The organism is Halolactibacillus miurensis (assembly GCF_900116255.1).
GTDB classification, from domain to species: domain Bacteria; phylum Bacillota; class Bacilli; order Bacillales; family Amphibacillaceae; genus Halolactibacillus; species Halolactibacillus miurensis.
Window position 1 is genome coordinate 1 of the sequence record NZ_FPAI01000024.1, and the last position, 45,967, is coordinate 45,967.

The 45,967-nt window shown below is 39.4% G+C and carries 45 protein-coding genes, 1 pseudogene and 1 riboswitch; of the genes and pseudogenes, 35 read left to right on the forward strand and 11 right to left on the reverse strand.

The window, feature by feature from the left end; all coding sequences use genetic code 11:
- Nucleotides 1–345: hypothetical protein (locus tag BM390_RS12185; protein WP_089855122.1), on the forward strand; the 345-nt coding region annotated here is incomplete at its 5' end.
- Between the two features lie 132 nt (nucleotides 346–477).
- On the opposite strand, the gene BM390_RS12190 is transcribed toward BM390_RS12185, so the two are convergent.
- Nucleotides 478–816 carry a YolD-like family protein gene (locus tag BM390_RS12190; RefSeq protein ID WP_062323246.1) on the reverse strand — a complete coding sequence of 113 codons (339 nt, stop codon included), beginning with the start codon at nucleotides 814–816 and terminating at the stop codon, nucleotides 478–480.
- Complete coding sequence (locus tag BM390_RS12195) at nucleotides 806–1,156, reverse strand: YhjD family protein (RefSeq protein ID WP_062323244.1); 351 nt, start codon at nucleotides 1,154–1,156, stop codon at nucleotides 806–808. The genes BM390_RS12190 and BM390_RS12195 overlap by 11 nt, the downstream gene beginning before the upstream one ends.
- Before the next feature lie 293 nt (nucleotides 1,157–1,449).
- Here BM390_RS12195 and BM390_RS12200 point away from each other — a divergent pair, with 293 nt between their 5' ends.
- The 4 genes from BM390_RS12200 to BM390_RS12215 all read left to right on the forward strand — a co-directional run bounded on the left by BM390_RS12200 (nucleotide 1,450) and on the right by BM390_RS12215 (nucleotide 5,358).
- On the forward strand, nucleotides 1,450–2,406 hold the full coding sequence (locus BM390_RS12200) for a hypothetical protein (RefSeq protein ID WP_062323241.1): 957 nt from the start codon (nucleotides 1,450–1,452) through the stop codon (nucleotides 2,404–2,406).
- Between the two features lie 339 nt (nucleotides 2,407–2,745).
- A riboswitch (ZMP/ZTP riboswitch) is annotated at nucleotides 2,746–2,826 on the forward strand.
- Nucleotides 2,827–2,903: 77 nt separating this feature from the next.
- Nucleotides 2,904–4,088, forward strand: a complete 1,185-nt coding sequence (locus BM390_RS12205) for a 3-phosphoglycerate dehydrogenase family protein (protein WP_089855126.1) — start codon at nucleotides 2,904–2,906, stop codon at nucleotides 4,086–4,088.
- A gap of 134 nt (nucleotides 4,089–4,222) precedes the next feature.
- A complete protein-coding gene (locus BM390_RS12210; protein WP_062323239.1) occupies nucleotides 4,223–4,678 on the forward strand; it encodes a VOC family protein in 456 nt (151 codons plus the stop codon).
- Nucleotides 4,678–5,358: an SDR family oxidoreductase gene (locus BM390_RS12215; RefSeq protein ID WP_062323237.1), complete on the forward strand. Its 681-nt coding sequence runs from the start codon at nucleotides 4,678–4,680 to the stop codon at nucleotides 5,356–5,358. Before BM390_RS12210 ends, BM390_RS12215 begins: the two co-directional genes overlap by 1 nt.
- Before the next feature lie 54 nt (nucleotides 5,359–5,412).
- Here BM390_RS12215 and BM390_RS12220 read toward each other — a convergent pair whose 3' ends face one another.
- The 4 genes from BM390_RS12220 to BM390_RS12235 all read right to left on the reverse strand — a co-directional run bounded on the left by BM390_RS12220 (nucleotide 5,413) and on the right by BM390_RS12235 (nucleotide 9,774).
- Nucleotides 5,413–6,552, reverse strand: a complete 1,140-nt coding sequence (locus BM390_RS12220; RefSeq protein WP_089855130.1) for a YecA family protein — start codon at nucleotides 6,550–6,552, stop codon at nucleotides 5,413–5,415.
- Between the two features lie 238 nt (nucleotides 6,553–6,790).
- Nucleotides 6,791–7,375, reverse strand: coding sequence for a class I SAM-dependent methyltransferase (locus tag BM390_RS12225; RefSeq protein ID WP_082394567.1), 585 nt, complete (start codon nucleotides 7,373–7,375; stop codon nucleotides 6,791–6,793).
- A 130-nt stretch (nucleotides 7,376–7,505) separates the two neighbouring features.
- On the reverse strand, nucleotides 7,506–8,792 hold the full coding sequence (locus tag BM390_RS12230) for a glycoside hydrolase family 27 protein (protein WP_089855170.1): 1,287 nt from the start codon (nucleotides 8,790–8,792) through the stop codon (nucleotides 7,506–7,508).
- Between the two features lie 115 nt (nucleotides 8,793–8,907).
- Nucleotides 8,908–9,774 (reverse strand): AraC family transcriptional regulator, encoded by an 867-nt coding sequence (locus BM390_RS12235; protein ID WP_062323229.1) that lies wholly within the window; start codon nucleotides 9,772–9,774, stop codon nucleotides 8,908–8,910.
- A gap of 197 nt (nucleotides 9,775–9,971) precedes the next feature.
- On the opposite strand from BM390_RS12235, the gene BM390_RS12240 reads away from it, so the two are divergent.
- From BM390_RS12240 to BM390_RS12275, 8 genes are all read left to right on the forward strand, one after another.
- Entirely contained in the window at nucleotides 9,972–13,703 is a 3,732-nt protein-coding gene (locus BM390_RS12240; protein ID WP_062323227.1) for an alpha-L-arabinofuranosidase family protein, read from the forward strand.
- 213 nt (nucleotides 13,704–13,916) lie between these two features.
- The gene (locus BM390_RS12245) at nucleotides 13,917–14,246 is read left to right on the forward strand and encodes a DUF3784 domain-containing protein (RefSeq protein WP_089855133.1); all 330 of its coding nucleotides are present in this window, start codon (nucleotides 13,917–13,919) and stop codon (nucleotides 14,244–14,246) included.
- Between the two features lie 11 nt (nucleotides 14,247–14,257).
- Complete coding sequence (locus BM390_RS12250) at nucleotides 14,258–14,734, forward strand: NUDIX hydrolase (RefSeq protein WP_062323223.1); 477 nt, start codon at nucleotides 14,258–14,260, stop codon at nucleotides 14,732–14,734.
- A gap of 108 nt (nucleotides 14,735–14,842) precedes the next feature.
- The gene (locus tag BM390_RS12255; protein ID WP_089855136.1) at nucleotides 14,843–15,889 is read left to right on the forward strand and encodes a C45 family autoproteolytic acyltransferase/hydrolase; all 1,047 of its coding nucleotides are present in this window, start codon (nucleotides 14,843–14,845) and stop codon (nucleotides 15,887–15,889) included.
- A 103-nt stretch (nucleotides 15,890–15,992) separates the two neighbouring features.
- Nucleotides 15,993–16,340, forward strand: a complete 348-nt coding sequence (locus BM390_RS12260) for a DUF4234 domain-containing protein (RefSeq protein WP_062323219.1) — start codon at nucleotides 15,993–15,995, stop codon at nucleotides 16,338–16,340.
- Between the two features lie 18 nt (nucleotides 16,341–16,358).
- Nucleotides 16,359–16,748, forward strand: coding sequence for a DUF2752 domain-containing protein (locus BM390_RS12265; protein ID WP_062323217.1), 390 nt, complete (start codon nucleotides 16,359–16,361; stop codon nucleotides 16,746–16,748).
- A 64-nt stretch (nucleotides 16,749–16,812) separates the two neighbouring features.
- Complete coding sequence (locus BM390_RS12270) at nucleotides 16,813–17,619, forward strand: metallophosphoesterase (protein WP_089855138.1); 807 nt, start codon at nucleotides 16,813–16,815, stop codon at nucleotides 17,617–17,619.
- Nucleotides 17,620–17,814: 195 nt separating this feature from the next.
- Nucleotides 17,815–20,523 carry a ribonucleotide reductase barrel domain-containing protein gene (locus BM390_RS12275; protein WP_089855140.1) on the forward strand — a complete coding sequence of 903 codons (2,709 nt, stop codon included), beginning with the start codon at nucleotides 17,815–17,817 and terminating at the stop codon, nucleotides 20,521–20,523.
- Nucleotides 20,524–20,702: 179 nt separating this feature from the next.
- Here the strand turns inward: BM390_RS12275 and BM390_RS12280 are convergent, their stop codons facing one another.
- Nucleotides 20,703–21,059 carry a hypothetical protein gene (locus tag BM390_RS12280; protein WP_062323208.1) on the reverse strand — a complete coding sequence of 119 codons (357 nt, stop codon included), beginning with the start codon at nucleotides 21,057–21,059 and terminating at the stop codon, nucleotides 20,703–20,705.
- A gap of 166 nt (nucleotides 21,060–21,225) precedes the next feature.
- On the opposite strand from BM390_RS12280, the gene BM390_RS12285 reads away from it, so the two are divergent.
- Nucleotides 21,226–22,989, forward strand: a complete 1,764-nt coding sequence (locus BM390_RS12285) for a glycoside hydrolase family 3 protein (RefSeq protein WP_062323205.1) — start codon at nucleotides 21,226–21,228, stop codon at nucleotides 22,987–22,989.
- A 97-nt stretch (nucleotides 22,990–23,086) separates the two neighbouring features.
- Here the strand turns inward: BM390_RS12285 and BM390_RS12290 are convergent, their stop codons facing one another.
- A complete protein-coding gene (locus BM390_RS12290; RefSeq protein WP_089855143.1) occupies nucleotides 23,087–23,815 on the reverse strand; it encodes a GTP pyrophosphokinase in 729 nt (242 codons plus the stop codon).
- A gap of 195 nt (nucleotides 23,816–24,010) precedes the next feature.
- Between BM390_RS12290 and BM390_RS15550 the strand changes: the two genes are divergently transcribed.
- On the forward strand, nucleotides 24,011–25,717 hold the full coding sequence (locus tag BM390_RS15550; RefSeq protein ID WP_177220725.1) for an IS200/IS605 family accessory protein TnpB-related protein: 1,707 nt from the start codon (nucleotides 24,011–24,013) through the stop codon (nucleotides 25,715–25,717).
- Nucleotides 25,718–25,858: 141 nt separating this feature from the next.
- Nucleotides 25,859–26,329, forward strand: a complete 471-nt coding sequence (locus BM390_RS12300) for a cupin domain-containing protein (RefSeq protein ID WP_062323430.1) — start codon at nucleotides 25,859–25,861, stop codon at nucleotides 26,327–26,329.
- 72 nt (nucleotides 26,330–26,401) lie between these two features.
- Here the strand turns inward: BM390_RS12300 and BM390_RS12305 are convergent, their stop codons facing one another.
- Nucleotides 26,402–27,445: an NAD(P)/FAD-dependent oxidoreductase gene (locus BM390_RS12305; RefSeq protein WP_089855147.1), complete on the reverse strand. Its 1,044-nt coding sequence runs from the start codon at nucleotides 27,443–27,445 to the stop codon at nucleotides 26,402–26,404.
- A 292-nt stretch (nucleotides 27,446–27,737) separates the two neighbouring features.
- On the opposite strand from BM390_RS12305, the gene BM390_RS12310 reads away from it, so the two are divergent.
- Nucleotides 27,738–28,829, forward strand: coding sequence for a GGDEF domain-containing protein (locus tag BM390_RS12310; RefSeq protein ID WP_062323425.1), 1,092 nt, complete (start codon nucleotides 27,738–27,740; stop codon nucleotides 28,827–28,829).
- A gap of 104 nt (nucleotides 28,830–28,933) precedes the next feature.
- Entirely contained in the window at nucleotides 28,934–30,316 is a 1,383-nt protein-coding gene (rlmD, locus tag BM390_RS12315; RefSeq protein WP_062323424.1) for a 23S rRNA (uracil(1939)-C(5))-methyltransferase RlmD, read from the forward strand.
- 212 nt (nucleotides 30,317–30,528) lie between these two features.
- Here the strand turns inward: rlmD and BM390_RS12320 are convergent, their stop codons facing one another.
- Nucleotides 30,529–31,875 (reverse strand): hydroxysqualene dehydroxylase, encoded by a 1,347-nt coding sequence (locus BM390_RS12320; RefSeq protein ID WP_089855150.1) that lies wholly within the window; start codon nucleotides 31,873–31,875, stop codon nucleotides 30,529–30,531.
- A gap of 601 nt (nucleotides 31,876–32,476) precedes the next feature.
- On the opposite strand from BM390_RS12320, the gene BM390_RS12325 reads away from it, so the two are divergent.
- The 17 genes from BM390_RS12325 to BM390_RS12395 all read left to right on the forward strand — a co-directional run bounded on the left by BM390_RS12325 (nucleotide 32,477) and on the right by BM390_RS12395 (nucleotide 45,730).
- Nucleotides 32,477–33,016, forward strand: a complete 540-nt coding sequence (locus tag BM390_RS12325) for a hypothetical protein (RefSeq protein WP_143103183.1) — start codon at nucleotides 32,477–32,479, stop codon at nucleotides 33,014–33,016.
- Nucleotides 33,017–33,104: 88 nt separating this feature from the next.
- Nucleotides 33,105–33,509: a GFA family protein gene (locus BM390_RS12330; protein ID WP_062323417.1), complete on the forward strand. Its 405-nt coding sequence runs from the start codon at nucleotides 33,105–33,107 to the stop codon at nucleotides 33,507–33,509.
- A 368-nt stretch (nucleotides 33,510–33,877) separates the two neighbouring features.
- The gene (locus tag BM390_RS12335) at nucleotides 33,878–35,911 is read left to right on the forward strand and encodes a right-handed parallel beta-helix repeat-containing protein (protein WP_089855152.1); all 2,034 of its coding nucleotides are present in this window, start codon (nucleotides 33,878–33,880) and stop codon (nucleotides 35,909–35,911) included.
- A gap of 384 nt (nucleotides 35,912–36,295) precedes the next feature.
- Nucleotides 36,296–36,610, forward strand: a complete 315-nt coding sequence (locus BM390_RS12340) for a hypothetical protein (RefSeq protein ID WP_062323410.1) — start codon at nucleotides 36,296–36,298, stop codon at nucleotides 36,608–36,610.
- Between the two features lie 11 nt (nucleotides 36,611–36,621).
- Entirely contained in the window at nucleotides 36,622–37,812 is a 1,191-nt protein-coding gene (locus tag BM390_RS12345) for a hypothetical protein (protein WP_089855155.1), read from the forward strand.
- Nucleotides 37,813–37,835: 23 nt separating this feature from the next.
- The gene (locus BM390_RS12350; protein ID WP_089855158.1) at nucleotides 37,836–38,849 is read left to right on the forward strand and encodes an IS1096 element passenger TnpR family protein; all 1,014 of its coding nucleotides are present in this window, start codon (nucleotides 37,836–37,838) and stop codon (nucleotides 38,847–38,849) included.
- 122 nt (nucleotides 38,850–38,971) lie between these two features.
- On the forward strand, nucleotides 38,972–39,439 hold the full coding sequence (locus tag BM390_RS12355; protein ID WP_062323401.1) for a hypothetical protein: 468 nt from the start codon (nucleotides 38,972–38,974) through the stop codon (nucleotides 39,437–39,439).
- A 229-nt stretch (nucleotides 39,440–39,668) separates the two neighbouring features.
- Nucleotides 39,669–39,908, forward strand: a complete 240-nt coding sequence (locus BM390_RS12360) for a DUF6429 family protein (RefSeq protein ID WP_443093349.1) — start codon at nucleotides 39,669–39,671, stop codon at nucleotides 39,906–39,908.
- A gap of 14 nt (nucleotides 39,909–39,922) precedes the next feature.
- Complete coding sequence (locus BM390_RS15760) at nucleotides 39,923–40,048, forward strand: hypothetical protein (protein ID WP_255349975.1); 126 nt, start codon at nucleotides 39,923–39,925, stop codon at nucleotides 40,046–40,048.
- A 107-nt stretch (nucleotides 40,049–40,155) separates the two neighbouring features.
- Entirely contained in the window at nucleotides 40,156–40,740 is a 585-nt protein-coding gene (locus tag BM390_RS12365) for a hypothetical protein (RefSeq protein ID WP_062323399.1), read from the forward strand.
- Between the two features lie 116 nt (nucleotides 40,741–40,856).
- Complete coding sequence (locus BM390_RS12370) at nucleotides 40,857–41,609, forward strand: DUF2087 domain-containing protein (protein WP_062323398.1); 753 nt, start codon at nucleotides 40,857–40,859, stop codon at nucleotides 41,607–41,609.
- Nucleotides 41,610–41,617: 8 nt separating this feature from the next.
- The gene (locus BM390_RS12375; protein WP_062323397.1) at nucleotides 41,618–41,818 is read left to right on the forward strand and encodes a YwbE family protein; all 201 of its coding nucleotides are present in this window, start codon (nucleotides 41,618–41,620) and stop codon (nucleotides 41,816–41,818) included.
- Nucleotides 41,819–42,045: 227 nt separating this feature from the next.
- On the forward strand, nucleotides 42,046–43,398 hold the full coding sequence (locus BM390_RS12380; RefSeq protein ID WP_218161162.1) for a YjiH family protein: 1,353 nt from the start codon (nucleotides 42,046–42,048) through the stop codon (nucleotides 43,396–43,398).
- A gap of 152 nt (nucleotides 43,399–43,550) precedes the next feature.
- Nucleotides 43,551–44,159, forward strand: coding sequence for a TetR/AcrR family transcriptional regulator (locus tag BM390_RS12385; RefSeq protein ID WP_062323396.1), 609 nt, complete (start codon nucleotides 43,551–43,553; stop codon nucleotides 44,157–44,159).
- A 2-nt stretch (nucleotides 44,160–44,161) separates the two neighbouring features.
- Nucleotides 44,162–45,004 (forward strand): DUF6920 family protein, encoded by an 843-nt coding sequence (locus tag BM390_RS12390; RefSeq protein ID WP_089855164.1) that lies wholly within the window; start codon nucleotides 44,162–44,164, stop codon nucleotides 45,002–45,004.
- A gap of 132 nt (nucleotides 45,005–45,136) precedes the next feature.
- Complete coding sequence (locus BM390_RS15555) at nucleotides 45,137–45,280, forward strand: hypothetical protein (protein WP_156321428.1); 144 nt, start codon at nucleotides 45,137–45,139, stop codon at nucleotides 45,278–45,280.
- A 150-nt stretch (nucleotides 45,281–45,430) separates the two neighbouring features.
- The gene (locus BM390_RS12395; RefSeq protein WP_089855167.1) at nucleotides 45,431–45,730 is read left to right on the forward strand and encodes a hypothetical protein; all 300 of its coding nucleotides are present in this window, start codon (nucleotides 45,431–45,433) and stop codon (nucleotides 45,728–45,730) included.
- A 58-nt stretch (nucleotides 45,731–45,788) separates the two neighbouring features.
- Here BM390_RS12395 and BM390_RS15315 read toward each other — a convergent pair.
- Nucleotides 45,789–45,967, reverse strand: a pseudogene (locus BM390_RS15315) (IS5/IS1182 family transposase); the annotation flags it as partial.

The window sequence follows — 45,967 nt, forward strand, 5'->3', positions numbered from 1 at the left end:
TATACCAGTCAAATTGGCAAGATGAAATATATGAAACGGCTCGGTGTGTCCATTCACATGGCAGCCGCTTATGTCATTGCCCGTCGGGCAATGGGTTTTAAAGAAAAACTCCCACCGATGTTGTATTCACTTGTTCCAGAGCAGAAACAAGGTCTACACCATTGGGCGCAATGGGCGTATATGACGCGTACCCTGTCTTTTGTTAGAACCCATGCGTTCTATCAGACAGAACGATTCGACCAAAGCAAGTTGTGTTCCTGGGACACACTATTTCCCCAACATGCTTTAACAGATGTTGAGAAAATAGGTTTGCGGCGGTTGGAAAGTAGAAAAACCTATGCTTAGTTGAACGAGCATGGGTCGCCTTTAGGGTGTCCTTATGGAATCCCCTTCCTCAAACATTCGTGAGAATGTTAGGTGGGGGTAGTTCAATCATAAAAATAGCGCGTAAAGTTAATGTGAGATATCCTAACGCTTTTACAGGAGGCGAATATCAATCATATCGCTTAACGGAATATGATCAAACCCTTTTGATGTAGCAATTTCTAGTGTATTCGAATTGATTAAGCGTGTGTTTTCTCCTGATATTGTGAGATGCTGTTTGTTTTTATAATAAGTCAAAGTGACAAGCCCTTTTGTTTTAATAGCGATTGAAAGAGACTGGTTAATCTGAGTTAATTGATCTTCCGATAAGAGTGGACGCTCTTTCGGCGGTGGGGTTAAGTCGTGTTCTCTAATGCGGGCTTTATGTTCCGGTAATATCATCCGGCTTGATTCCCAAATTAAATTACTGCCTTCTGATAACTTATTGATCATCTTGGTCATCTCCTTTGAATAAGTAATAGCATAAATAACGTTCAGTTAATGCTTTTAATTCTGCTGGTGTAAAGTGAAGCATCTTTTTCTCTGTTGTTGAATCAATTTGATACGTCACCTTCTCTGGTGTTTGCTGGATCTTTTTAACTGTCATTTTCTCTTCTTGATACATTACTCTTTTCGTTGCTAATAGATCGGTTTGAATAGTAGATGACAAATTAGTTAGCCCTTCTTCGTATAAATAGTCAAATTTAAAGTGAGATAAAAATGGTGCATTCTTCTTACAAACAATGAGAAGTAAAGGTAAAATAATGGCATCTAAAATGAGTTGGTCTCGCATAGTAAGGGCCCCTTATAGTGAAAAATACAAACAAGAACTTTTGTTCTTATTTTAGCGTAAATGATTAAAAAAGACAAGAATAAATGTTCGTAAAGTGTATATAGTTAGATGCTTATATAAGAATAAATCGGATATTATAATACATTTGACCCGTATAGGAAAGAGAAAACATCAAAAAAAAATAAATTTTTGTTCAACAATTCACATTTTATTCACAGACTTTTTCTATATTTATGTTAATATAGTATGTGAAGCAAGTCACAATACATAGATTATGAGGAGGAGAAAGAATTATGAAAAAATTGATGACTTTATTAATGATGTTAATGATGGCAACACTACTTGTTGCTTGTGGTGGCGATGACGCTGCAGAGGACAATGGGGATGACAACGGCGCAGAGGACAATGGCTCTGACGCTACAAGTGCACCAACAAAATCTGATATTACAGATGAAGCTTCTTTATTAGAAGCAGTTGAAAATGGTGGATGGATCGTGATCTTCACAGAAGACATGGAAACATCTGAAGAGTTAGTTCTTGCACCAGGTGAACAAGACGGAGAACCTGCACGTAAGTTAGCGCTTTACACACAAGATGAAGACCGTAATATTACAGCTCAATTCACTTTAACAACACCAAAATTAACTGTTCAAGGTGAGAACACACGTATTCAAGGTGGTACTTTAAAAGGTGATGTTTACGTAGAGGCAAACGGCTTCTCAATTCCTGATGGTACAATCGATGGTAACCTTTACTTTGCTTCAGAAGAGTATGAAGCATCTGCTGATCTTTCAGGTGGTACAGTAACTGGTTCAGTAGAAGTTGAAGGTGCAGACGTAACAACAGCACCAACACAATCAAACATTACAGACGAAGCTTCTTTACTTGATGCTGTTGAAAATGGTGGATGGATCGTGATCTTCACAGAAGATATGGAAACATCTGAAGAGTTAGTACTTGCACCAGGCGAGCAAGAAGGCGAAGCTAAGCGTAAATTAGCTCTTTATACTCAAGATGAAGACCGCGTGATTACTGAGCGTTATACTTTAACAGCACCAAAATTAACTGTTCAAGGTGAAAACTCACGTATTCAAGGTGGTACATTCAAAGGTGATGTTTACGTAGAAGCAAATGGCTTCACATTACCAGAAGGTACAATTGACGGTAACCTTTACTTTGCGTCAGAAGAATACCAAGAATCAGCTGATCTTTCAGAAGGTACAGTTACTGGTTCAGTAGAAGTTCAATAATTTAAGACTTACTTCAAAAAAGGTTCATAAGCGAACGTTACCAAAAAACGCACAGAATAAAATCTGTGCGTTTTTTTGGTATAAAGAATGATATTAAATGTTAAAAAAGCTATGATGATTTCTCGTTAAATATGGAGAGGAAGAAAATAAAAATGCGACACGGACGTTAAAATCCATACATAAAAACATAAAAATAGCGATAGGCACAGTTATGATATACCGAACGTTTTTATACGTTTTGGTTTGTAATATTAATATTTAGAAAATTTGCACTTGATTATTGGAAAGTGATTTGTTATATTTAATGTGTTCTCAAGTTTTCAAAATAGATGTAATAATCAAGTAATACGTAACTGGCGTACACAGAAACTACTGTGAGGGAGCGTATTATACATAAAGCCGTTCGCCTGGGTGAGAGGTAAAGGGGGAGAAATCTTCCTTGCCTTTTTCTATATTCATATTGTGAATATAATCACACATTATTAGGAGGTAAGAAGATGAGTAAACAAACTGTTATTAAACCATTAAACGCGATTTCTGAGAAGGGGCTCAATTTATTTACGGAGGATTACCTTATTGATGAAAACGCTAGTCAACCCGATGCGATAATTTTAAGAAGCTTTAACATGCATGATATGGAGTTGCCATCATCGTTAAGAGCGATTGGACGTGCCGGTGCTGGTGTGAATAATATTCCTTTAGATGTCTGCACAGACAAAGGAATTCCGGTATTTAACACACCGGGTGCGAATGCGAATGCAGTAAAAGAACTTGTCATTACTTCGCTGATCGCGTCATCTCGTCAAATGTTTGACGGTGTCGCATGGGCAAAGACATTAATCGGTAAGGGCGATGACGTACCAAAGCTTGTAGAGGAAGGCAAAAAACAATTTGTCGGTAAAGAAATTCAAGGGAAAACGCTTGGTGTCATTGGTCTCGGTGCCATTGGTGCAAGAGTCGCCAATGATGCGCTTGAGTTAGGTATGGACGTCATTGGTTATGACCCGTTTATCTCTGTTGATATGGCTTGGAAGTTATCTCGCGCTGTCAAACGGGTGCATAACATCGATGAATTATTCAAAGAAGTGGATTACATTAGTATCCACGTCCCGCTCATTCCAGAAACAAAGGGTTTATTAAATAAAGCAGCATTTGATAAAATGAAAGACAATGTGTATATTCTGAATTTCTCACGCGGTGGGTTAATTGATGATGATGATATTGCCGTTGCGTTAGAGGAAGGGACTGTTGGTAAGTATATTACAGATTTCCCGAATGCGAAAACATTAGAAATGAAAAATACGATCTCTATTCCGCACTTAGGTGCCTCTTCTGAAGAATCAGAAGAAAATTGTGCGATGATGGCCGCAGAAGAATTAATGGAGTATTTAGAAACAGGTAATATTAGAAACTCTGTCAACTTCCCTGATGCCGCACTTCCGTACCAAGGTCATCCACGGGTAACAGCTTTCCATAAAAACGTGCCGAAGATGGTAAGTAAGATTACGTCAGAAGTATCTGATGTCAACTTAAACATCGTTGATATGACTAATAGAAGTTATAAAGATCACGCCTATACGATTATTGATTTAGAAGGCGATATTGCTGAAAGTGATTTTGGCGCACTTGTTAAGCGTCTTGAAGGCATTGAAGGCATGGTAACAACGCGTGTCATTAAATAATCAAATATAATAGTAAACATGAAAGAAGTAGAGCGCTCGATGCTTTACTTCTTTTCATTTTCTCTAAAGTTTTTTTGTTTAAGTTAGGGTGTATAAGGGGAAATGTACCGTAATAATGAAAATGAGGTGATGGCGTGAGTGGATTGGACACAACATGTGTGACGCAAATTGGTATTTTAGTCAACGATATTGAGAAAGTGAGACAGGCATATAGTGAGATTTTTCAAATAGAAGAGCCTGAAATCATTGAAACGGGTCCAATAGAAGAGGCAGAGACGAACTATCGAGGGAAACCATCAGAAGCAAGATCAAAGTTATGTTTCTTTAATTTCGGTCAAGTTCAGATTGAACTCATCCAACCTGATCAACACCCGAGTACGTGGCGTGAATACTTAGATGAGCACGGCGAAGGGGTGCATCATATTGCGTTTGTGATTAACGGGATGAAAGAAAAAGTCATGTATCTCGAAGGAAAAGGCATTCCACTTGTTCAAGAAGGGGAGTATGATGGTGGACGGTATAGTTATATGGATAGTACGGATAATTTAAAAGTTTTGTTAGAGCTGTTAGAAAATGATGAGGTGTCGTAATGCGTGTTGTTATTACAGGAGCGAATAGGGGGCTTGGATTTGCTTTTGTTGAAGCTTGTCTTAAGCGTGGTTATGATGTATATGCCTGTTATCGCAAAGACCCAGGAAGTCTATCGACGCTTCATTCTCAAAAACTGATGCGTATCCAAGTCGATGTGACAGATGAGTCCTCGCTTAACGCGTTTCAAAAGAAAATCCAAGACTATAACGAAACCATTGATGTATTAATCAATAATGCGGGTGTCTTAAATGGGCGTGATGCGCGTGTCGAGGCCGTTGAAGTAAATGACATGTTAACGGCGTTTCAAGTTAATGCCCTTGGACCTTTACTCACGGTGAAGCATTTACTAAAACATATGGAAGAAAGCAACGTGAAGCGGATCATCAATATTAGTTCTAATGCGGCAAGTCTAAATCATGCGTATGCTCCGGATTATCCTTACGGGATGACAAAGGTCGCCTTGAATATGTTCACCGAAAAATTAAGAAAAGAAGTTGAGGGACGTGGCTATCGCGTCTACAGTGTGCATCCGGGTTGGATGCGGACGGATATGGGCGGGGCATCAGCGGATATTTCCGCAATAGAGGCGGCGGAAGCGATCATACAGCACTTTATTGAAGCAGCGCCGGAGGGGGCGCATACGTTTTACGATTATCAAGGTCAACCAATGGTTCACTAAAATAAAAAGCATCTGACGCGATGTCAGATGCTTTTTATTTTAGTGAAAAAAACATTACTTACCGCAACACTTTTTATACTTTTTCCCACTCCCACAGGGGCACGGATCATTACGACCAATTTTCTTTGCCGGTTCAGATGTTTGTACCGTTTCTTTTTTGCGTTTATTCCCTTTTAATGCCCACGTATGAATCGAATCTTGCGAGGCTTGTAAGAGGGCAAGCAACATCTTTTTATCATCATCTGATGCTACGGGAAGATGTTGACTTAAGTAAAGAAAACTTGGGTCAATATCAATAAAACTATTTAACAGAATGAGACAATCATCCATGTAACGGTTCATCGTTTGATCATCGAGTAAATAGCGTTCTTTTAAATGTTTCACCAGTTGAATTAATTCATCGGTTAAGTCCATAAAATCTTCTGTGCCCGCTTGAATTAATTGATCATCAGTAAAGCTATAATGTTTTTGGTAGATAGATTTTTGTTGTTGTTCTTTAAGTATATCTAAATCAACGACGCGACTATCCATTAAATCTTGATCATTTTCATTCATATAGTCGTAGTAATTTTTCGCATCTTTAATAACCGCATCCACCCGGACGAGGTTAAAACTAACGATGGGGCTAACGAGTTCAAAGACCGTTGATTTTGGCATATAGCCATAATAATAAAGTAAGCCTTGAGTCAGTCTAATGACCGCATCATTAATATCTGCCTGGATCTGCCATTCAGTTTGGTCATAGGTAAGGAAATATTCACGCACATCATCAGGCATAACTAACATATCATCTTCTTTATCTTTTACCGCAAAAGTAAGACCAGTATAGGTAAAGAACGCAAGCTTATGGGCGGTGAATGAATCAAGATAAATCTTGTCACCTGCCAGTATTTTTTTTAACCAATTCAATCGTTCATTATCCATTGTTAAGATAAAGCGATCGATCGCCGTTGATTGTTCTTGGACGAGACGCTTTATTAAAGGTTGTTTCGTTAGTTTTGATACACCTTCGATACCGCTAAAGCGTCTAATCTCATCTAAATCTTTCTTTGTGAGTTGAGTTAAAAAAGCAGCTTGTGTGGAAGACGATGGTCTATCTTTCAACAATTTTTTATATGTGAATGTGATGTGTTCTTGTGTATTTTCACGTTGGCTATGTAATTGTGTGAAAAAATCTTGTAAAGCAACGGACACGGTTATTACCTCTTTTCTATAATTAAAGCTGTTAACGGAGACGTCTTGTAGGATAAAGACAACACTTAAGAATATACACAATAGACCACTACTGTGTCAAATATCATTTGTGAGTCGTCATTATTAAAATAATTAAGAAAGAACGCTCATAACTTCAGTTATAGGGTTTGGCATGTGTATAAACGAAAAAACAGACCGACAGAGTGGTTGTGGTGCGTGGTGCACGCTCGCCCTTTGTCTATCCATATTCTGCAACAATTACCGTGATGATTTTCTTGAAATAATACGTTTTTTGAATAACGGTGAAATGTTGGTCAATGAGTTTGTCTGTTGGTCGGTTTAAATGACAGCCGTCGGCTAGCTGTTTCCACATCGGTGTCAACTTATCTTGTATGGTTTGTACAAAAGGTGATGCCGCCCTAATATGTTCGATGAAATATAGCTTACCGCCTGGTTTTAATACGCGTTTAAGTTCGTTAAACGCTTGATCTGGTTGATCGATCGAACAAAAGACTAATGTAGACACAACGGTATCAAATGTATGATCCGGCACTGGAATAGATTCAGCCCCAGCAGCTTCTATATGAATGTAATCAGGCACCGGTTTTTGTTTTGCTTTCTCGCGCATAGCCTTATCAGGCTCAATCGCATAAACGTCTGTTGTTTCCGGGTTAAAAAAGGGAAAGTTCACCCCGGTACCACTTCCGATATCTAAGACGTAGCCGGAGGCGTGTTTTAACAAAGTACGTCTTTTTTGTGTTAAAAATAGTTTTTCAAGTGGATACATCACTGTATCATAAACGCTTGCCATAATTTTACCCATGTTAATCACACCCTTATCATTGATGCCATTAATCATAACGGTTAGCGGTAGGGATGTAAATACTTCTGCTTCATAGGCAAACGACAAAAAGAGAATGACACAGAGTCATTCTCTTAAAAAAAACAATCATTTATCTTGAAAGCTTGAGTAAAATCGAGGCGTGAGGTCGGATGTCAAAAGACAAAGGTTGATTTAATGTCTTTTTTTCATCAGTAAAAACCACATAACAGTCACCTGCGGGTTTTATATCATCTGGTAACGCATTCAAATCAAATGTAAGCGTGCGAGAAGTGTCATTTAAGTTAAACAGTGCGACATAAAGATAATCTTCAGTCTCAGAATACCAAATCACCTCATCGTCATGACGAGATAATTGGCGCTGGTTTTTCCCTGTACGATGAACGTTAAGTAAATCTTTGTTTGTCAGTAAGTCTAAAGTAAAAGTATCGTTATCACGGCATTCACCGCCAAACATGAAGGGAGATCGAAACATCGACCATAACGTCATTAAGGTGATTTGTTCATCTTCTGTAAAGCGCGTGTACCGATCGCTTGCCCCGCCGTCAACAGACCGAATCCCGATACGACCAAGCGGCAACATATCAGCATCTGGCCAGTGCCCCGGCCCGACATTTTTACTCCATTTATGACACCGAGTAAACATATCTTTGAGTAGCGGCCATACATCCCAAAAGTCATCGGTCATGCGCCACATATTCGCATGATCCTCTAAATCGGCCGCCTCGTCTAAATGACTCGGACCAGGAGAGAGTGAGAGGACCATGTCCCGTCCGGTTTGGTCGATGGCCTGGCGGATCATTTTAATCTCATCCATGTGGCTGCCGTGATAAAGCTTAGAATCAGCAATATCATCAACTTTGATAAAATCAACGCCCCAGCTCGCGTATAAATCAAACAAAGAGTTGTAGTAGCATTGACCGGCGTCAATATCTGAGCGGACGCCATACATATCTGTATTCCACGGACAAATACTGTTGGTTTTGGCAATGTCACGTGCCGTTAATGGTGTCCCTTTAATTGGCATATTCTGATGAACAGCTTGTCTAGGGATCCCGCGCATAATATGAATACCAAATTTAAGACCAAGGGCGTGGATCTCATCGGCTAATGGTTTAAAACCTTGATTATCTTTTGCGCTTGGAAACCGGTTAAGGGCAGGTGTTAGCCGTGAATACTGATCCATTGTTAAATCTGCAAATGGACGATAGACAGAGGAGACCGCGCCTGATTCATACCACTGAATATCAACAACAACATACTCATACCCAGCTTCTTTCATATGTTCGGCTATATATTTAGCATTCCCTCTTACTTCTTCTTCTGTCACAGTGGCGCCGTAACAGTCCCAACTATTCCATCCCATCGGTGGTGTAGGGGCGAGCGTGTGGTGTGGTATTTTCATGTTTTATCCTACCTTTCTTCATTTGATCATGATTATTTGATTACTTTCACTTTAGCTGATGTAGGTGTTTTAAACAATTGTAAAAAAATCTGAGAAGGGTAATATCTTGCTACAAGATTGTCCACGTTCGCTCAAAGAAGCGTTGTTTATCTTTACGGTACAAAGACGGTGTTGTCCCGAACTGTTTTTTAAATACTTTGGAAAAATAATTCCCGTTTTGATAACCAGTGGCACGGGCAATAGTATGAATAGTCTCATTCGTGTTAGCTAACCGCTCACAAGCATGGTGCAAGCGTATATCCGTTAAAAAGTCAATCGGTGTCGTGCCAGTCATTTGTTTGAATAACCGACTAAAATGATAGATAGATAGTCCAGAGACCTCACTAATAGACGTCACATCGAGATCTTCGTTAAAGTGCGCGGTCATAAATGCAATGGCTTGTTCAATCGCGGGCGGGAATGTGTGATGTGATAAATCAGAAAGATAAGCTTGTAGATTCATCAAAAAATGATAACTTTCTTTCGATGCTTGAAACAAAGAAGTGAATTGATCGTTTTTTGCTAGTGACAACATCATTTTCAACTGATGAATGACCGCACTGTCTTCTGGCATTTTAAAGACAGGGGACGCTATAGATGAGCGTTGAGTATATTGTGTCGCAAAGTCCCCGGCTAGTGTGAGATAGAAAAAATGCCAATGATCAGAATCAGCTGGCAAATAGTAACGATGTTCACTTGGAATATTAACAAGAAAAGCTTCATTTTTATTCAAGGTCATCTCCTTGCCACCGGTAGAAAAAATGCCAGAACCGCTCAGAGTATATTGAAAGAGTAATGTGTTGGTATCAGGTCGGTCTGTCCCTAACCAGTCATAATGAGCGGTATGACATTCTTCTCCGATCGCGTATAAATGGATGGGTACTTGATTTGATTGCTTAAATCGAAAACCAAACGTATCGATAAGATCACTTCGCAAAAGTTATTTGGATGAGTTTTAACATCTACATTCTAACACATTCGTATAAGTTTCTAAATATTTTCACTTAAATTAGCTTTATTATGACAGCGTTAAGCTTATTTTCAAGCGTTTTTAAATAAAACCCTTGAATAATAGTTAGAAGACACTATAATAGTTATAAGTACAAGTTGTGAAAATAAAGGAGCGAATGAATCATGAAACGACATGTCACCCCTCTCTTAACGGAATGTTTATTAGCACACTACCCATTTGATGAGGATGAGTATATTGGTAAAGACATAAGTGGAAAACAGCACGATCTTGCGCCACTTGGTTTACAGTTACCTGAGATTAAAACAATCCACAATCGTAAAGGTGTCTATTTTCCGGGTGGTAACCATGGTACATCTTATTTGAAATTACCTCATCACCTTTTAACTGGTATCAATGACGAAACAGGTTTAACGGTATCGACATGGGTCTACTTAGAACGTGGTGAAAATATGTGGGAGCGTATTTTTGATTTTGGTCATGGGCCGGCAGGTCCTTATTTATTTATGACGAGACATTTTAGAAGTGTCTGTTTTAATGGACAAGACCTTGTCGCAGATGCGAGTCATACCTTCCCAGAAAACGAATGGCTACATGTCGCGCTCTCCATCCATCCTACAAGACGAGGAAAAGAATCAAGCGCCGGTCCGGTTGTCTATGTCAATGGTGAATGCGTCGCTGATGGCTTGATCTCTCAAACGTCTAGTGGCACATATAAAGCACTAAGAGAATGGTTTGACACGCTAGAACAGACGAATATGTATACCGAGAACTTTATTGGAAAATCACAATTTTTTGCCGATAGAGACTTTCACGGCGCCATCAGTGATTTTAGACTATATGATAAAGCCTTAAGTCACGATGAAGTATTAGATGTGTTATGTGAGTCGCTGAGTGATGAAAAGATTGTGGCGTTAGCGACTGACCATTATTTGAAGAGTCCGCACCCGATTGTTCAAACGGACCTTGATTTACCCACGAGCTTAATGGGAGACAAAGTGTCTGTTGAATGGTTATCTTCCGACAGTGATGTCCTCAGTCATGCGGGGACGATTGTTGAAGCGAAAAAACCAACAGCCGTAACATTAACCGCTAAGGTTACTCGTGGTGATGTTACAGACGAAAAAACATATCCTGTCACAATCTTGCCAAAGTCAAAACCAACTCATGAACTTGTGATTGATGCTAATCAAAAAGGTCTCGATATAGCGCCGCACATGTATGGGTTATTTTATGAAGATATCAATAATGCAGCCGATGGGGGGATTTATGCCGAATATGTCCAGAATCGGTCTTTTGAGTCATTTGTCTTTGACACGTATGACCATCAGTCAGGATCATGTGGTTGTTCAACAGGACGGAACCATGCACCCCTTCATATGTGGTTCGGCGATCTTGATCAGGTAAAAGTAGAAACGGTTGGAGGTTTAAATGCGTACTTTGGTATTGAAGATAATGAAGTTAATCAGCATTACGTGACGATAGAAAAAGGCGCAACGTTAATTAATAGAGGGTTTACCGACAACAATCAAGCCCCACGGATGGCATTTAAACAAGGGCATCATTATGATTTTACCGTCTGGGCTAAAGCGAATGAAACAGCCGAACTCGACATTCAACTAAGAGACAGTCAAGGTGTACTTGTGAGTGAAACGGAGACGCTAACGGTGATCGATGGTGGTCAGTGGAGAAAGTATCAAATGACACTCACAGCCAATCAAACATGTTTTGGTGAATTAGCCTTAACAGCACAAGACTCTCTGTCATTAGATTTTATTTCACTTATCCCGCGTGATGTCTGGGGTCAAAGTGAAGAAGAAGGCTCATCATCCGCGCACCAAAACTATTTAGCTAATCCTAATTATCGTTTAAGAAAAGATTTGGTTCTTGCGTTAAAAGACTTAAACCCAGCCTTTTTACGGTTCCCAGGAGGCTGTATTAGTGAAGGGTCATATATTTGGGATAACGTTTACGAATGGAAAGATTCTATCGGACCAGTTGAAACGCGTAAAGAAAACTTTAATGTCTGGGGCTATATGATGACGATGGGACTCGGTTATATGGAGTATTTCCAACTCGCCGAAGACTTAAATGCGACACCGCTTCCTGTCATGGCTTGTGGTGTGTTATGCCAAGCGCGGTCTGATTATGTCAATCCTGCCGGTGGTAAGTTAAGAGATCACTTTGTGAAAAGCTTTACCGACTTAATTGATTTTGCGCTAAGTACCGATGTAGAAACAAACCCGTGGGCAAAAATTCGCCGTGATATGGGGCACCCTGCGCCATTTGATCTTCGCTACTTAGGGATTGGGAACGAAAACTGGGGCACCGAGTTATATGCGAATTTTGCTTACTTTAAAACAAAAATCGATGACTATATGGACGCACACTACCCAGAGCACACCTTAACGATTGTTTCAACCGTTGGTGCCCAAGCAGATGATGAGGCATTCCAAGAAGGTTGGAAGTACTTAAGTGGTAAGATGGAAACAAATCAAGACGTGACGTTTACTGATGGAGAGAAGGATGTCACGGAGACAGTGGATTGGTATCAAGATCAACCACACTTTATGGACACGATCGCTGACGAACATTATTATCGTTCGAATGATTACCTTCTGAATAACGTGGACCGGTATGATTACTATGAGCGCCGTTATGATAAAACAGGTGAATTAAATGAAGCGGAGACATCTAAAGTCTTTGTCGGAGAGTTTGCGTCAACGGATAAAAATACATTAATGGGCGCCATCAGTGAAGCGGCGACAATGACCGGTTATGAAAATAACGCCGATGTCGTCCGGTTAGTGGCCTATGCACCATTATTTAATAAAGTACTCACCGATCAAACGTATCGCTGGACACCCGATTTAATCTGGTTTGATGATGCTTCGGTTTGGTTTACACCTAATTATTATGTCCAGCAATTGTTCGGTCATTCCGTTGGAAAAGAGGTCTTACCGACGCAATTAAAAGCGTATGAAGAAGATTCGTTAACCACTCGTCGACCAAAGGGTGGCATCAGTTTATCGACAAGTGAAGCAACAATCTTATTAAAATCAGTTACAGTAAAGAAACTTGATTCAGATGAGGTCCTACTGCATCAAGATTTTACTGCACCACTCGACGAACGGTTTTCGCTCATACCTGGAAGTGAAGACTTTACTAAGACAACAGATGGCATCATCTTCGAAGGACGCACGTCAGGACGTAACGGTCTGTATCTGTTAGCGCCTGATTGGACTGATTATGAGGTGACATGTGTGGCGCAAAAAATAGCGGGTGAGACAGGTCTCTTTGTCGGTGTAGGTTTAAAGTCAATTGCACCAGAAGATAAGACTGTGATTGAGTACGCGATTTTACCAGATGGGCGCTATGACGGGATAAAAGTCTTTAAACACGGGAAAGAAGGTTATACACTTGGAGATTATTCCTCAAGTATTTTAGCAGGTAACCTTCGACGTGGTTATGAAGGCGCATTTAAACAAGGTGTTGATTATACCATCCATGTCGTCTTTAGTGACCAAAATCGACAACTGCGGTGTCAATATTTTAATGAAGAAGAAGCAAGTGAAACACTCACATATAAATTAGAAGCGTATCAAAAAGACCTCTTTACGTCGGTGACGAGTGATGAAAGCGCGGTCTATGTGAAGCTTGTGAACGCAGAAGGTTACGATAAATCCGTCACCTTAACGTTTAAAGCGCTGGATGTTGCAGATAATGTCGAGGTAGTGACAATCACGGGTGATGAAGCGGACCTTCATGTCCCTAATATTAATACGAAAAACAATGAAGTGATTTCACCGGTAACGGATACAATAAACATGACTGAAGACAACTGTGTCACTGTTCCAAAGTATAGTGTGGTACTTGTTAAACTCGTGCGAAAGTAAAATATAAGGTGTTGTCTTTTCCTTCATTTAATTAAATAGTGATAGTAGATTTGGGGGAGAATCTGGTGATTTTCCCCCTTATTATATTCATTCTTTTTAGTTCAGACGTCTCCTTTTTGTTGTGTGTCAGTTAAACACGCCTTATTTTTTTCTAAGAGGCATTCATACCTTCTGATATAATGAATGTAGGAATTGATTCGGGAGGGATTAATAATGGGAGAGATGATTGTCATCATCCTTATTGGTATGTGTTCTTTTGGTTGTTTTGTGATAAGTGTTTTACAATTTATCCAAAAGGGATGGCTGTTTAATAATGCCTATATATATGCTTCTCAAGAAGAGAAGGGGACAATGGATAAGACGCCTTATTATAGACAGTCAGCTGTTGTATTTGCCTTATTAACAGTCATGTTTTTTTGCGTTTTTATGGGTGTCGTGTTTAAAAAAGAATGGTTATTCGTCTTGGAAGGCATCTTTCTTGTGGTTACTGTCATATATGTTGTTCTATCATCTATTACAATAGCAAAACAAAAAAAGACATAAGGAGGACGAAAATGGATATTTCATTTGAGGTGGCTGATAAGAAATTCAATTACAGGGTGTGCGCTATGATGATCCATGACGGAAAAATCTTAGCGATGAAAGATGACCGCTCACCGTATTATTATCTACCGGGAGGACGAGTGAAAATAAGTGAGACATTAGAAAGCGCCGTCGTCAGAGAAGTGGAAGAAGAATGTCAGGTGACGCCCAAAATGATTCGTCCGCTATGGTTAAATCAAGCGTTCTTTCAAGAAGATGTGGATCACTTAACATATCATGAAATCTGTCTCTATTACTTGGTCGATATTTCTCACGCGAACTTAATGACCAAAGGCGAACAATTTTCATTACAGGAAGGTAACAGCCAGCATCAATTTCGCTGGTTGTCCTTTGAAGAGTTAAAAGAGGCATATTTCTATCCGCTGTTCTTAAAAGAAGCGATTTATGATTTACCGAAAGTTCTCACCATCAGAACAGAACGAGAATGACACAATGAACCTGTAAGGTGGGAAAAAGATGTTCGTCACTGTTTTGAGAGCAAATAATGAGCATCTCAGTTTAACATCTGATAAGATAAGTGGACAGGAGGGACGCTTATGCATCAAGTATCAATGGATATTGTCAGGTTTAAAGGTGACCATTATCAGTTTGGTTACAAACAAGGTCAAGTACTAAAAGGGAGTTACTTAATCGAGTCCCGCCGAAAGCAATTTAATGAGCGAAAAAAGACACATTTCCTTACCAATCAAGACGAGGCGATTGAATTATTAAGACTTAGGCATGCGCCACTGATTGATGAAATATACGGGTTAAGAGATGCCTTACATATCTCAACAGAAGAAGCTATCCGTCATTTTGCGGGGTATTATATCGAGGTTAATAAAAGTGGCTGTTCCATTATGAATGGATCGAATATATTTGTTCGAAATTATGACTCTCACCCGGATAGTTATGAAGGGCGGTTTGTCATGTATCAGCCGACTGATGGCGGCTATCGTTCGATGGGACCATCGATGCAAGTAACGGGACGAACAGATGGCATCAATGAAAAAGGGCTCGTTGTTGGTTATAACTTCACAAATAGACGCTATTCAGGAGACGGGTTCATTTGTAATATGATTGCCCGCATTCTGCTGGAAACAGCGAGGGATGTTGATGAGGCTGTGAAGATATTAAAAGAGCTACCTCACCGGCGAAGTTTTTCATATGTCTTGATGGATTCAACCGGTAAATCTGTAGTTGTCGAAGCAACGCCAAGACAAGTCGTCACACGAGAAGCACGTATGTGTACGAATCACTTTGACATCTTAAAGGAAGATAATCGCTATCAATTTGATGAATCACGTGAACGATTAGATAAAGTGAAACATCACTGGCACAACAATCTGTCGGTGAAGCAAGCCTATGAGGCGTTTAATGCTGAGGAGGCTGACATCTTTTCAACCGATTATCAACATAGTTCAGGTACCTTGCATACGATTGTGTACCGACCACAGGACTTATGTGCCTATATTGGCGTGGGTCGGCAGAAACGACCGGTTCGATTAGATTTAGATGATATTAATGAGACCCGCGGCGTCTATGTGAAACGAATCAAAGGAACCATTCAGTGGCCACGCCCATATCTAAATGAGCGGGCATGATAAAATTGTCACAATCTTTCGTTTACACCTTATTTTTCTAATCTGTCTATGGTAAAATCATCTTGTATCATGTGAGATCTAAAAGGGAAATGAGGTGAAATAAATGATTAAACAACGAAGTGTCGCGATGGTCATTATTTTGACGTTAATCACGTGCGGTCTTTACAACTTGTACTGGATGTTTGCTATTACAGAAGAGTTAAGTTACACAACGAATGATCCTAACTTTTCAGGCGCAAAAGCACTTATTTTCTTATTTTTAACGTGTGGGATTTATGCTTTCTTTTGGTACTACATCGTCGGACAAAAAATGGCGGAAATGCAACGTCAGCATAATATGCTCGTTAAGGATAATGGTGTGTTATATATCGTGTTAGCCATCTTTGGTTTACCAATTATTGCGGATGCGATTATCCAGGCAGAAATGAATAAGTTTGTTGGTGTCGTATAAGAAAGGAAGGGACAACGGATGAGACATTATCTTAAGAAACTTGATAAACGTATCCTAATAGGATTAGGTGTTGTAGGTGCAGGTGTTTTTTATTTAAAAGTGTTAGCACCGACATTTCATATACATATACCTTGTCCATTTAAACACGTCACGGGCTTTGATTGTCCAGGATGTGGGATGACACGCCTCACCCTCAGTCTTTTAGAAGGCGATGTGTATCAAGCTTTTCGTTATAATAGTCTCCTATTCGTTCTTATCCCGTTTTTTATACTCTATTACACCTTATTATCAAAAGGAAAGAAAAAGTCAAGTGACTATGTCTTGTACGGCATGTTAGTTATGACGATTGTCTTTGGTGTGCTACGTAATACACCGATGTTTAGCTTTCTTGCGCCAACAACGATTTAACATGTGACCGCCTAAACAATCGTTTTAGGTGGTTTCATTATTTTAAAACAAAGAAGGTCAGTATATGGCATCTTATTTCTTTTTAATCATTTTCGTTCTAACCCTTATCCTTATTGGGTACCGTGATACGTTTAGCGTTAAACGCCAGTTTGTCTCGGTAACATTACCTCATCTCACGTCACCTCTTAGAATGTGTCAATTAACAGATCTTCATGGGCACATGTTTAAAGGCTCTTACGCCTTATTAATCAAACGCATCACAGAAGATGCTCCTGATATGATTGTCTTAACTGGTGATATGATTGACCGAAAGACAACATCTTTCAATCACGTCCTTCATTTAATCAAACAACTCGCAACACTTGCGCCTGTTTACTTTGTCATGGGTAATCATGAGGTCAGTCATCCAAGGCAAAGCGTATTTCTTCATGCATTAACCGACTTAGGTGTAAATGTCTTACGAAATGAATCGATCATAGCCTATCACCAAACTGATGCGATTCGCTTGGTCGGTGTTGGTGACGCTTCATCGTATGATGCCGACTTATCACGTTCCTTTTCAGGTGTTGGTGCGACTGAAGCGGTCATTTTGTTATCGCATACCCCTGATATCGTCGACCAATTATCAACCGAACCAGTGAGGCTTATTTTAAGTGGTCATACTCATGGTGGGCAAATCCGGTTGCCCTTTATTGGCGCTGTGATTGCACCTGGACACGGTTTGTTTCCAAAACGCACGAAAGGGTTGTATCCGTTACCGAATAAGCGTCAACTATATATTGATAGCGGCCTAGGCATGAGTCGAATCCCTGTTAGGTTTTGGAATCAAAGTCAATACAGTCTCATCGATATGTGGTCAGAAGAACAATGAAAAAAGACGGATTGTCAAGTGATAAATTTCGTTGAAATTTTTCGTTTTGTGCTAGTTGTTGGTCTGTCGCTCTTTATGGTCTTTAAATATTTTTTGATAGACAGAGGTAAGACTTTTTACCCTCTACAATCAATATCTATGTTGTTATAATATTAGAGGTGTCTATATATAGTATATATTTCAGGAGGCGATACTGTGTCAGAATTATTAACAGAGATTTACGGTGAGTTAAACAAAACTCCTTTCCAAGTGTTATTACAACTTGATCGTTATACGGTAAAAGAAATGGATGTATCAAAATTAAATATTGGGGATGTTGTGGTGGCGATTTATGATGAATCGATTCCGGAATACCCACAAAAAGATTTTGGTCGCGTCATCGAGATGGACAATCAGACGGTAACATTTATTGGTGAAGTATCAAACCAAACACTAACGGTACCACGTCGACATGTGTTGATTCCACTTGATTATAAATGGTCAGATTCCGTTGAGCGCTATGTTTTAGGTGCGATGTCCATTGAGGAAACGTATAAACATCAAGATTTAGATACATTTAAAGACCGTATGTATGATAGTTTATATAAAGAAAAAATTGTCCCAGGTGGACGTGTCCAGGCATCAATGGGGATTTATGAGAAATATGGCAAGCAATTTGATTTAACGGCTTATAATTGTTATGTCTTACCGAATCCGAAGGATTCACGTAAAGGGATTATCAACGGCTCGCTTTCTGAAATGACTGAGATTATGTCACGCGGTGGCGGTGTCGGTATTGCCTTATCAACCCTTAGACCACGGAATGCCCGTGTATATGGTGTGAATGGGATTTCTTCAGGTTCTGTTAGTTGGGGTGGTTTGCTTAGCTATGCGACGGGCCTTATTGAACAAGGTGGCAGTCGCAAGGGCGCCTTAATGTTACAATTACACATCTCGCACCCGGATATTTTTGATTTTATTACGATCAAACGTGAAAGTGGTAAAATCACTAACGCCAATCTGTCTGTACAAATTACAAAAGAATTTATGGAAGCAGTAGAGAACGATGCTGATTGGCATCTCATCTTCCCAGATACACGCCATGCAGCTTATGATAACGATTGGGCTGACAAGTATCAAGATATTCATGATTGGTTAGAGGCAGGTTTACCCGTTGAAATTTATCAAACAGTGAAAGCACGAGAACTTTATGATTTAATTATTGAATCCGCACATGCTTCAGCTGAACCAGGTGTCATGGTTTATGATCATATGAATGATGGCTATATGCCAAGTACGCAACAATTGATTCCTTTAGAAGGGACAGGGCTGTACAAATTAGATCCAGAATCACTGAAGAAAAAACATGAAGCAACACCGTGGAACAATACGTACTATTACCAGAAAAACGTGTCATCCAATCCATGTGGGGAACAACCACTTTGTGGAAATGGTATTTGTAACTTGATTCACATTAATCTAGCGGAATTCTTTAAGAAAGAAACAAACGATGTTGATTGGGATGATTTAAAACAAGCGGTAGCCGATGCGATTCGTTATGCGGATGATGTGATTGATTATACCGTTTATTTCCGCGAGGAAAATGAACGCGTGCAAAAAGAACAACGCCGGATTGGGATGGGTACGTTAGGTCTCCATGACTTATTGATTGATTTAGAACTACGTTACGGTTCAGATGAATCGATTGCATTTATTGATCGGCTCTATGCGTTTATTAAAAACAGCGCGTATGAAGCTAGTGCGAAATTAGCCGAAGTCCGTGGACGATTCCCGAAATATGACGAGAAAATCCTAGAAGCACGCGTGCCGAAAAGCTTAGATGATGACGTAAAAGCATTAATTAAAAAACACGGCTTACGCAACTCACACCTACTCACACAAGCACCAACCGGTACAACCGGAACGAAAACAGGTAGTGAAGGTTACAGTCGCTCTACAGGGGTGGAGCCTTTCTTCTCAATTAAATGGGAACGTGAAAGCCGTCTCGGTAAAACGATCGATTATTTAGGTAAAGCTAAAGATTACCTTGAGCGTACGGGTGAAAAAGTCCTACCTGACTACTTCGTCTCAGCGATGTGTGTCGAAAAAGATGGGACACCAAAAATTACGCCGAAAAATCACGTGGATGTCCAAGCGGCGATTCAAAAACATAATGACTCAGCGATTAGTAAAACGTGTAATGTTCCTAACCACTTTACTGTGGAGCAAACGAAAGAACTCTATAGCTACGGAATAGAAAAAGGGGTTGTCGGGTTAACGATTTACCGCGACGGTAGCCGTGATACACAAGTGTTACGCAGTGTCAGTGACGAAGAAGAACAAGTAGAAGAAGTGACAGCATCACCAGCACAAGCGATTACGTTTGAAGACGATGACCGCGAATTCACGTCAGCTAAGTTCTATAAGCGTCCGACACGATTAGTTGGTGAAACGATTAAATCAGCGACACCATTTGGTAAAATGTATGTCACTGTTAATCGTCATCCTCAAACAGACTTAATTGAAGAAGTCTTCCTTAACTTAGGTAAAACAGGCGCAGACATTTCAGCAATTGCGGACGGTTTAGCGATTGCTTTAACGGGATTATTAAGTCCGCGTATCGCGAACTTAACCCAACAAGAGAAAGTTAATTGGATTATTAAGAAGTTTAACGGCATTAAAGGCCAAAGTGCGGTTGGTTTCGGTAAAAATCAAATTGAATCCTTACCAGATGCCCTGGCAAAAGTCTTGATGCAGTTAGGTGAAGATAATGAAGCAGCGGTTGACGTACCCGAATCAATGGGTAAATTCTCGAGTGGTTCCGTTGATATTTGTCCAAGCTGTGGCCAGTCCACATTTGTTAAACAAGATGGTTGTACGACTTGTCTGACTGACTTAGGTGGTTGTGGTTATTCTAAGTGTTAATAAGTCATATAGCGAAGAAACAAAGACAGTATAGTTATGTGTCCTCAGCAAGTTCAACAGTCTAGGCTGACAAGGACGCTTTTTGATTAAGAATAATGGATACATGAAGAAAAGAAGGATGATGGCTATTTAGCATAGCCATCATCCTTTTTATGCTTTTAATATTTAAACAACAGGAGTTAAATATTGTCCTGACGTTGCGGTAACGGATCATGTGTTTCATTACCAATTATTTTAATATGAAGATTAAAAACAATGGCTTGACCAATGTTGTAGTTTTGCGGTTCGACATGTATACCGGAAATGCCCGTTGTTTTTGTTTGTGAGACGATATCTTTTAATGTATGCAAAGAAGACAGGGTGAAAGTTGATGGTTCAATAACTGTTTTGCCTACCTGTTTGATTGAAATTTTTAAATTGTCTTTTGATTTTACTAATGCTTGTTGCTTGTCTTGATTGATTAAAACGTCGGTTATTTGTGTTAATAACAGACTTGCACCAACGCTCAAGGCAAGTGCTTGGGTAAGTTTTTTCATAATCAGAACACATCCTTTATTGAGATAGGTTCATTATATCGAACGAATCGTAAGGTGTCATTGTTTGTACGAATATGTTTTTATAGAAAAGGCTTTCTTTTTTCATTTCCTACATGTATACTAGTATATAAATGAAGTGTATTAAACAATACGGAAGGGGATTATTATGCGCGTAGATTTAACAAAAAAACCTTACAATTTAGATGAAGCAAGCATTGCTTGGGTGAAAGATACGATCAATAGTATGACAATTGAAGAGAAGATTGGCCAATTATTCATTAATATGGGCTCAGAGCGGACTGAAGAGTACTTAACTGGAGTACTGAATAATTATCATATTGCGGGCGTCAGATACAACCCAGGAACAGCTGAGGAAGTCTATGACCAAAATAAAATCTTACAAGAAAATAGTAAGATTCCATTACTGATTGCGGCAAATACAGAAGCTGGTGGTAATGGGGCTTGTAAAGACGGGACCTATGTTGGGCATGAAGTCAAGATTGCAGCAACAAATGATGAACGCTATGCCTATGAAATGGGCCGTATATCAGGTGTTGAAGCGGCAGCGATTGGCTGTAACTGGAGTTTTGCGCCGATTGTTGACTTAAACCGTAACTGGCGTAACCCGATTATTTCAACCCGTACGTGGAGCGGTGATGTTGATTTAACCATTAAGATGTCGCTTGCCTACATGAAAGGGATCACAGAAAGCGGGATTGCTCCAGCTGCCAAGCACTTCCCAGGGGACGGTCTAGATGAGCGTGACCAACACTTATCATTTAGTGTAAATTATTATTCTAAAGAAGATTGGGACGAAACGTTTGGCAAAGTGTATGGTTCATTATTCGATGCCGGCTTACCATCTATTATGGCTGGTCACATTTCATTACCTGAATATGTGAAACACTTTAACCCAGATGCGGCGGTTCAAGAACAGATTTTACCAGCGACATTAAATAAATATATTTTAACGGATCTTTTACGTGATGAAATGGGCTTTAATGGCCTTGTTGTGACGGATGCTAGCCACATGGTGGCAATGACGGCATCAATGAAGCGTCAAGACATGTTGCCAACAGCGATTGCTGCTGGATCTGATTTATTCTTATTCTTCAATGATCCAGATGAAGATTTCCAGTGGATGTTAGAAGGCTATCAAAACGGTGTCATCACGGATGAACGCCTAGAAGAAGCACTCACACGTATTCTTGGTACAAAAGCAGCATTAGGTCTACACAAGAAAGAAAAAACAGCCTTATTGCCAGATAAAGAAACAGCAATGGCCACCATTGGTCTTGCGGAAAACAAAAAAATTGCTGAGGAAGTGGCTGATAAAGCGATTACGTTAGTAAAAGACCAACAGGACATCTTCCCGTTAAATGTAAACAAATCAAAACGTGTGTTACTTGTAAATGTCGAAGGACATAAAGGTGGCTTTGGGGCACTTATTGGAGCTGAACAAGTGCGTCCCGTTGATACATTAAAAGAGATTCTTGAACAAGAAGGATTTGAGGTATCTATTTGGGAATCAACTGAAGAACGGATTAACAAGTTACCAGAAGAAGAACGTGCACAAGCTATTGCGAATGTCTATGCACAAAAGCGTCCAATTAAAGAACTCGTAGAACAATATGATGTGATTATTAATGTGGCGTCTGTTCAACCAAACACGGATCAACGCATTCAGTGGCCAGCATCAAAAGGGACACCAGATATTCCTTTCTATGTTCATGAGATTCCAACGATTTTTGTATCGGTACAGGCACCGAATCATTTAGCTGATGTGCCACAAGTTCAGACATTTATTAATACGTATGATTCAAAGCCATTTACACTTCAAGCACTTGTTGAGAAGATGATGGGACGTTCAGCATTCACAGGTATCTCACCAGTCGATGCTTTCTGTGGATTTCTTGATACACGTTATTAAATCGCAGTTATCTGACGAATTAAATAAATAGGTACACATTTGATTAAGGCCCTTTGTCCATTTGAGACAAAGGGCCTTTACGCACGATAGCATCATATTACAAGTCATCATCATTTAAGAGTGTATTAAGGAACTGAATTGGTAATTGAAAGCGTTCATTATCTAAGCTCAATTCATCAAGTGGATCTTCTTCATCATATTCCGCTTTAATCGCCGCCATTTCCTGATGTAGTTTCTCCATTTTTTGATCAAGTTTATGGGCCGCTTCTGCTGCTTCTGTTAGCTCGATATTTAAATGTTGGAGCACTTGTTTATTAAATTTATAGTAGATTTTGTGTTCTAGGCTAGCCCAGAAGTCCATGGCGATTGTACGGATTTGCACTTCAACACACACATTCTCTGTTCTGTCTGACATAAAGATTGGAATGGATAAGATTAAATGAAGACTACGGTACCCATTAGGCTTCGGTGATTGGATATAGTCTTTTTCACTTAATAAGGTGATGTGATCCTGTTGTTTTAACATGTCGCGGATGATGTAAATATCGGATTCAAATGAACACGTGATCCGAATGCCAGCGATATCACGAATGTGTTCTTTAATAGCCACCGGACTAGGTTTAATTCCTTTTTTCTCGACTTTTTTTAGAATGCTTTTGAGTGATTTGACCCGGTGCGACACATGTTCAATCTGATTATATTCATGGATATAGGTGAACTCTTGTTTTAAAATGTTCACTTTGGTCATCATTTCATTGATGGCAAATTTGTACTGCATGAGAAAACGCATCAGTTCTTGTTTTTTTAGTTTTAAATCAGCTGTCATAAGAAATCTCCTTGTGATTGTTATACTGTTATATTATCGCTTCAGGGCGAGAAGACACCTTCCTCAAGTGCGTCAGCACTAGGTGGGTGATGAATCGCTTGTTTTCAATATTTTTGAAGTGACAAACATATATTCCATGTGGTATAATTAAAACATTAGCAATGATCGTCACAAAACAAAGAGAGGGTGGGTATCATGGGCATGAAGGCCATTTTTTCAAATCGCTTATATAAGCATAAGATTGACCCTGATTTTGTTATGTCTATGGATCACACCCTCCGGGTGTTTAATCAAGCTAAACATTTTCGCTATCAAGCAGAGGTCCGGGAGCTTAGGGGCGTGAAAACGAAAAGTTCCGTCTCCATCCATCAACAGTTGAAACAACGTTACGGATTAAATGATTATTATGCGACCAGTGCTGTTCAACAAGGACGGGCGCTTCTATCCGCGCAAAGAGAATTGAAGAAGGTGTACATACGTAATAAAAAAGAACAAATCAACGCCGTTAAAAGAAAAATAAAAGCGACGAAGGCGCGCTTGACGACACTTCAAAAGATAAAAGGCTCTTTTATCAAAGGAACACTTATGTTCAATAAAACGTCACGTGAACAACAAAAAGGGGCCTTTTTTGTTGTGACATATAAGTATTCCACACGCTTATTTTACTGTGCTTATGATTTTGAACATCAATACCTTGATGTTCAAATCAAACACCTAAAGTCTCGCTTGGGCCAGTTGAACTTTAAGAAAGATCGATATGAAAAACAATTGCTTAAATTGACAAACAAAGTGACGGGTGTGTGTTTCGGGAGTAAGAAACTCGCGCGCGGCCGGTTAACACAAACGTCTTATCACGCTCATCCTGAGCGTTGGCAGAAAGATTGGGTAGCGGCGCGTTACGGTAAGATGACCATTTCGGGACGGAAAGACGCCAAATCAGGTAACTTTGTCTTTCATTATCACCCAGAGACGCATACCCTTACCTTTAAGGCGATCGACCAATGCGTCATTCGTCTCGCTGACGTTGTTTTTTCTTATGGTCAAGATCATGTCAATCGTGCCATTCAGACACAAATGAACCTGAAAGATAAGAAAAAGTATGGGAAGCCGATAGCATGGTCACTTGAGGATCATGGTGACTACTACATCGTTAAATGCTTAATTGATGTACCGCCTGCACCCTACCTGAATACCTCAACATCAACGGGTATGATTGGGGTTGATCTGAATGTGAATCATATCGCTGTCGCCAATGTCAATGCCATAGGTCAATGTGTGGATGCCTTTACCCTCCCGTTTAACTTAGAGGGTAAAACCAGTGGACAGCAGGCGAAAATAATAGAAGCAGAGGTTATTGCCCTGGTTGACTATGCTGTTAAACAGCATAAACCACTCGCCATCGAAAAATTGGATACGACGCGGTCCAAAGTGTCGCGTCCCTATGGAAACAAAAAAGCTAATCGACGAATGAGTCAGTTTGCTTATCAAAAGATGATTCTAGCAATCAAGTCAAGAGCTGAAAAAATGGGGGTTGCTGTCTACGTTGTTAACCCTGCTTATACCAGTCAAATTGGCAAGATGAAATATATGAAGCGACTCGGTGTGTCCATTCACATGGCAGCCGCTTATGTCATTGCCCGACGGGCAATGGGATTTAAAGAAAAACTCCCACCGATATTGTATTCACTTGTTCCAGAGCAGAAACAAGGTCTACATCATTGGGCGCAATGGGCGTATATGACGCGTACCCTGTCTTTTGTTAGAACACATGCGTTCTACCAGACAGAACGATTCGACCAAAGCAAGTTGTGTTCCTGGGACACACTATTTCCCCAACATGCTTTAACAGATGTTGAGAAAATAGGTTTACGACGGTTGGAGAGTAGAAAAACCTATGCTTAGTTGAATGAGCATGGGTCGCCTTTAGGGTGTCCTTATGGAATCCCCTTCCTCAAACATTCGTGAGAATGTTAGGTGGGGGTAGTTCAACATGAAATGAGTGAATCTAAAAAAGAAATAGACTTTAAGAATGGAGATAAGCCTATGCCAAGAATTAATGAGATAATTGAGCAACTAAAGTTAACCCCACATCCAGAAGGGGGCTTTTACGCGTCAAGTTTTACCGGTGATCAATTAGCCACAAGTGACTACCCGCACTATACGAGTATCTATTTTTTACTCCGAGAAGGCGATAAGTCTCACTTTCACCAACTAATATCAGATGAATTATGGTATTTCCATGAAGGCGACGCGCTTACGATTCATATGATTGAACCAGACGGGACGTATCGAACCGAACAACTCGGTCTTGATTTATCAAAAGGAGAACGTCCTCAAGTGCTCGTGAAAAAGGGGACGATTTTTGGTTCAACAGTCAACGGTAAATACGGTTTGGTTGGTTGTATGGTCAGCCCTGGTTTTCGTTTTGAAGACTTTAAATTATTCAAAAAGCAAGAACTTGTCGAACAATTTCCAGAACATCAAGCGATTATAAAGCATCTAACGATGGATTGATATAAATAGAAAGGACGGTAGCGAGGCTTTTATCCTCACTACCGTCTTTTCATGGTTCAACGCTATAATCATTTATGATGGCGTCGAATGATAATCCGTTAAATCGAGCACAGTCGAATGTCCAGTTAAAAAGTAAGCGACTTCCCGCCCGATGACCGGAGCGGCCGTTAGGCCAGATGAACCAAGACCATTCACAACGAAAAGCTCGCCACTTGGACCAATATACGGCAAGTTATGATCAGTCAAAGGTCTGAGGCCAATCGATGATCGTCCTTTCGTCAGTGATGTTGCCTTTAAATAGCGTTTTACTTGAGTAAATAAATAGTCTCTCGCTGTTTCTGATTCTTGAATGTCAAAAGACGTCGTATCTTCGTGTGTGGTACCAATCATGTAGTGACGCGCAGAGGTAGGTACAATATACATCGGACCCAGTCCCATCACAACGGGCGACACAGTGGGTTGTAAATCTTCTGCTAAGGCGACTTCAAGTAATTCAGCCCGTTGATGTCTCACTTCTGGGTGAGAAGCATATTCATGTGACCACGCACCAGCTGTGTAAATAATCTGTCCATCCAACGTATGTGGATTGATCGTGTCTTTGACCCATTCACCACCGAGCTTAATAATGGCTTGTTTTAATGCGCTCAGTAATGATGCGCCATCTACTTGTGCTCCACCTTCAACAAAAACAGCCGGAAAATCCGTCGTAAGGCTAGGATGATAGCCTAATAGCTCTTCACTTGATAGTTTTAATACCTGACCCATTTCAGGGGCATCAATTTGTTTACCTTTAATACGTTCATAGGCGAGTGCTTGAATATGATCATCTTTAAATAAACAAAGGGCACCGTTTTGCCTAAACCCCGTTGATTGATTTGTAAGTTTTTCTAATTCCTCAATAAAGTCCGGGTAGTATTTGGCACCTTCTTTTACGAGTCGGTACCATTTTTTATTCCGGCGCTGACTTGTCCAAGGGCAAATAATCCCGGCAGAAGCGTTCGTTGCTTGTCCGTTATCTTCACGGTCGTATATAATAACGTGTTGGTTAAGTTTAAGTAAATGATAGGCGATGCTTGCACCAGCAATACCAGCACCGACAATATGGAATGTTTTCATGTTGTTCCCTCGTTTCTTTTTTTAAATGACTAGAGATCATCATATAATTAGGTATTTTGTCATATTTTTGTGTTAATAAAGTTAATTAATTTTTGGTGAAGTAGGTGAAATGTTGGGTGAATTGAGTTATAATGGAAACGATTGAGTCAAATTTAATGTTTTTTCAGAAAAATGTCATAATAGAAAGTGTTTTAAACGCGATCGGACCGGTTTTTTCGTGCAATGGTTACTAATCTAACATGAAAAACCGAATCAAACAAGCAAAAAATGCTAATGTTAAAGGAGACGCGCCATGCTTTCCCACGACGAATTACATATTGATTTAAAAGTTTGGATGAATAAAATACTTTCAATCTATTGGTTTATGATTGGTCTCGCTTTTATTGGTCAAATGTTAGGCTTTTTTACGAGTCAAGCTTATCAACTACATCCACCAGTAGAATTTTTAGTGACAAAAGTGCTCGTGCCGAGCGGGGTACAAGTGGTATTAATTGTTATTGTGCAATATTTAGTCAAAAGTAGAGGTTTATATAAGCCGAAAATGTTGACGATATTCGGCACGATTACAGCTTGGGTAACGACTTATACACACGCCAGTGTTCCAGGTTTACAAGTGTTGTTCGTGATCCTACTTGCTGTTAACCTTATTTACTTTAATAAAAATGAATTACGCTTTAGTTTTATCGCAAATTTAATCGCACTCACTTCGCTGTATGTTATTCCTGAAGTGAGAGACGCAGCAAATGCGTTTGAACGCTTTGCTTATCTATTTATGCTCGTTGCCGCTTACCAAGTGTTTACGCTCGTTTTAGACCGTGGCACCGATATACTGGACGTATTAAAGCGTTCTAATGAACAAGAACGTTCACTGATGGTGCGTAGTGCGATGATGGAGCGATTAACAAAAGTAGACCCGTTAACAGAGTTGTATAATCACCGTACATTCTATGAATATTTAGATTTTCTTTATGATCAAAGCATTCACTACAATATGCCGCTGCAACTGGCGATCATTGATATCGATAACTTTAAAAAGATTAACGACGAGTTTGGTCATGATGTTGGGGATATTATTTTAAAACGTGTCGCTAGAGTGATTGAAGACAGTGTCACTGAAAATGAGATTGTATCGAGATACGGTGGTGAGGAATTTGCCGTCCTTATCACAAGTAAATCAATCAATGACGGGTATGAATTGATTGAATCCATTCGCAAGAAGATTGCTCATCTTGAAAACGATGAAATTAATCGTGCGATTACTGTCAGTATCGGTTTTCAACCGTTATCTAAAGACTTATCACAGACACAGTTCTTTAAACGGGCGGATGAATTACTCTATCAAGCAAAACAGAACGGCAAGAATCAAGTGGCTGTGTCCATCTAAAAGTAGCCTCTCTAAGGGCTGCTTTTTTTGTTGCCCGTCGCCAAGCGGGAAAAAAGATGATATGATAGACGTGCTAAAGTGACTTAAAGCTAGGAGGAAATCAAGTGAGCAAAAAACTATATGAAACAACGATTGATTATGTCGATAAAAAAGGATCTGGACGCGCGGTCGTTTGGCGTGATACTGGACAAGTGAACCCAAAAAAACTTAAATTAACGATTCCCCAAACCATTCCAAATGAGAAAGTTGAAGTACATGTTGATGGTGAAGGAAAACGTTGGATCAAAACAGATTACACGAAAATATTAGAGTCATCCGCTGAACGAGTGACACCTGATTGTCCACATTTTGATTTGTGTGGTGGCTGTGTGTGGCAACACTGGTCATACGATGGTCAATTAAAAGAAAAAACACGTTATGTGAAAGAGATGGTAAAAAATAATGGTTTTGACCCGGTGCTTGTAGAAGAAACGATTGGCGTGAAAGGTGAGCCCTATCGTTACCGCAATAAAATGGAATTTACGTTTTCAAAAGAGGGCCATTTAGGTCTTCATGAACAAGGTAACTGGAGAAAAATTATTCCGTTAGAAACCTGCCTTATTGCCGGTAAGGAAATGGTTGATTATGCGATGGAAGTCCAACAGTGGGCGAATGATTTTCACTTATCAGGCTATGATAAAGATGAACATAGCGGCCTACTCAGACACTTAATGGTTCGACAATCGTTTTATACTGGTGAAGTGATGCTCGGTCTATTTGCATCGGAAGCACCCACTGGCGAACTAGAAGAGGCAAAAGCGGCGCTGATTGAACGTGTTGAAGCTAATTGCCCGAATGTGAAAAGTTTGATGTGGTTTGAGAATAAAGACTGGGGCGACCGCACGCAAGCAGAAGAGCAATATATCTTAAGTGGACGTGACTTCATTTATGATGAAATGTTTGGTTTTAAATACCGTTTATGGTTTGATACGTTCTTCCAAACGAATCCTAAGCAAGCAGAAACGTTAGTCAATTTAGCGATTGAGATGGCCCAACCAAAACCAACAGAAAAGATGATTGATCTCTTTTGTGGTGTTGGCACATTTTCACTGCCATTCGCCGAAAAAGTGGGTGAATTAGCTGGGATTGAAATTGTGGAAACATCGATTGAATCAGCTAAACGCAATGCACTAGATAACGCTATTCATAATACGACGTTTCTTGCAAAAGATGCCCGACACGGGATTGATCAAATATTAGAATCCTTTGGTATTCCGGAACTACTTTTATTAGACCCACCTCGCTCGGGTGCGGGGGGTAAAGTGATGCGACGCATTGGACGCGCAAAACCAGAACGGATTGTGTATGTCTCATGTAACCCAGAAACATTTGCATCAGACATTACGGAACTTGTCCCATTTGGTTATGAATTACAAAAAGTTCAGCCTGTCGACATGTTTCCGCACACGCCTCATGTTGAAACTGTCGCGTTGTTGACAAGAATATAGATTTATAAGCTCTTGAATATATCGGATTTACGATGTTTTTAGGTCGTATAATACTGGGTGTTGGTGAAGGGATTTTTAGTGTGGCAGAGATTGCTCACTAAAATCATTCACTAGCACTTTTTTTCTGGTTAATTTAAAAAACAAGTGAGTTTCCCTGTGGGATTGAGGTCGACCAAAACTAATCCTTAGGAGAGAACTCACTTGTCTAAATCTCATACTGGGATGTCGTGGTATCCCAACACAAGATTAGCGGCTCTCATTCCCGAAATAACAGCCCCTTCCATCGTGGCAAAAAAGGGTTGACGAGTATAGTCACCTGCTAGAATCAGTCCATTAATCTGAGTTACTTGTTCCGGTCGCATCCAATCATGATGAGGTGACAAACTGTGGAAATCTTCTGGATGCTTTACAATACGGTAATCGGTTAAGTTCGATGCTAAATTCATTCCTAGTTTTTTTGCCTCCTTAATAATGATTTGACAAATAGCCTCGTCTGCCATATCAAGAAACTTCTCAGGAGGTGTTAAAATAATTGAGAGCCTACCAGGTACATGCGTAAATGTTGATCGCGACTGCTCGGCAAAACTTGCCAGAGCTGTTAATGGACCAAAGGTCGTTCGGTCATAAGGAAGGACTGGTTCTGAAAATTCCATTTGAATCGTGATGGCTGGCATAGTAGGTAGTTTTAACATGTGTTCAAATGCCGGATTGTTAGAAAAGTGTTGACCGATGATTGATTTGGCGCCACCGAGATTCGTTGCGAGAACAACACTTGTTGATTCAAACTTTTTTCCGTCCTCTAACACGACACCGCAAACACGTTCATGATCGAGAATTAAATGATTCACGCATGTGCTTGTTTTTATTATCCCACCATTTTTTTCTATCGCTCTTGCTATTGGGTTTGCTAAAAGCTCTGTCATACCACCTAAATAGGCCCCAACTCTCATTTTATAAAAGTAAGGCATAGCAGGGAAAAATAATCCGAAAAACACTTTTGCTGAATAACGCTCTGGTGGTAAGAAAAAAATACCTGTACTTAAAGGGATAAGCATATAGTTAAGCGCATTTTCGGTCACGTTGTATCGCTCAGCATACTCTCTCACACTGTACTGATCAAGCGCTTCAGGGTTTTTAATATATCGCCAAAATCCGGTGACGAAAAAAGGCATCAAAGAAAATTTATCTTGAAACTCTATAGCATGATTATTACCTAGAAGACCCTTTATCATAGCCGTCGGATGATATACGGGTGATAGGCCAAGGATAATCGGTTGTCTACCATGTATTAAAATATCAATTTTTTCTTCCCATTGCACAATGTCATTTATATTTACACCAACCTTTTTTAAGATAGAAGGCAAGGCTTTGTAATACCCAATATGACGATGAAGACCTGATTCGACAAGCATCCCTTTCTCTTCCCAAGAGGCTGTACGGCCACCTATTACTTTTTCTTTCTCAACGACTAATACGGACAGGCCTCTTTCACTTAACTCAAATGCGGTTGTTAATCCTGCTAAACCGGCACCAACGATTATCGTATCGTAACGTTCCATTTTTTAATCCATCCTTTTGTAATATCATATGTGATTTACTTCAGTTATTAGTATGCACCAAAAAGCCTATGTGGTTAGTGTGTTTATAGATTCGCTTTAAGTATTGCCTTAACAATTAAGAAGTACTCCTTTTAAAGTTTAAAAGTACAAAAGATTTTCTTGTTACCTCACTTATATGATGGATCATATCCCTTGTGATTAAGCATTAACCTCACATTTATATGTCATGATAGCGGCTATGAACACGACAGTTAATCCCACTTAACTTTTCCTCGAGCTACGAAAGAGAATTCGAGGGTAATTAGTCGTGGCTTTAAAACGGACAATTTTCCATTGGTATAAAACGGTTTTTATCCTGCAAAGCGCATTTGATTAATATCAGCCAATATTCTATACTTTAGCTTAAGAGAAAAGGAAGAACGAATCATTTAGGTTGGAACAGCTAGTTTAAACTATCAACGCGTACAATAATTGTGAATATTTAGTTGTATGTAGACCTAACGAATAAAAACTTAGGGGTGACTTAGTGAAAAAGGAAAACATTATCGAGGAATATTTCGAGTATCGAGACAAGATTGGGGATAGAACAGGGCTCTACAGAATGGTTGCTAAGAAGTATAGTATAACAAGTGCACTGTATCCAGGAAGCCATATTGATATTGCCCCATCTTTAGTCATACCTCAAGTAAGGTATGTTGATAACTTCAGAGGCGCGATTAAATTCTTTACTAACATTGATAAGATAAAAAAACATATCGATGAGAATTCAGAGTATGAGGAAGCTTGTGACATTGCTTTTATAGGTCAAGACTATACTGGGGAACTAAATATTGCCCCTGTTGATTTGATTATTTCTCAATTCGCCGGTTTTGTTGGACAAGCAACGAAGAAGTATTTAAAGACCGGCGGCATTTTACTCTGCAATGATAGCCATGGCGATGCTACTTTAGCTAAATTTGATCAAGATTTTGCATTCATTGGTGTTGTAGGTACGCATCATCGTATCATCAATACTAAGTTAAATGATTATTTTGTATTACCAAGAAACAAAGAGGTTGATTTAACAAAAGTGAAAGAGAAGATGAAAGGGCCAACGTATGCGTTAACAGCTGAAAACTATATCTTTCGTAAAATTAGATAACATATAATTAGCTGACCAATAAGACTTTTTAATGGTATTACCATAACTTAAAATAAAGCGCTAAATTATTAAAAAGGACGTGTTGATGATGAAATATGCAGGGTCATGCCTTTGTGGTGCCGTTACGTTTGAAATAGTTGGAGAATTTGAAGATTTTTATCTGTGCCATTGTGGGCGATGTCGGAAAGATACTGGTTCGGCTCATGCAGCAAATCTATTTTCTTCTACAGCTGAGTTAAGATGGTTGTCGGGTCAGGAAGAATGTAAAACGTTTAATTTTCGCGGGGAAGGGCACATAAAAAGTTTTTGTATCAATTGTGGATCAGCCTTACCAAACATACAGATGGATGGGACATTGTTAGTTGTTCCTGCAGGAAGTATTGATAGTGATATCAACATTAAGCCGCATGGACACATCTATTGTGCAAACAAAGCAAATTGGGATAACGAGCTTGAAAAAGCACCTAGGTTTGATGAACTTCCAAATGGATAAAACCGAAGAGCTCTCGTTAAATAAATTATTTCATTAGTTTTACTTAGAGTAAAAAACAGAGGCAAACTACATAAAACTTACGTTACTGTTATCCTGTCTCCATATAAGTGAGGCATCTTCTAAACAATGATAAGTAGATACTTTTGTTTTTAAAGTGAGAGTCACACTCTTCTATAGTAAGCTAGAAAATAGACACCATTGTTGTTACGCGATTAATAACTAGTATGGTTACTGCTTTAAAACGTGCGAATCAGTGGCAAAATCAATCAACTAATGTAACCGCTTACTGAGATGAGCAATCTACATAACCTTGTCTAGTAGTTAACAATTAATAATAGAGCGATGGTGAAGAAAGAAGGTGTGTTGTTATGGAATATCATGTATCAATCAAAGGTAATGATCAAACATTAGGAAACGCTGACCAACCGTTTCGAACAATCTCTCGAGCAGCGGCACTTGCGGTGGCTGGAGATACCGTTATTGTCCATAAAGGTATCTACCGAGAGTGGGTAAATCCTTTAAACGGAGGAACGAAAGACCACCGAATTGTGTATAAGTCAGCTGGTGATGGTGAAGTCGTGATTACTGGTGCTGAGCGTATCACAGATTGGACGTCTATTGGAGACAATGTGTGGGTGACTGAAGTCCCGAACGCCATTTTTTCTGTGCGTCATCCGTATGACGTTGAGTTAGGCGGCGACTGGTTGTTTGATGGGGAGTTGAACGTCCATCTCGGGGATGTCTATTTAGACCATAAATCGTTATACGAAACAGATAGCCTCTTAAAAGTAAGACGTCCTGAGGTTTGGCCTGATGCCAGATATACCGAAGGTTCACTGTTAAAATGGTACGCGGAAGTTGGACCATCAACGACAAAAATCTGGGCGAATTTCGGTGATAAAGATCCGAGAATTGAAAATGTTGAAATTAACGTCAGACCCTACTGCTTCTGGCCAGAACAACCAGGCCGTGATTACATTACCGTCAGTGGCTTTACGCTTCGTCAAGCTTCACCACAATGGGCTCCGCCTACTGATTATCAAGAGGGGTTAATTGGTCCCCATTGGAGCAAAGGATGGATCATTGAAAATAATCACATCAGTGAATCAAAAAGTGTTGGTATTAGTTTAGGAACTCGTGTGGGAACAGGACACAAAAAGATCCGAAACAAGCATAATAAAGGTGGTACACAACGGGAACAAGAGGTCATCTTTCAAGCCTTACGTGATGGCTGGCATAAAGATCAGGTTGGTAGTCACATCGTTCGCGGTAATGTCATTCATGATTGTGAACAAGCCGGGATCGTTGGACATATGGGCGCAGCTTTTAGTCAGATTTATCAAAACAAGATTTACAACATCCATCACAAGCGGTTAAGACATGGCGCTGAAGTCGCGGGGATTAAGCTACATGCGGCATTAGATACACAGATAAGTGAAAACAACATTCACGGGTGTTATCGTGGTCTTTGGCTTGACTGGCAGGCTCAAGGAACCCGAATCAGTCGAAACGTCTTTTTTGAGAATGTATCCGAGGACTTGTTTGTTGAAGTATGTCACGGCCCTTATCTCGTCGACCATAATTTGTTTCTTTCACCGATGAATTTTAGAAATATGGCACAAGGTGGCGCTTTTATTCATAATCTTTTCGCGGGTAGATTCGTTGTTCAATCTGAACTGACACGTACAACGCCTTATCACTTTCCGCACAATACAATGATTGCTGGTTATTCTAATATTACAGGAGGAGATGATCGTTACTACAACAATGTCTTTTTAGGTGACGGGGATGACACAACAGAACCAGTACCGATTACATTCTTTGAACACTTGCCACTAAAGCCGCGGGAAGAAGAACGTGATGCGAACGGAAAAGTTGTAATGGATGGTGTACCAGATGACGCCATTTGTTATTTACATCCCGTAGGTTTGGGTAGCTATAATTCTCATCCAAACCAGAAGGATAAACCGTGGTGGGAATATTCGAAAGAGGAGCTTGATGAACTCGGGGATGAAAAGAAAGCCATTACTCTTGGCAATGCCGTGCTTCCAGTTGCTCTTTCAGGTAACCTCTATCTAAATAAAGCCGTGCCGAGTAAACATGATTCTGAGGCGAAAAAATCTACTCAGAAGGTGATGGATATGACAATAGATGCGCTAAAAGGTGAGGTGACGCTTCACATATTAGAATCACAATTACTCCAAGATATCTCTAACACAGTAATAACGACAGATTTTCTTGGAAAGACTTATCACGCCCATATGGCCTTTGAACAACCAGATGGGCAAGCACTCCAACTTGATACGGACTTTTTTGGTCTGAAGCGACCAGAGGTTAATCTTACACCTGGGCCCTTTGAAACATCAGAAAACGGCGTGTTAAATGTGGTTATTAAGTTTTAAAAATGTCTGTAATCAACGATTAAAAAACAAATAAAACGCCCGCTTATTCAAATACTTAACTTGAGTAAGTGGGCGTTTTATATGACCAGAGTTAAGCTTTACTAAAGCTGTGTGCCTAAAGTTCTTTTGTCTTAAATACCATCTTTCCAGCTTGCGCAGTAAACATGTCGGGTTAAAAAAAGTTATTTCTAATCATAAATGTGGCTTTTTGTATTTTCAATATAGGTTAAGTCATGTATCATTTACATTATCAGCCTCCGGTTTTTACATAGGTAAGATACAGATCATTAATTACAAGATATTATTATAAGAATATACCATAACTTTAATATATTCATACAAATTTTGATTGCTTGAAGTAACTGAAGACATTGGAGGATAAAGATGAAATATAAAACATATATGCAGGAAGTGGATAAACAATTATTTCGGATGTCTGAGACAGAAAAAACAGCTTGGATACGTCAGTTAGCTCGAACGACTAAAGAGCATAACCGTGCGGCATTTTTAGATGGTCTAAAGGAGAAAAAACCAGATGATTTAACTGATATCGACTTAAAAACAATCGAATCCTGGTGCCGTCAAGTAAAAACAGGTAAGGTTTACCTTGAACGCGAATTATCAGAAGAGGTTGGCAGTTATTACTGGGACAATGATAGCTATGATTACTTTGATGAATCTGGTATGACGTCGATTTAGAAGAAGCTGTTTTGGATGAGATATTATCGGTAGAGCTCGCTGATTTGATTTTACATGCTGTCTATGCGACCTATCAGACGGAGAAAGGGCACAACAGAGCACGTATGATTTATGACTATCTGACACGTGATTATATGCAACCCATTAACTTAGAAGCAGTGTTTCGTATCGGTCCTGAAGAACATACAGGTATTTCAGACTTTATCGAAGAATGGCGGCAGTTTCTTTTAGATACAACTGGCGATCAAGCAGCTACACTACTATTAGAAGCCTGCCTATATCAAGATGACTTAGATCATCTTGTTGAGACAGCTCATGTTGGTTATAAACAGCACCCGATATTGTATCTCAATGCATGCGCTCAGTTACTTGAAAGAGAGGCATTTTCGATGTGCGAAACAGTGGGATTATCCGCACTAAACGTCTTACCAGAAAACTTAATTATTCGAGGGGAAATCGCCAATCTGACCCGAGCTGCAGCAGCGAAGCTAGCCCATCAAGATATTGTCGATCAATGTTATAAGGCCGCGTTCCAATCAGAGTCGACGTTAACGAACTTTTTTAATCTGTGTCACTTACCAGAAAGTAAGGAAAATATTCAAGCCGTCGCGACTTATGTTACGCAGTTACCTGAACAGGAGGTGTTTGACCGAGACAACAATCACCAGCAATGGAAAACGAATGATCTCTCCCAGAAAAATAAAGACATTCTGCACTTTTTTAGTGGGAAATTTGATGATATATATGAACAGTGTCAAACAGACAAGGAGCCTTTAGGGTGGGGTCATGACTTAAAGGAGGTTGTTGTACCTCTGTTCATTCTCTTGTTGAATCAAGATAATAACCTGTCTAAAGTCCAACAGTTACTTAGCTCTCGAATCATTTACCAGTTAGAGTATAAGGATACGGCCGAAAACTTTTTAGCTGATGTCGCATTATGGAAACATCACGTTACGATAGAAAAAGAAGCGGTTAATCGCTATATATCATGGCTTAAAGAAGAAGTAGATAAAAAGACAGAAACGATTGTTGGTGAGGGTCATAGAAAAAGCTATGATAAAGCCGCATTACTGATTGCAGCGCTTGCTGAGACACTAGTTTCGCATGGATTAATCAATAGTAAAGACACGTTACTTGATCATTATAAACAGGTCCATTCACGAAAAACCGCATTTAAAAGAGAATGTGACGCACTAAAATGAATAAGAGAGGCTGATTTAATTTGATGAATAGATTTAGTAGACTTGAAAAGCAATCAGAGAATAAACCCATCCGACTACATTTAGCCCTTACAGATGAAGCGCTTTCTAATGACCAAAAGGTTATGATGAAACGCTACGGTGAATCTTTAACAGGAGAAACAATCACACGCGACATAGTCATTCCGTCTGATATGCCTTTGCATCATTTGCATTATGCTATCCAAAAACTGTTCGGCTTTCAGAATTCACATTTGCGAAGCTTTTACTTACCTGAAGAGGTGTACAGTAAGCTTACAAACAATACGGTAAAAGGATGGTCTGAGTTAGTCGGCGTACTGTTTCAGCCACCATCAGAATTCGAAAGAGATTTGTTTTGGGATGATGATTACAAGCGAGGTAGCATTAACACATGGCTAAAGAAAAAATACACCGGACCTTATCACTATCACGGGTTATTAGAAATCCCAGAAGTCGCAAAGCGTGATGTCGAAGCATTACTCGAGCGCTTTAAGCTATTGAGAGTATATGAGTCACCAGAAGATTGTGTTGGTACACTGAAGCCTATTATTGATCTGACTTTGGAAGAAATGGCGGATGACCTTTATATCGAAGCAGGAACTGAAAGTTTGCTCGAGCGATTAGAAGTGAGACAGGTCCTTGCGGCACAAGGTGAACCATTATCTGATAGGAACGTATTTCCTGTCACTCATAAGCTCATCTACAATTATGATTTTGGTGATGATTGGATTGTTGAAATTACCAAAGTTGATGGTTTTGATGACCTACTAAGTCAACACGCCATCAGTTGGTTTGAAATCGATCAAGCAAAAGAAATAGTGATCGATCAGCACAGGCCTGTCTGTTTACACAAACAAGGGTTATCGGTACTTGATAATGTTGGCGGATTGAGTGGCTTTGCAAACTTTTTAAGGACAATCTATGAGGGGGAAGATAAAGAGGAAGTAAAAATGACACGGGCTTGGGCAAGAAGTCTCGGTTGGTCTGATAAGAAAATCGCAAACAACAAGATACTTTAGTAATAAAACGCATGCCCGTTTTAAAATGGGGGTTTCTGATGATAAAGGTGAGTGGTAACTAATATGCTTAAATCCCTCATGAGAATCATCATTATATGCTGTAAATGAAAGGAGATACTAACATGATGGTAATGGATACGTTGATTTTCTATTTGATTGCCTATGTCATTGTAACGATCATGGCAAGCATGCACTTTTTGTATAATTGGAAAGTGAAAAAGCAACAAGCCTTTGATTCCTCTTTAGGACTGCACGCACTAAAAGCGAATGCTACACAATTTGAAGCTTTTAAAACAACGAAGCCGTTTCACCCGCTATACAACGTGATGGTTTTTCCAATAGTCGGCGTTGTCATGATGGGGCAGTTTTCTATTTTCCCCACCCTGACTCAAAGTCTCGGAATAGGCGTCCTTTGGATTGTATACGGCTTGGTTTTGGACTTATTCTGTTGGGTGATTATACCTCACCCATGGCGATTAACGCTAAAGGACTTATTTGTAACTTATCAACCTTGGATCACTTTGGCATATATCAGCATCGGTTTGAGTCCACTCATCAGCATGGTATACCTATCATTATTCATGGCATAAAGAATAATGCAGTACTCACTGTTGTTTTTTAAGGGGTATTTCTCACTCATTTAATCTATCTCTCATACTAAATCATTATCTGTAAATATTTGATTCACTTTTAATAGTTAAAAAAGTCTTATTCAATTCAGAATATCACAGAAATGAATAAAATAATGATAATGCATTGTAAATTTAAATCGTAACTAAATTACCTATTTATGAGGAGGAGAAAATATCGGAAGAAACGATAAGAGAATTGAGTCTTTTGTTGTTGTATTTAACCTCTTGGGAGGAAGAAGGGCTACCAGAAGGATTTAAAAGAAGTTGGAAAGGGTATCCGTTTGAGGTGTTAGATGCATTATCAGCGGATGATTTAATTAGAGGGGGGCATCGTTCTAAATCGGTTTACCTAACTGAAAACGGTGTAAATGAAGCTAAACAGCTCATTAAAAAGTATTTAAATGACGATCAATATATTGATCGCTAATCAGGGGGATCATAATGTCAAAAAAGAAAAAACAATACGGGAAAAAACATCATCATAAAAATAGAGCAGACAACGATGATGTGATTGAGCAGGATGATGACTTTTACTTCATTGCTGGGGCGGTGTTCCATTTGGGGTAAGCTGGGATGAGGCAGAAAATGACGGTTTAATTGACCCAGATACAGGGGAAGAGATAGAAGGAGAAGTGATTAAAGACAGAGATTTTCCCTTTTAAGGAGGTTAGACAATGTTTGGTTTAAAAGAGCTGATTGGACTTATTTTATCAGCTTTTTTTATCTTGCCAACGGTTGTGATTCTAAGAGAATTAGGCTATGTTTTAGCTGGCAAACTTGTTGGCGCAAAGAATGCGAGAATTACTTTAGGATCTGGCACACGTGTGTTTAAATGGAAAATGTTCGACTTTAGACGGCATTACCAGCTGTATAGTTGGTATTCGTATGATGAACTATCTAATCAAAAAAAATGGGCCTATGTGTTTTTATATAGTGCCCCTATATTAATCAATATTATTTTTGGGTTAGTTATTAATGCCTTGATTGCTAATGAGTTTATTGATACGTATGAAACATTTTGGAATCGGTTTGTATTTTACGCCTTTTACTACGTCTTATTTGATGCTTTACCGATGCGCACCGTTAATGGTAAGCCTAATAATGGACGAATCATCTTTGATATGGTGAAGCACGGCAAGCGGACGGACTTAAACAAAGAACGTTTTATCCCTGCGACAACGGAGGTGGAAGATGCTTATCAGAAGGAAATGGCAGAGATCGAAAAGATGTTAACTGAAAATGACGTTGATAAACAATAAAATAAACAATATTATTTTTGTTTACTTAAAAGGTAAACATTATTAGAAAACGTTTGTTTAACGTTCTTTTTTATGTTATGATAAATATATGAATAACATGAAAGGAAGTGCGCGGGATGGATTTAGAAAGTGTCTCAGTGGATGACTTAATTAAAGGTTATAAAGAAGATGACACAAGGCAGTCATACGTTTGTTTAACATGTGAGCAGGCCTTTGATAAACAAGAAGTTTTTCAGGTTGGTGAACGATGGTTTATGGCTGAGCGGGCAGTAGAGAAACATCTTGAAACGATGCATCCACATTATTTTGATACGCTACTTAAAGATCAAGCTAATTATAATAAGTTAACCGATAAGCAACAAACGGTACTAACGTATATGTATCAAGGCGCTTCAGATAAAACAATAGCCGATGCGTTAAGCATTACACCATCCACCGTTAGAAATCAGCGCTTCAGTTTGCGCGAAAAAGCAAAACAAGCCAAACACTTTTTATCCGTGTATGAACAAGCGCAGCGATCGGCTCAAAAAACGCCATCAGAAACAATGGTCTCTGTTCATAAACATGCGACAATGGTCGATGAACGTTATCACATCACGGAGAAAGAACGTGATCAAACGCTTCAAACAGCTTTTCTCTCACTTGAGCCGTTGAAACTCAAACATTTCCCGAAAAAGGAAAAGAAAAAGATTGTAATCTTGGCAAAAATCGCTGAGTATTTAGATCGCGGTGAGCGTTATTCTGAAATCGAACTGAATCATCAACTGGCGATGATTTATGATGACATTGCCACGATTCGTCGATACTTAATTCAATACGGCTTTATGGCACGCAAAAAAGATGGCTCAGCATACTGGGTCCAAAAGTAGGTGAAAACATGAACGGAAACAAACGAAGTGATATTAAACCAGGTCTTAAAGTAAGTATCGTTCAAAAACAAGACCAACGCACAAACAAATTAACGGACGGTATCGTTAAAGATATTTTAACCAACAGTAACAACCATCCGCACGGTATTAAAGTGCGTTTAACATCAGGGATTGTCGGACGAGTAAAACATATTTTACCAGAAGAATAATATAAGTTACGGGCACTCAAGGAATCCTTGAGTGTTTTTTTGTGTTGTTTATAAAAGCTGTTAGATAGTCATCAGGTTTAAAGTTGTTCTGAATAATTAGAAAATATAAACATTTTTAAAATCAGGCATATTTATACATCGTCCTGTGATTTTATTCAAAAATACCTTGTTTTCTATCCGCTCATATGGTATTCTATGTTTCGTTTGAGAACATTGGAGGCATGTATATGAAGCACTTAAAATTTATTGGTTTATCCGTGATTGGCTTTTTATTTTTCTTAATGCCAATCACACTTAATAGTGAAAGTAAAATTATGATTTCTCACATTGTTGATGCGGTGACGACGCATATGTTGGATAGCTTTATCACGTTAACGATTATCATGTCATGGGTCGTACTCGTTCTAACGCTCATTTTCACAGTGTATACCGCAAAAAATAAGCCGCTAAATGATATCTTTAAAGCATCTCCTTTAAACGTCACGTTGAGAGTCCTCGGATCTATGCTTTATTTAATGGTCGTGCATCAGTGGTTAAAAGGTACCGTTGTTGGTGATGTATTGATTGATCCTAATACGGGTGGTGTGATGGCCGGAGCGGACGGTCTATTAACAACCTTATATATTACATTTTTAGTCGGGATTCTTGCGTTGCCATTACTGACACATTTTGGTGTCGTTGAGTTCATTGGTACGTTACTTGGTCCACTCGTGGTTAAGGTATTTAAAGTGCCAGGATATTCAACGATTGATGCGATAGCTTCGTTTGTTGGTGACGGAACCATTGGTATTGTCGTCACCGACCAACAATATCAACGCGGTTACTATAACCGAAGAGAAGCGTATATTATCGCGACAAGCTTTTCGATTGTCGGTATTGCGTTTGCGGCCGCAGTAGCTGAAGAATTAGGTTTTGGTCATATCTTTCCGATCTTTTACGGTGCGATTGTAGTGATAACGTTGATCCTAGCGTTTATCACCTCACGGATGCCGCTAAAGAAATTTAACGATACGTATTATCCAGGGACAACACCAAAAACCATCGAGATACCTCATGATCTCTCACTATTCAAACATAGTTATCGTTTGGCCGTTAAACAAGCAGACCAAGTCAAGCTGATACAAGTTGTAAAAGAAGCTTGTCTAAATGTTCTAAATATTTATGTCGGTTTTTTACCGATCATTATGACTGTAGGTACGTTGTCTTTAGTCATCGCAGAATATACACCTTTCTTTTCAGTTATTAGCTTCCCATTTGTTTATCTGTATGAATGGTTAGGTTACGCACAATCGACGGCTGAAATGATGGCACCTGCGACCCTCGCGGGTTTTGCGGATATGTATTTACCAGCACTTTTTATCACCAGTTCAACCTCTGAAGCGAGTCGTTTCTTTATTGGCGTCTTAGCCTTTACTCAACTTGTCTTCTTATCAGAGACGGGCATGATTTTAGTGAAAACAAAAATAGGGTTAAACTTTATCGATATCATTAAAGTTTTCCTCTTTAGAACATTATTATCGATCCCATTACTGTATCTGATTACACATTTACTTGCTTGGCAAGGAATCATTCAATTTTAATTATGAAAACAGCTGACACCAATAGGGTAAATCAGCTGTTTTTTTTAATGTCTTATTGACAAACAAATCGAATAGTAATAAAATAAACACTGTTTAATAAACGGTGTTTATTAATTATAATCTTTTTCATGTTAACTAAAGGAGACGGTGATATGCGCCAACCGATGGAACAAGCCAAACGCGATGAAATTAAAGCAACGTTATTAACTTATGCTCAAAGTATTGTAGAAACAGATGGCTTTCAACAGCTCTCGATTAGAAAACTGGCAAAACGAGCCGGTTACACCGAAGGGAGTATTTATAATTATTTCGAAAACAAACAAGCCTTGGTCCGTGCGTTAATCGCACGTGGATTTGGGGAGTTAATGGAAGGGGTGATAGTACCTGTTCAAGAGGAGGTTTCGATTGAACAACAACTAAGAGGCATGTTTTGTCGCTACGCGTTAAATAGCTATCAATTCCATACCTATTATATGGCAGTCATGTTGAGTGAAGACCCAGAGATTAAACGCGTGACGACTATTTTTGATGAGACGCCATCAAAAGGGCTTGAGTATCTTATTCACATGTTTAACATAGGCGTAACAAGAGGTGAATTTAATCAAGTCGATACAACAGAAGTCGCTCAACTCGTGTGGGCATCAGTCTTTGGTTTAATTCTAAAGGTGATTGTAGAGGGGACATTTGATGAGGATTGGATGACAGGTAAAGTCAACCGTCAATTGGACTTACTTTTAAGTTATTTAAGAAAGGATGGATAAAAATGAAGCTCATACAAATCAGTGGAGGAATTGTGGCCATTCTCATTGTTGGACTTATTGTGGCGGTATTTATCGCAAGAGTCATGTTTAACCGGACAATCCACCACGTTCAGGAGAACTTTAACAATCGTATACAGAAAAACGAAACAGACGTAGTGACAAAAGGAGACCTCTCTCACTTACCGCAGCCTGTTGCCGATTGGTTAAATGAAGTAGGGGTCGTAGGAGTTAAACCTGCCCAGTCAGTGACGTTAACACAACACGGGGAAATGAAATTGACCGTTGAACAAGATCAATGGATTGATGCGCGCGCCAGCCAAATAATCCGTCTCGATTCACCAGGATATGTATGGGAGGCAGATATACAAACGCCACCTCTTGTCGGTACACGAGGGTTAGATGTCCTTGATGGAGATAAAGCCTCTATGACGATTAAAGTCGCCTCTATGGTGCCTGTTGCCAACGAGACAACATCAAAAAAACTTATCCAATCGTCGATGCATCGTTTTTTAATGGAACTACCCTGGTATCCGAGTGCGAGTATTAACGATTATATTTCGTGGAAAGCGATTGATGAGTACTCAGCCCAGGCAACGTTATCAGCTCATAATGAACAAGTAACAGCCACATTTTTCTTTGATCACAGCGTTGTTAAAAGAGTGGAAGCATTCAGGTATAAAGAAACAACCGCTGAAGCTGAACCTATTCTCTGTACCGGTGAATTTGATCACTATGAAGAGAAAGGAACTTATCTTGTACCGACTAAAGCTAAGATTACGTGGGACTTACCAGAAGGTCCCTTTACTTGGTATCAATTCGAAAATACAGATGTGAGCTATAACTGATTTGCCTCCTTACGTAGCTTCTCATCATCTGGTCTACGATACTACAAAAGCATCTTTTTATAGTCTGAATCTATAACCAGTTATAGGGTTTAATCGTGTACAATTGTCAGAATGTTTGTGATATAGTTAACAATGATAACAGATAACACGACATATAATGGTGTCATTTATACGAAAGACTTTAAAGAAGCGGCTTATATTACAAAAGCACGGGTACAGTTAATGCGTGACATTGGGGCTTATCCCGCTGCTCATACGGCGTTTTTATCGTTTTAAGGCTGGAAGACACCTTCCTCAAGTGCGTTAGCACTAGGTGGGTGATGAATCGCTTGTTTTGAATATTTTTGAAGTGACAAACATATATTCCGTATGGTATTATTAAAGCACTAACAGTGACCGTCACAAAACAAAGGGAGGGTGTGTATCATGGGCATGAAGGCCATTTTTTTAAATCGCTTATATAAGCATAAAATCGATGCAAACTTTGTTATGTCCATGGATCACACCCTTCGGGTGTTTAATCAAGCCAAACATTTTCGCTATCAAGCGGAGGTCCGGGAGCTCAGGGGCGTGAAAGCGAAAAATTCCGTCTCCATCCATCAACAGTTGAAGCAACGTTACGGATTAAATGATTATTATGCGAACAGTGCTGTTCAAGAAGGACGTGCCCTTCTATCCGCGCAAAGAGAATTGAAGAACATGTACATGCGTGAATCAATTTCATAATTACTCTTTTTAAAAAATCAAACACGACCAGAATTTCAATATTTGTCTTGAAAATTTTTTATGCTATTTGATATTGCTTTAGGAATGAGCCTAAACGATCTGCTGCTAGTTTTGATGCATTATAAATAAGCGTCACTAAATTAAAGTGAGCTTTTGCACGTTTTCCTGTACGGTAACGAACATTATTAAGCTGGAAAAACTCCTTAAGATAGCCATTTACTCTTTCGACAGAACTGC

What these genes read in the sequence shown, in the direction of transcription:
- BM390_RS12190 (WP_062323246.1), bottom strand. Translation starts at nt 816, where the DNA reads ATGATCAATAAGTTATCAGAAGGCAGTAATTTAATTTGGGAATCAAGC.
- BM390_RS12195 (WP_062323244.1), bottom strand. Translation starts at nt 1,156, where the DNA reads ATGCGAGACCAACTCATTTTAGATGCCATTATTTTACCTTTACTTCTC.
- BM390_RS12200 (WP_062323241.1), top strand. Translation starts at nt 1,450, where the DNA reads ATGAAAAAATTGATGACTTTATTAATGATGTTAATGATGGCAACACTA.
- BM390_RS12205 (WP_089855126.1), top strand. Translation starts at nt 2,904, where the DNA reads ATGAGTAAACAAACTGTTATTAAACCATTAAACGCGATTTCTGAGAAG.
- BM390_RS12215 (WP_062323237.1), top strand. Translation starts at nt 4,678, where the DNA reads ATGCGTGTTGTTATTACAGGAGCGAATAGGGGGCTTGGATTTGCTTTT.
- BM390_RS12225 (WP_082394567.1), bottom strand. Translation starts at nt 7,375, where the DNA reads ATGGGTAAAATTATGGCAAGCGTTTATGATACAGTGATGTATCCACTT.
- BM390_RS12240 (WP_062323227.1), top strand. Translation starts at nt 9,972, where the DNA reads ATGAAACGACATGTCACCCCTCTCTTAACGGAATGTTTATTAGCACAC.
- BM390_RS12245 (WP_089855133.1), top strand. Translation starts at nt 13,917, where the DNA reads ATGGGAGAGATGATTGTCATCATCCTTATTGGTATGTGTTCTTTTGGT.
- BM390_RS12250 (WP_062323223.1), top strand. Translation starts at nt 14,258, where the DNA reads ATGGATATTTCATTTGAGGTGGCTGATAAGAAATTCAATTACAGGGTG.
- BM390_RS12255 (WP_089855136.1), top strand. Translation starts at nt 14,843, where the DNA reads ATGCATCAAGTATCAATGGATATTGTCAGGTTTAAAGGTGACCATTAT.
- BM390_RS12260 (WP_062323219.1), top strand. Translation starts at nt 15,993, where the DNA reads ATGATTAAACAACGAAGTGTCGCGATGGTCATTATTTTGACGTTAATC.
- BM390_RS12265 (WP_062323217.1), top strand. Translation starts at nt 16,359, where the DNA reads ATGAGACATTATCTTAAGAAACTTGATAAACGTATCCTAATAGGATTA.
- BM390_RS12270 (WP_089855138.1), top strand. Translation starts at nt 16,813, where the DNA reads ATGGCATCTTATTTCTTTTTAATCATTTTCGTTCTAACCCTTATCCTT.
- BM390_RS12280 (WP_062323208.1), bottom strand. Translation starts at nt 21,059, where the DNA reads ATGAAAAAACTTACCCAAGCACTTGCCTTGAGCGTTGGTGCAAGTCTG.
- BM390_RS12285 (WP_062323205.1), top strand. Translation starts at nt 21,226, where the DNA reads ATGCGCGTAGATTTAACAAAAAAACCTTACAATTTAGATGAAGCAAGC.
- BM390_RS12290 (WP_089855143.1), bottom strand. Translation starts at nt 23,815, where the DNA reads ATGACAGCTGATTTAAAACTAAAAAAACAAGAACTGATGCGTTTTCTC.
- BM390_RS15550 (WP_177220725.1), top strand. Translation starts at nt 24,011, where the DNA reads ATGGGCATGAAGGCCATTTTTTCAAATCGCTTATATAAGCATAAGATT.
- BM390_RS12300 (WP_062323430.1), top strand. Translation starts at nt 25,859, where the DNA reads ATGCCAAGAATTAATGAGATAATTGAGCAACTAAAGTTAACCCCACAT.
- BM390_RS12305 (WP_089855147.1), bottom strand. Translation starts at nt 27,445, where the DNA reads ATGAAAACATTCCATATTGTCGGTGCTGGTATTGCTGGTGCAAGCATC.
- BM390_RS12310 (WP_062323425.1), top strand. Translation starts at nt 27,738, where the DNA reads ATGCTTTCCCACGACGAATTACATATTGATTTAAAAGTTTGGATGAAT.
- BM390_RS12320 (WP_089855150.1), bottom strand. Translation starts at nt 31,875, where the DNA reads ATGGAACGTTACGATACGATAATCGTTGGTGCCGGTTTAGCAGGATTA.
- BM390_RS12325 (WP_143103183.1), top strand. Translation starts at nt 32,477, where the DNA reads ATGGTTGCTAAGAAGTATAGTATAACAAGTGCACTGTATCCAGGAAGC.
- BM390_RS12330 (WP_062323417.1), top strand. Translation starts at nt 33,105, where the DNA reads ATGAAATATGCAGGGTCATGCCTTTGTGGTGCCGTTACGTTTGAAATA.
- BM390_RS12335 (WP_089855152.1), top strand. Translation starts at nt 33,878, where the DNA reads ATGGAATATCATGTATCAATCAAAGGTAATGATCAAACATTAGGAAAC.
- BM390_RS12340 (WP_062323410.1), top strand. Translation starts at nt 36,296, where the DNA reads ATGAAATATAAAACATATATGCAGGAAGTGGATAAACAATTATTTCGG.
- BM390_RS12350 (WP_089855158.1), top strand. Translation starts at nt 37,836, where the DNA reads ATGAATAGATTTAGTAGACTTGAAAAGCAATCAGAGAATAAACCCATC.
- BM390_RS12355 (WP_062323401.1), top strand. Translation starts at nt 38,972, where the DNA reads ATGATGGTAATGGATACGTTGATTTTCTATTTGATTGCCTATGTCATT.
- BM390_RS15760 (WP_255349975.1), top strand. Translation starts at nt 39,923, where the DNA reads ATGTCAAAAAAGAAAAAACAATACGGGAAAAAACATCATCATAAAAAT.
- BM390_RS12365 (WP_062323399.1), top strand. Translation starts at nt 40,156, where the DNA reads ATGTTTGGTTTAAAAGAGCTGATTGGACTTATTTTATCAGCTTTTTTT.
- BM390_RS12370 (WP_062323398.1), top strand. Translation starts at nt 40,857, where the DNA reads ATGGATTTAGAAAGTGTCTCAGTGGATGACTTAATTAAAGGTTATAAA.
- BM390_RS12375 (WP_062323397.1), top strand. Translation starts at nt 41,618, where the DNA reads ATGAACGGAAACAAACGAAGTGATATTAAACCAGGTCTTAAAGTAAGT.
- BM390_RS12380 (WP_218161162.1), top strand. Translation starts at nt 42,046, where the DNA reads ATGAAGCACTTAAAATTTATTGGTTTATCCGTGATTGGCTTTTTATTT.
- BM390_RS12385 (WP_062323396.1), top strand. Translation starts at nt 43,551, where the DNA reads ATGCGCCAACCGATGGAACAAGCCAAACGCGATGAAATTAAAGCAACG.
- BM390_RS12390 (WP_089855164.1), top strand. Translation starts at nt 44,162, where the DNA reads ATGAAGCTCATACAAATCAGTGGAGGAATTGTGGCCATTCTCATTGTT.
- BM390_RS15555 (WP_156321428.1), top strand. Translation starts at nt 45,137, where the DNA reads ATGATAACAGATAACACGACATATAATGGTGTCATTTATACGAAAGAC.
- BM390_RS12395 (WP_089855167.1), top strand. Translation starts at nt 45,431, where the DNA reads ATGGGCATGAAGGCCATTTTTTTAAATCGCTTATATAAGCATAAAATC.